Annotated in this window: 45 protein-coding genes; 24 read left to right on the plus strand and 21 right to left on the minus strand. The window is 72.2% G+C overall.

All coding sequences use genetic code 11. The features are described 5' to 3' along the window. Positions 1 to 82: 82 nt before the first annotated feature. A complete protein-coding gene (locus FXF60_RS16595; protein ID WP_192796768.1) occupies positions 83 to 247 on the plus strand; it encodes a hypothetical protein in 165 nt (54 codons plus the stop codon). A gap of 283 nt (positions 248 to 530) precedes the next feature. Here FXF60_RS16595 and FXF60_RS15000 read toward each other — a convergent pair whose 3' ends face one another. Beyond that, positions 531 to 3,053 carry a polynucleotide kinase-phosphatase gene (locus FXF60_RS15000; RefSeq protein WP_151526787.1) on the minus strand — a complete coding sequence of 841 codons (2,523 nt, stop codon included), beginning with the start codon at positions 3,051 to 3,053 and terminating at the stop codon, positions 531 to 533. Next, the gene (locus FXF60_RS15005; RefSeq protein WP_151526788.1) at positions 3,043 to 4,458 is read right to left on the minus strand and encodes a 3' terminal RNA ribose 2'-O-methyltransferase Hen1; all 1,416 of its coding nucleotides are present in this window, start codon (positions 4,456 to 4,458) and stop codon (positions 3,043 to 3,045) included. The genes FXF60_RS15000 and FXF60_RS15005 overlap by 11 nt, the downstream gene beginning before the upstream one ends. A 234-nt stretch (positions 4,459 to 4,692) precedes the next feature. On the opposite strand from FXF60_RS15005, the gene FXF60_RS15010 reads away from it, so the two are divergent. Then, positions 4,693 to 5,286, plus strand: a complete 594-nt coding sequence (locus tag FXF60_RS15010; protein WP_238335886.1) for an AAA family ATPase — start codon at positions 4,693 to 4,695, stop codon at positions 5,284 to 5,286. A 1,472-nt stretch (positions 5,287 to 6,758) separates the two neighbouring features. Here the strand turns inward: FXF60_RS15010 and FXF60_RS15020 are convergent. Continuing rightward, the gene (locus FXF60_RS15020) at positions 6,759 to 7,295 is read right to left on the minus strand and encodes a nucleotidyltransferase domain-containing protein (RefSeq protein ID WP_238335882.1); all 537 of its coding nucleotides are present in this window, start codon (positions 7,293 to 7,295) and stop codon (positions 6,759 to 6,761) included. A 139-nt stretch (positions 7,296 to 7,434) separates the two neighbouring features. After that, positions 7,435 to 9,909 carry a DNA gyrase/topoisomerase IV subunit A gene (locus FXF60_RS15025; protein ID WP_151526792.1) on the minus strand — a complete coding sequence of 825 codons (2,475 nt, stop codon included), beginning with the start codon at positions 9,907 to 9,909 and terminating at the stop codon, positions 7,435 to 7,437. Between the two features lie 153 nt (positions 9,910 to 10,062). Between FXF60_RS15025 and FXF60_RS15030 the strand changes: the two genes are divergently transcribed. Then, a complete protein-coding gene (locus tag FXF60_RS15030) occupies positions 10,063 to 10,401 on the plus strand; it encodes a PadR family transcriptional regulator (RefSeq protein ID WP_151526793.1) in 339 nt (112 codons plus the stop codon). Then, on the plus strand, positions 10,398 to 11,048 hold the full coding sequence (locus FXF60_RS15035; RefSeq protein ID WP_151526794.1) for an HAAS signaling domain-containing protein: 651 nt from the start codon (positions 10,398 to 10,400) through the stop codon (positions 11,046 to 11,048). The genes FXF60_RS15030 and FXF60_RS15035 overlap by 4 nt, the downstream gene beginning before the upstream one ends. Before the next feature lies 1 nt (position 11,049). On the opposite strand, the gene FXF60_RS15040 is transcribed toward FXF60_RS15035, so the two are convergent. Further along, on the minus strand, positions 11,050 to 12,780 hold the full coding sequence (locus FXF60_RS15040) for a cell wall-binding repeat-containing protein (RefSeq protein ID WP_151526795.1): 1,731 nt from the start codon (positions 12,778 to 12,780) through the stop codon (positions 11,050 to 11,052). A gap of 125 nt (positions 12,781 to 12,905) precedes the next feature. On the opposite strand from FXF60_RS15040, the gene FXF60_RS15045 reads away from it, so the two are divergent. Both FXF60_RS15045 and FXF60_RS16965 read left to right on the plus strand, forming a co-directional pair. After that, positions 12,906 to 14,135, plus strand: a complete 1,230-nt coding sequence (locus tag FXF60_RS15045; RefSeq protein WP_151526796.1) for a metal-dependent hydrolase family protein — start codon at positions 12,906 to 12,908, stop codon at positions 14,133 to 14,135. Next, the gene (locus FXF60_RS16965) at positions 14,132 to 16,783 is read left to right on the plus strand and encodes a DUF222 domain-containing protein (RefSeq protein WP_151526797.1); all 2,652 of its coding nucleotides are present in this window, start codon (positions 14,132 to 14,134) and stop codon (positions 16,781 to 16,783) included. Before FXF60_RS15045 ends, FXF60_RS16965 begins: the two co-directional genes overlap by 4 nt. Before the next feature lie 145 nt (positions 16,784 to 16,928). On the opposite strand, the gene FXF60_RS15055 is transcribed toward FXF60_RS16965, so the two are convergent. The 4 genes from FXF60_RS15055 to FXF60_RS15070 form a co-directional block, all read right to left on the minus strand. After that, on the minus strand, positions 16,929 to 17,777 hold the full coding sequence (locus tag FXF60_RS15055; protein WP_151526798.1) for an ABC transporter permease: 849 nt from the start codon (positions 17,775 to 17,777) through the stop codon (positions 16,929 to 16,931). Continuing rightward, a complete protein-coding gene (locus FXF60_RS15060; RefSeq protein ID WP_238335883.1) occupies positions 17,774 to 18,757 on the minus strand; it encodes an ATP-binding cassette domain-containing protein in 984 nt (327 codons plus the stop codon). The genes FXF60_RS15055 and FXF60_RS15060 overlap by 4 nt, the downstream gene beginning before the upstream one ends. 88 nt (positions 18,758 to 18,845) lie before the next feature. Beyond that, positions 18,846 to 20,471, minus strand: coding sequence for an outer membrane protein assembly factor BamB family protein (locus FXF60_RS15065; protein ID WP_151526800.1), 1,626 nt, complete (start codon positions 20,469 to 20,471; stop codon positions 18,846 to 18,848). Next, complete coding sequence (locus tag FXF60_RS15070; RefSeq protein WP_151526801.1) at positions 20,456 to 21,724, minus strand: amidohydrolase; 1,269 nt, start codon at positions 21,722 to 21,724, stop codon at positions 20,456 to 20,458. Before FXF60_RS15070 ends, FXF60_RS15065 begins: the two co-directional genes overlap by 16 nt. Positions 21,725 to 21,767: 43 nt before the next feature. Between FXF60_RS15070 and FXF60_RS15075 the strand changes: the two genes are divergently transcribed. Continuing rightward, entirely contained in the window at positions 21,768 to 22,811 is a 1,044-nt protein-coding gene (locus FXF60_RS15075; RefSeq protein WP_151526802.1) for a PfkB family carbohydrate kinase, read from the plus strand. 138 nt (positions 22,812 to 22,949) lie between these two features. On the opposite strand, the gene FXF60_RS15080 is transcribed toward FXF60_RS15075, so the two are convergent. Next, complete coding sequence (locus FXF60_RS15080; protein WP_151526803.1) at positions 22,950 to 23,573, minus strand: nitroreductase family protein; 624 nt, start codon at positions 23,571 to 23,573, stop codon at positions 22,950 to 22,952. 37 nt (positions 23,574 to 23,610) lie between these two features. Beyond that, a complete protein-coding gene (locus tag FXF60_RS15085; RefSeq protein WP_238335884.1) occupies positions 23,611 to 24,876 on the minus strand; it encodes a PQQ-dependent sugar dehydrogenase in 1,266 nt (421 codons plus the stop codon). A gap of 45 nt (positions 24,877 to 24,921) precedes the next feature. On the opposite strand from FXF60_RS15085, the gene FXF60_RS15090 reads away from it, so the two are divergent. The 4 genes from FXF60_RS15090 to FXF60_RS15105 all read left to right on the plus strand — a co-directional run bounded on the left by FXF60_RS15090 (position 24,922) and on the right by FXF60_RS15105 (position 30,169). Continuing rightward, positions 24,922 to 27,588 carry a bifunctional acetate--CoA ligase family protein/GNAT family N-acetyltransferase gene (locus FXF60_RS15090; RefSeq protein ID WP_151526805.1) on the plus strand — a complete coding sequence of 889 codons (2,667 nt, stop codon included), beginning with the start codon at positions 24,922 to 24,924 and terminating at the stop codon, positions 27,586 to 27,588. A 12-nt stretch (positions 27,589 to 27,600) separates the two neighbouring features. Next, positions 27,601 to 28,179 (plus strand): DUF5998 family protein, encoded by a 579-nt coding sequence (locus FXF60_RS15095; RefSeq protein ID WP_151526806.1) that lies wholly within the window; start codon positions 27,601 to 27,603, stop codon positions 28,177 to 28,179. After that, entirely contained in the window at positions 28,176 to 29,378 is a 1,203-nt protein-coding gene (locus FXF60_RS15100; RefSeq protein WP_151526807.1) for an alkaline phosphatase family protein, read from the plus strand. The genes FXF60_RS15095 and FXF60_RS15100 overlap by 4 nt, the downstream gene beginning before the upstream one ends. Before the next feature lie 74 nt (positions 29,379 to 29,452). Then, a complete protein-coding gene (locus FXF60_RS15105) occupies positions 29,453 to 30,169 on the plus strand; it encodes a thymidine kinase (protein ID WP_151526808.1) in 717 nt (238 codons plus the stop codon). A gap of 12 nt (positions 30,170 to 30,181) precedes the next feature. On the opposite strand, the gene sepH is transcribed toward FXF60_RS15105, so the two are convergent. Beyond that, positions 30,182 to 31,693, minus strand: coding sequence for a septation protein SepH (gene sepH, locus FXF60_RS15110; RefSeq protein WP_151526809.1), 1,512 nt, complete (start codon positions 31,691 to 31,693; stop codon positions 30,182 to 30,184). 72 nt (positions 31,694 to 31,765) lie between these two features. On the opposite strand from sepH, the gene FXF60_RS15115 reads away from it, so the two are divergent. The 10 genes from FXF60_RS15115 to acnA all read left to right on the plus strand — a co-directional run bounded on the left by FXF60_RS15115 (position 31,766) and on the right by acnA (position 43,246). Further along, the gene (locus tag FXF60_RS15115; RefSeq protein WP_151526810.1) at positions 31,766 to 32,440 is read left to right on the plus strand and encodes a trimeric intracellular cation channel family protein; all 675 of its coding nucleotides are present in this window, start codon (positions 31,766 to 31,768) and stop codon (positions 32,438 to 32,440) included. Continuing rightward, on the plus strand, positions 32,437 to 33,693 hold the full coding sequence (locus FXF60_RS15120) for a ferrochelatase (protein ID WP_151526811.1): 1,257 nt from the start codon (positions 32,437 to 32,439) through the stop codon (positions 33,691 to 33,693). Before FXF60_RS15115 ends, FXF60_RS15120 begins: the two co-directional genes overlap by 4 nt. Then, positions 33,693 to 34,577, plus strand: coding sequence for an inositol monophosphatase family protein (locus FXF60_RS15125; protein WP_151526812.1), 885 nt, complete (start codon positions 33,693 to 33,695; stop codon positions 34,575 to 34,577). The genes FXF60_RS15120 and FXF60_RS15125 overlap by 1 nt, the downstream gene beginning before the upstream one ends. Positions 34,578 to 34,728: 151 nt before the next feature. After that, on the plus strand, positions 34,729 to 35,028 hold the full coding sequence (locus tag FXF60_RS15130; RefSeq protein ID WP_066636069.1) for a DUF4193 domain-containing protein: 300 nt from the start codon (positions 34,729 to 34,731) through the stop codon (positions 35,026 to 35,028). Positions 35,029 to 35,094: 66 nt separating this feature from the next. Next, a complete protein-coding gene (dut, locus tag FXF60_RS15135) occupies positions 35,095 to 35,595 on the plus strand; it encodes a dUTP diphosphatase (protein ID WP_151526813.1) in 501 nt (166 codons plus the stop codon). A gap of 7 nt (positions 35,596 to 35,602) precedes the next feature. Beyond that, positions 35,603 to 36,511, plus strand: a complete 909-nt coding sequence (locus FXF60_RS15140; protein ID WP_192796769.1) for a DUF3710 domain-containing protein — start codon at positions 35,603 to 35,605, stop codon at positions 36,509 to 36,511. Further along, positions 36,508 to 37,239 carry a DUF3159 domain-containing protein gene (locus FXF60_RS15145; RefSeq protein ID WP_151526815.1) on the plus strand — a complete coding sequence of 244 codons (732 nt, stop codon included), beginning with the start codon at positions 36,508 to 36,510 and terminating at the stop codon, positions 37,237 to 37,239. Before FXF60_RS15140 ends, FXF60_RS15145 begins: the two co-directional genes overlap by 4 nt. 1 nt (position 37,240) lies before the next feature. Beyond that, positions 37,241 to 38,641: a class I SAM-dependent RNA methyltransferase gene (locus FXF60_RS15150; RefSeq protein WP_151526816.1), complete on the plus strand. Its 1,401-nt coding sequence runs from the start codon at positions 37,241 to 37,243 to the stop codon at positions 38,639 to 38,641. An 18-nt stretch (positions 38,642 to 38,659) separates the two neighbouring features. Beyond that, positions 38,660 to 40,258 carry an LLM class flavin-dependent oxidoreductase gene (locus FXF60_RS15155; RefSeq protein WP_151526817.1) on the plus strand — a complete coding sequence of 533 codons (1,599 nt, stop codon included), beginning with the start codon at positions 38,660 to 38,662 and terminating at the stop codon, positions 40,256 to 40,258. A gap of 162 nt (positions 40,259 to 40,420) precedes the next feature. Beyond that, positions 40,421 to 43,246 carry an aconitate hydratase AcnA gene (gene acnA, locus FXF60_RS15160; protein ID WP_151526818.1) on the plus strand — a complete coding sequence of 942 codons (2,826 nt, stop codon included), beginning with the start codon at positions 40,421 to 40,423 and terminating at the stop codon, positions 43,244 to 43,246. A 2-nt stretch (positions 43,247 to 43,248) separates the two neighbouring features. Here acnA and FXF60_RS15165 read toward each other — a convergent pair whose 3' ends face one another. The 3 genes from FXF60_RS15165 to FXF60_RS15175 all read right to left on the minus strand — a co-directional run bounded on the left by FXF60_RS15165 (position 43,249) and on the right by FXF60_RS15175 (position 46,219). After that, positions 43,249 to 44,826 (minus strand): GMC family oxidoreductase, encoded by a 1,578-nt coding sequence (locus FXF60_RS15165; protein ID WP_151526819.1) that lies wholly within the window; start codon positions 44,824 to 44,826, stop codon positions 43,249 to 43,251. Continuing rightward, positions 44,823 to 45,347, minus strand: a complete 525-nt coding sequence (locus tag FXF60_RS15170) for a hypothetical protein (RefSeq protein WP_238335885.1) — start codon at positions 45,345 to 45,347, stop codon at positions 44,823 to 44,825. The genes FXF60_RS15165 and FXF60_RS15170 overlap by 4 nt, the downstream gene beginning before the upstream one ends. A gap of 86 nt (positions 45,348 to 45,433) precedes the next feature. Beyond that, on the minus strand, positions 45,434 to 46,219 hold the full coding sequence (locus tag FXF60_RS15175) for an IclR family transcriptional regulator (RefSeq protein WP_192796770.1): 786 nt from the start codon (positions 46,217 to 46,219) through the stop codon (positions 45,434 to 45,436). Positions 46,220 to 46,280: 61 nt separating this feature from the next. On the opposite strand from FXF60_RS15175, the gene FXF60_RS15180 reads away from it, so the two are divergent. Next, a complete protein-coding gene (locus FXF60_RS15180; RefSeq protein WP_151526821.1) occupies positions 46,281 to 46,601 on the plus strand; it encodes a putative quinol monooxygenase in 321 nt (106 codons plus the stop codon). Positions 46,602 to 46,619: 18 nt separating this feature from the next. Here the strand turns inward: FXF60_RS15180 and FXF60_RS15185 are convergent, their stop codons facing one another. From FXF60_RS15185 to FXF60_RS15195, 4 genes are all read right to left on the minus strand, one after another. Then, entirely contained in the window at positions 46,620 to 47,648 is a 1,029-nt protein-coding gene (locus FXF60_RS15185) for a hypothetical protein (RefSeq protein ID WP_151526822.1), read from the minus strand. Then, positions 47,638 to 47,874, minus strand: a complete 237-nt coding sequence (locus FXF60_RS16700; protein WP_202879660.1) for a cupredoxin domain-containing protein — start codon at positions 47,872 to 47,874, stop codon at positions 47,638 to 47,640. The genes FXF60_RS15185 and FXF60_RS16700 overlap by 11 nt, the downstream gene beginning before the upstream one ends. 77 nt (positions 47,875 to 47,951) lie before the next feature. Beyond that, on the minus strand, positions 47,952 to 48,845 hold the full coding sequence (ppk2, locus tag FXF60_RS15190) for a polyphosphate kinase 2 (protein WP_151526823.1): 894 nt from the start codon (positions 48,843 to 48,845) through the stop codon (positions 47,952 to 47,954). 50 nt (positions 48,846 to 48,895) lie between these two features. Beyond that, positions 48,896 to 49,747 carry a siderophore-interacting protein gene (locus FXF60_RS15195; protein ID WP_151526824.1) on the minus strand — a complete coding sequence of 284 codons (852 nt, stop codon included), beginning with the start codon at positions 49,745 to 49,747 and terminating at the stop codon, positions 48,896 to 48,898. Between the two features lie 98 nt (positions 49,748 to 49,845). Here FXF60_RS15195 and FXF60_RS15200 point away from each other — a divergent pair, with 98 nt between their 5' ends. Together FXF60_RS15200 and FXF60_RS15205 are read left to right on the plus strand one after the other, a co-directional pair. Then, positions 49,846 to 50,211 carry a hypothetical protein gene (locus FXF60_RS15200; RefSeq protein ID WP_151526825.1) on the plus strand — a complete coding sequence of 122 codons (366 nt, stop codon included), beginning with the start codon at positions 49,846 to 49,848 and terminating at the stop codon, positions 50,209 to 50,211. 54 nt (positions 50,212 to 50,265) lie between these two features. Next, a complete protein-coding gene (locus tag FXF60_RS15205; RefSeq protein ID WP_151526826.1) occupies positions 50,266 to 51,099 on the plus strand; it encodes a PhzF family phenazine biosynthesis protein in 834 nt (277 codons plus the stop codon). Positions 51,100 to 51,177: 78 nt separating this feature from the next. On the opposite strand, the gene FXF60_RS15210 is transcribed toward FXF60_RS15205, so the two are convergent. Both FXF60_RS15210 and FXF60_RS15215 read right to left on the minus strand, forming a co-directional pair. Further along, positions 51,178 to 51,594 (minus strand): hypothetical protein, encoded by a 417-nt coding sequence (locus FXF60_RS15210; RefSeq protein ID WP_151526827.1) that lies wholly within the window; start codon positions 51,592 to 51,594, stop codon positions 51,178 to 51,180. 106 nt (positions 51,595 to 51,700) lie between these two features. Next, a complete protein-coding gene (locus FXF60_RS15215; RefSeq protein ID WP_151526828.1) occupies positions 51,701 to 52,075 on the minus strand; it encodes a hypothetical protein in 375 nt (124 codons plus the stop codon). Positions 52,076 to 52,208 lie beyond the last annotated feature (133 nt).

Consider the following 52,208-nt stretch of genomic DNA (forward strand, 5'->3'; position numbering starts at 1 on the left):
GATGCCCCACCCGCGCTGACCGCCTGACAACCCCTGCCGAAGGAGCACAGCGCTACACCACTACCCGGGACTTGACCCCCCGGTGGGCTCCATCCACGTCGCGTCCGAACCGCTCAGCGAGGATGAGGCATACCCCAAGGGCTTCTACCTGCGGGTGGTCGACGACGAACCCTGGTTGAGGGGATACCGCTGCGACGACTCCTACGAATGGGGCCCAGAGCAGCGGCTCGCCTTGACCAAGCCGTGAAAGCTGCCCACTGCTGCAATTAGTGCGCTGTCCGTGAAGGTGGATGACCGCGTTGTGACCGCCGCTGCCGAGTTTGGCGTCGCACGTATGTAGCGGCGCTGCTAGCGCCTCGGCCATGGCGATGTAGGCGGCGTCGTAGCTCGTGTACTGATGCCGAAGGTCCCAGATCCGCATCGACATCGCGACCCAGTAGGGCCTCGACCATGGCCGAAGCGTCGACGACGATCACCAATCGACTTTGCATGTGGTCCGGCCGCCCTTTACAGCTCGTGGTTGCCCCTTCTCATAGTCTAGGATCGACGGGCTCGGATTCCAGCGCGAGGACGCTGAATACCGCTTGATGCACTTTCCAGAGTGGGGCGTGTTCGACGAAGGCTGTCAGGGCTTCGAGTCCGAGGCTGTGCTCGCGTCGGGCCAGCTGCCGCTTTTTCCCCAGGTTCCGGTCGCGCAGGAGTGAGAGCGAGTCGGTGTAGTCGGGTCCGTAGATGATGCGCAAGTACTCGCGCCCTCGGACCTTGATGCCGGGTTGCACCGAGGCGTCGGTGAGGTGAGCCGGTTTCACGACCACTCCTTCTCCGCCGCCGACGGTCAGGTCGTTCCACCATTGGGTCGCTTCTCCACGCTCCTGGATGGAGGCGAGGTCGACGAACTGGTGGCGGGTCGGGGTGATGAGGTCGCCCTCCATCTTGGACAGTTCGGCGAGGTGCCACTCGTGCGGTTCGGTCAGCGCCAGGGCGCGGCCCTCTGCGGCGAGAATCTGGAAGGGAGCAAGCGTCACACCGTCCAGGCCCTGCGTCGGTCGTACGTAGGCGGCATAAGCCTCCCGGAACCTCTTGGCGTTGGCGAGGCGGCGCTCCGACTGTTGCGTGAGTGCCCGGACGTCAAGGCCGCGTGCTGCGGCTTGCTCGAGGACAGTGAGGGCCTCCGGCAGGGCGTGGGTGGCGGCCGCCCCGACGGAGGCGTACTGCGTCTTGATGAGGTCGAGCGCTTTGGCTGACCAGGGAAGGAGTTCGCAGTCGAGAGCGAGCCAGTCCGTGTCCAGTGACTTGAACAGCGGCGCGGCCGAAAGGCGGAGGCGTTCGAGGAGCTCGGTGGTGTCCGCGAAGAACGGCCGTCCGGTGCGGGTGTACAGGGCGCCGATGGTGCCGTCGCTGACGCCGAAACGCCGCTCAGCGGCCTGCGCGTCCTGGGCCATGACGGCGATGGCGCGTGAGCCCATGTGCTTCTCCTCGCACACGACGCGCGTGACGCCCCAACCTGCGTACTCCTCGAACGCTTGCTCGGGGTGCTCCAGGAACCCCTCCGTTGTGGAGGTGGCGACCGGTGACATGGTGGGGGGCAGGTAGATCAGCCAGCGCGGGTCGACGGCGAACCGGCTCATGACCTCCAGGGCGGCGGCGGCGTTCTCCTCGGGGATCTTGATCTTGCCGGCGTGGATGGTCTCCAGCCAGCGGGTGCCGACGACGTCGCCGATCCGCAGCACCTTGGGCTCGCGGTCACCGACCGCGGGTGTAAGCGGTCGGACCGGTTCGTACCACTGCTGCTCGGCCGGTACGGACACGATCTGGCGCTCGGGGTACCGCAGCGCGGTGAGCGCGCCGCCGAAGACGACGCCGGTGTCCAGGCAGATGGTGTTGTTCACCCATTCCGCCTCCGGGACCGGCGTGTGACCGTAGACCACCATGGCTTCGCCGCGGTATTCCTGCGCCCAGGGGTAGCGCACGGGCAGCCCGTACTCGTCGGTCTCGCCAGTGGTGTCGCCATACAGCGCGAAGGCGCGGACCCGCCCCGAGGACCGGCCGTGGTAGGCCTCCTTCAGCCCGGCGTGGGCGACGACGAGCTTGCCGTCGTCGAGGACGTAGTGGCCGATGAGTCCATCCAAGAAGCTCCGCGTCCCTGCTCGAAAGTCGTCAGACTCCTTCTCAAGCTGGGTGAGGGTTTCGGCCAGGCCGTGGGAGATCGTCACCTTCGACCCGCGGAGGGCACGCAGCAGCTTGGCCTCGTGGTTGCCGGACACACAGAGCGCGTCGCCGGAGGCGACCATGCCCATGACCAAGCGCAGCACACCAGCGCTATCCGGGCCACGGTCGACCAGATCTCCGACGAAGACGGCCTGCCTGCCCTCCGGGTGAGAGGCTCCGACCGCGGCGCCGGTGTCGCTCAGCCTGACGGTCCAGCCCAGCTTGGTGAGCAGGCTCCGCAGCTCCGAGGCACACCCGTGGACGTCGCCGACGATGTCGAAGGGGCCGTGCGCGTCCGTGCGGTCGTTCCACGGGCGCTCACGCACGATCCGCGCCGCGTCGACCTGGCCGGTGCCATTCAGCACGTGGACCCGCCGGAACCCTTCCTTCTTGAGCTTCCCCAGGGACCGCTGCAGGTCTCGGCGCTGGCGGGCGATGACGTGGCGGCCGAAGTCGCGGTCTGGCCGTGCCGTGGTGCGCTCGACCGCGACCGCCTCAGGCACGTCCAGCACGATGGCGTCCACGAGGACGTCATGACTCTTGGCGAGCCTGACCAAGGACGCCCGGGCGGCCCGTTGCACGTTGGTGGCGTCGACTACGGTCAGCAGCCCGCGCCGCAACCGTGTGCCGACGATGTAGTGCAGCACGTCGAACGCATCTGGAGTGGCTGACTGGTCATTCTCGTCGTCGGCGACCAAGCCGCGGCAGAAGTCGCTGGAGAGGACCTCGGTCGGCTTGAAGTGGGTCCGGGCGAACGTCGACTTCCCGCTCCCTGACACGCCGATCAGCACGACCAGACCCATGGCCGGCACGGTGACCGAGAGTTCCTGCGAGTCATCGCTCATCTCGGCCCTCCTGCCAGGTGAAGATGGCCATCTGCGTGGGCGCCCCGAGTGTCTCGTCGACCTCTCCGACGCCGCGCCGCTGCACCGTGTAGCCATAGGCGGCGGCAACGTGCTCGGACCACTCAGCGAACTCCGAGCGGGTCCACTCGAACCGGTGGTCAGGGTGCCGCATCCCCGTCAACCCCTCGTACATGACGTTGTACTCGCTGTTCGGGGTCGTCACCACGACAACCCGTGGCCGGGCTGCGCCCCACACAACACGTTCAAGCGCCTCCAGGCGAGAGGGGTCGATGTGCTCGACGACCTCCATCAGCACCGCGGCATCGAAACCGGCGAACCGGTCGTCCTCATAGGTCAAGGCGCTGTGGAACAGCTGGACCCGGTCAGCCTGCCGCTCGCTCATCTGTTCAAGCCGCAGGCGTGCGGCAGCATGCTGCAACGACCGTGCCGACACGTCCGACCCAGCGACCCGGGAGAAGGCCGCCGTCTTGACCAACCGGTCGAGCAACTGCCCCGAACCGCACCCCAGATCGATGACCGACTGCGCACCCGCACCGAGCAGCACCTGGTACACCGCTGCGTGCCGCTGAGCGTTTAACGGCAGCCGCTTCTCCACGGGCTGCTGCACCTCCTCGTCCTCGACCGGGGCCACCTCATCAGCAAGGTCGTCCCCGAGCTCAGCCAGACGAGCCAGGGCCTCACGCCGAAGGGTGCCGGCGCGACCGAGGTACCGGTGCGTGATGAACTCTCGCTCCGGGTGCGTCGGTAGCCAGGCGTCGCCCGAGCGCATCAGCTTGTCCACCTCGTCTGGACCCTGCCAGTAGTGCTTCGACTCATCCAGCACCGGCAACAAGACGTGCAACTGATTGAGCGCGTCGGCCAGGCGCACCTGGCCAGCAAGGCGAAGCCGGACATACCTGGAACCTCCCCACTCAGGGAACCCCTCATCCAGCGGGACAGGGAGCGCGTCCACGGTCCAGCCCAGTGGCTCGAAGAGGCGGTGCGCGATGGGAGGCCCGCCGCGGCACGGCAGAACCGGGATGTTGACCTCCAACGGGATGGGCCGGTCCGCTAGTTCCTGTCGGGAGCCCCCACGCCCGCTACGGGCGGTGCTGAAGACCTTCGCCAATGCGACGGCAAGCAACGAGGACGCCGCATACGGACGGTCGTTCACATACTGCGCCAGGCTGAAGTCGGGAGAGCCCTTTCCGCGGGAACGTGCCAACCGGACAGGGTCGACATCCAGCATGAGGGCGACCGTGCACCTCTCATTGCTCGCTTCGGGATAGAAGACCGTAGCGGTGCCGAACGACTGCTCGAAGTGCTGCACCCGGTCAGGGTGCTTATGCAACAGGTAACCCAGATCAGTCGCCGGCTGGTGCGTCGTCGCCACGGTCAAGAGCATCCACTCAGTCTGCCCGAGCACCGACGTCACGGGTCGACAGGCCACGCGGGCGCAATTCTACGAGTGGCTGAAACAAGGCACCCGGTTGCGTGCGCCGACCGGACTGGCTCTCACGTTGAGCGACACGCGGCAGATGAGTGCGTGTGTGTCCTGGTGGAGATGGTCCGGGGGCCGATGGGAACGCGGATGCCGGAGCGAGGCACAGCGCAGGCCGCGGTCTGCTGGGTGAGTGTCATGCTGTGGCGCATGCTTCTCTTGCTGTTCGGGCCTCCGGCTGTCGGGAAAATGACGGTGGGCCGCGCGGTCGCCGAGAACAGTTCCTTTCGCTTGTTCCACAACCACATGACGATCGAACCGCTCCTCGAGACCTTCGGCTACGGCACCCCGCCCTTCAACACTCTCAATGCAGAGTTCCGACGTCGCGTGTTGGAGGAAGCCGCCGAGCATGGCGTCGATCTCATCTTCTCCGTCGTCTGGGCACTCGACTCGCAGGGCGATCTGGCGGAGATGGCCTCTTATGTCAGCATCTTCGAGAGCGTCGCTTTCGTTGAGCTGCGAGCCGACCTGAGCACGCGGTTGGCTCGGAACCGCACGGAAGAGCGACTCCTGCACAAGGCATCGAAGCGGGACGTCGAGTGGTCGGACGAGAACGTGAGACAGATGGAGACCGAGTGGCAGATGACGTCTATCGACGGGGATGGCGTGGCCAGCGAGCTCCTCGCTCAGCACCCACATCTGGTTCTGGACACGGTTGAGGTACCGCCAGCGAAGTCCGCGGCAAGGATCATCCAGTGGGTCGACGCCTCGCGCGGGACCCCCACTCACTGACTTCCGACGCCCAACACCGCACGGTGGCCGAGCGCGTCACGCGGCAGAACAGTGCTGCTGTTCGTGAGGACCTGTCGCAGAGCCAGCCACGTGTTGTGACCTCGCGCGTGATGGGGCAGGGTGTCGGGCTCACGCAACTTGTGCCTGATTTGGGAACGGTCAGGGGCACTCCCGAGGTCGGGTGGAGAAGTCCATGGAGAAGAGGTTCCAAGCGGTGCAGCTAGCCCGGGTGCCCGTGTTGATGCTTTTGCTTTGGACTACCGGGTGGACGGCCCAAGCCAAGGTGGAGGCGAGGGCCGAGGTTTCGATGGCAGATTATTGGGGCCCTTGGGCAGTTTCGCTTCTCCTGTCCTTGGTGTTCGTGGTCCTGGCGCTGCTCGGTCGGCTTCGGTGGCATTCGTGGCTCGTGCTGGCTATCGAAGCCGTGGTCGCTGGTGTCGTCGCGATCGTGCCGCCCCTGTCCTGGGTCCTGTGGCTGGGTGTAGGTGGTTCATGGGTCACGGCGATGACCGGCGGGCTCGCGCAGCCCTTGGGGTTGACCTGGCTGACCGTCGTCGGCTTCTGTGCAGTCCGCCAGATGCGCACTAGCCTGACTGGCAGGCAGCACCACCACACCGGGACAGCGCCCCCACACACATCAGACGCAACCTGACCGAGCTCTGCCCGAGGCTCGACAACAACGGGCCCTCCGCGGCAATAGCGGATGTCTTGGTGACGTGGCTGAGCGCTGAGATGAGTCTCGCTTGCCACTGGATATGTTGGCTGGATGTTCCGGGTGCAACGCGTGTTGATCTACGGGGTCACGGGGTCGGGCAAGACGACTCTCGCCCGGACCCTGGGGGCGAGGACCGGGTTGCCTTGGCACTCAGCGGATGACGAGATCGGGTGGTTGCCCTCGTGGCGTGAGCGCCCGGCCGACGAGCAGCGGGCATTAGCGCAAGCGATCGCGGACCAGCCCGCGTGGATCCTGGATACGGCCTACGGACAGTGGAAGGACGTCATCGTCGCGCAGGCGCAGCTGGTCGTGGCTCTCGACTACCCCCGGCGTGTGTCGTTGTTGCGGCTCCTCAGGCGGACCCTCGCACGGACTTTGACCCGTGAACGCGTGTGTAACGGCAACGTCGAGTCGATCCGCCAAGCACTGTCTCGGGACTCCATCATCCTGTGGCACTTCCGCAGCTTCGAACGCAAGCGGACTCGGATAGCAGAGATGCTGGACGATCCTGCGGGCCCTACGGTGGTCCGCCTGACATCACCGGAACAGACCCGACAGTGGGTCGCTGACGTCGAACGCCAAGGTCTCCCTCTGGTCCGTAGGGGGTAGCGGGACTCAGACAGGACCTCGAACTCCACAGCGTCTCCACGGATGGTCGGAGGTCTGCAGCTGTTCCATGTGCGTGTGGATGCGGTTCTTCGACAGGTGCTGGAGCCGACTGTGCTTGACCCCAAACGCGGCGGCAGCCATCGCCGTCTCAGAGCGTTCGGACCCACTCGTGGTCGGGATCGATGCGGGCGACTGCGTCGCGCAGCCATCGTCGCGCCGCGGAATCCAGGCGCGGGAGTGCCACTGCGGCGTCGTGGCGGTCCTTGTCCCTGACTTGGGCAGCCTTGAACATCACTGTCACTTCTGGCCGGGCGTAGCGCAGCCCGTCCGACGCGACCCAGGTGACGTCCTCGAGGTCCTCGGTGTGGGCAAGGTGGCGCTTGTTGGTCCAGCGGCCCCCGGTGTCCGGGGTGAACGGAACATCGAGAACCCAGGGCGAATGTGCGTCACGGCGCACCCACACCTGACTGCCCGCTCGGACATCGGTGAACCGATGGTCGAACGGCCGGAACCAGCTGTCGTCGACATTCCATGGCGTCCAGCGGTCGCCGAGGAAGAGCCTGAAAGCCTCGGCATCACTCGACAGGATCGAGATGTCCATGTCCTCGTGGTCGCGTGCGACGCCGGTGAAGGCCTCAATACTCCAGCCGCCGATGATCCACCAGGGGCGGTCGAAGCCCTCCATGAACGCGGCGATCGTTGTGGGGTCGAGTGGGTCCCAGTCGCCGTACCAGCGGTGGAACTCCTTCAGCCCGAGAGGGCCGACAGCGCGAGGTTGGGCACTGGGAGGTTGCGGCGGCACGATCAGGCAGACTCGCCGCGCCTCAGCCCACGGCCGCGATCGGCGCTGGGGCGGGCATACCGGAGCCGTCGCGCTTGTCGCCGGTCTCCGGCAGGTCGACCGCGACCCCGTTGGCTGAGGCCGCCCGGGGAGGAGCGGCGCCGGCCCAGGCCAGGATCAGCTGGTCCTCGCCCTTGAGCAGGCGATGGCACCGCACCCCGCCGGTCGCCCGCCCCTTCGTGGGGTATGCCCACAGGTCGGTGACCTTGACCGTGCCGGTCTGGGTGCCTGGCAGGGCACCGGCGGCACCGGCCACGGTGACGACGGCGTTCTCGACACCGGTGTCGACAGCCCCGAAGCTGACGACGCGTGCGCCGCTGCCCAGCTTGACCCCGGCGATGCCGCCACCGGAGCGCCCCTGCGGCCGCACCAGCGACGCGGCGAAGCGCAGCAGCTGGGCGTCCGAGGTGACGAAGACGAACTCCTCCTCGCCCGTCACCAGCTCGCGGGCGCCGACCACCGCGTCGCCCTCCTTGAGCGAGATCACCTCGAAGGAGTCACGGTTGACGGGGTAGTCCGGGTTCACCCGCTTCACCACGCCGTCGCGGGTGCCGAGCGCCAGGCCCATGCCCTCGCCGGTCAGCGAGCACAGCCCCAGGACCTGCTCGCCCGGGGGCAGGTCGACGAAGGCCGACACGGGCGCGCCACCGGACAGGTTCGGAGCCCCCGCCGACGGCGGCAGCGCCGGCAGCTCGACGACCGACAGCTTCACCACCCGGCCGGCGCTGGTCAGCAGCCCGATCTCCCCCCGAGCCGTCGTGCTCACCTGCGAGGTGATGACGTCGTGCTTGGCCCGGTTGCCGCCCACGCCGGGCTCGTCGGCCCCGGCGCGCGCCAGCAGCCCGGTGGAGGAGAGCAGCACCCGGCACGGGTCGTCCGCGACCTCCAGGTCCATCCCGGAGGCCTTGGACCCGGTCGCCGCGCCAGCAGCAGCGGCCGAGGAGGCCCCGGTTCCGTCGCTCTCCAGCAGCACGGTGCGTCGCGGGGTGCCGTGCTGCTGCGCCACCTCGGCCAGCTCGTCGGACACGACCTTGAGCAGCAGCTGCTCGTCCGCCAGGATCGCCTCCAGCGCCTCGATCTCGCGCTCGAGCTCGTCTCGCTCGCTCTCCAGCTCGATCCGGGAGAACTTCGTCAGCTGCCGCAGCGGGATCCCGAGGATGTCGTCCGCCTGCGTGGTGGAGAGGTCGAAGACCTGCATCAGCCGGGTCTTGGCCGCGGCGGCGTCGTCGCTGGCCCGGATGAGCTGGATGACCTCGTCGATGTCGAGGATCGCCAGCAGCCGGCCCTCGACGATGTGCAGCCGGTCCTTCTTCCTCCCCAACCGGTGCTCGGTCCGGCGCCGGACCACCTCGGTGCGGAAGTCGACATACACCCCCAGCAGCTCCTTGAGCCCCAGCGTCCGCGGCTGCCCCTCCACCAGCGCCACGTTGTTGATGCCGAAGGACTCCTCCATCGGCGTCAGCTTGTAGAGCTGCTCCAGCACCGCCTCAGGGTTGAAGCCGGTCTTGATCTCGATGACCAGGTGCAGCCCCTTGGTCCGGTCGGTGAGGTCGATGATGTCGGAGATGCCCTGCAGCTTCTTGCTCTGCGCCAGCTGCTTGACCTTCTCGATCACCTTCTCCGGCCCGACGAGGTAGGGCAGGTCGGTGACGACGATCCCCTTCTTGCGCGGCGTGACGTTCTCGATCCGCGCGGTCGCCCGGGTGCGGAACGACCCACGCCCCGTCTCGTAGGCCTCACGGATGCCGTCCAGCCCCACGATCCGCCCGCCCAGCGGCAGGTCGGGGCCGGGCACGAAGCGCATCAGCGCCTCCAGGTCCGCCTGAGGGTTCGCGATGAGGTGCCGGGCCGCGCCGATGACCTCGACCAGGTTGTGCGGCGGCATGTTCGTCGCCATCCCGACCGCGATGCCGGTGGCACCGTTGACCAGCAGGTTCGGGAAGGCCGCGGGCAGCACGTCGGGCTGGAAGAGCTGGTCGTCGTAGTTCGGGACGTAGTCGACCGTGCTCTCGTCCAGGCTGCCGGTCATGAGCAGCGCGGCCGGCGCCATCCGCGCCTCGGTGTAGCGGCTGGCCGCCGGGCCGTCGTCCAGCGACCCGAAGTTGCCGTGCCCGTCCACCAGCGGCAGCCGCATCGTGAACGGCTGCGCCATCCGCACCATCGCGTCGTAGATCGCCTGGTCCCCGTGCGGGTGGTACTTGCCCATCACCTCACCGACGACGCGCGAGCACTTCACGTGCGCCTTGTCCGGCCGCAGCCCCAGCTCGTGCATCCCGAAGAGGATGCGCCGCTGCACCGGCTTCAGCCCGTCCCGCGCGTCCGGCAGCGCCCGCGAGTAGATGACCGAGTAGGCATACTCGAGGAACGCGCCCTCCATCTCCTCGACCGCGTCGACCTCGAGGATCTTCTCCTCGACGTCGAAGAGGTCCTCGCTCTGCGAACGCTTGCGGCGGGCCATGGGTCGGTGCTGCTCCTGGTGTCTCGGTGGGGGACAGCGCTCAGGGTATGCCGCCCCGCACCGCCCTCGGAGGAGGCGCGGCGAGATCTGTGGACACGCGGAGAGGTGGAGAAGCGCTACCACTACCTGGCATCACCCGCTACCATGCCATGCATGGTAGCGAGCCAGGCGGTCACCCAGTTGCGCAAGGGCGCGCTGCAGCACTGCGTCCTGGCGCTGCTCGAGGACGAGGAGCGCTACGGCTACGAGCTGGTGACCGCGCTGTCCGAGGCCGGTCTCGTGGCCAGCGAGGGCACGGTCTACCCACTGCTGCGCAGGCTGCGCCAGGTCGAGCTCGTCACCACGGCCTGGCGAGACTCGGCGTCGGGTCCGCCTCGCCGCTACTACACGCTGACCGACCAGGGCAGGCGGGCGCTGGCGGACTTCCGTCAGGCCTGGGCGGACTTCACCACGACAGTCGACGCGATCCTGCGACGAACGGAGAACTCATGAACGAGATCCAGCAGCAACCGCTCGTGCGGGACTATCTCGCGAGCCTCGACGCCGCATCGACTGGCAGGCTGAGCGCGGTCGACGCGGCTGACCTGCGAGGTGACATCGAGGCCCATCTCGCGGATGCGCTCCCGGAGGGTGCGAGCGAGGCGCAGGTCCGGCAGGTGCTGGACCGGCTCGGGGAGCCGGAGACGGTGGTGAGCGCCGCGTCGGTCGAGGAAGAGGACTCAGGCACGAGAGGCGGTGCTGACCCGCGGACGTCGGGCAGGCTCGAGACCGCATCGCTGGTATGCCTGCTGCTCGCCATCCCGCTGTTCTTCCTCTTCCCGGTGAACCTGCTGCTCTGGGTGGGCGGGCTCGGGCTGCTGCTGTGGTCCCGGCTGTGGGGTGTGGGCGACAAGGTGTGGGGTGCAGTGGTGCTGGGCGCAGCCCCGTCTGTGGTGGTGTTCGCCTTCGGGGTGAGCTGGGGCTACGGTGCGCAGGAGTGCTCGCAGACCTCGGGCGGCCCGGTCGAATGCACCTCCTCGGTTTCCTGGATCGCGCCTGCCATCAACGTCGCGCTGATTCTCTACCTGTGCCTGGTCGTCTACACGGTGTTCCGACTGGTCCGCTCCCTGCGCCGGGCCCGGGTGCAGGTGAGGGTCTGACTCACCCGTCCCGCATGTCCGAGATGGTCGTCATCGTGTAGCCGTTGTTGCGCATCGTCCGGACGATCTGCGGCAGCGCCTCGGCGGTGTGGTAGCCCCCGATGTGCGCCAGGACGATGCTGCCGCTGGCCGGCAGCGGGCTGGTCGTCCGGGCCACGATCTCCGCCGCAGACGTGTCCGGGCTCCAGTCGATGGTGTCCCTGGCCCACATCGCGGTGACCGGGAATCCCTCGCTCGCGGCGATGCCGCGCACCCGCGCGTCCTGCGAGCCGTAGGGCGGCCGCCACATCGGGGTCACCGGCATACCCGTCAGGTCGCGCAGCACCGGGGTGGCGTCGGCGATCTCGGCGCGCACCACGGCGTCGGTCATCGTGCGCCGGCACGGCTCGCCGCTCGGTGAGCCGCCGCCGCCACGGACCAGGTCGCAGTGGTGCACCGTGTGGTTGCCGACCTCGAACAGCTCCGGGTGCGCCGCGATCCGCGCCATCACCGCGCGACCCTCGCTGGTGTTGGCCATCTGGCTGGTCGAGAAGAAGGTGGTGCACACCTGCTCCTCGACGAGGTAGTCGACCAGCCCGCGGGCACCCTCAAGCCGCCCACCCATGTCGAGGGTGAAGGCCATCTTCTTGCTGTCCGTGCCACCGACGGTGGACAGGATCTTCTGGCTCTCCCGGGCGGAGAAGGTGGGTCCGGCCCAGCAGATGCCCCGAGCGCGCTGCACGTCGCGGGCGACGTCGATGGATAGCGCGCTGGTCCCGCCCATGAGGTATGCCGTGCCCGGGGTCAGCCGGTCGAGGTCGCCCCCGACGCCGCTCGGGATCCCGCCGTGGCGGGCGAGCAGCACCGGTCCGCGGGTGGTGGCGGTCGCCGGGACCGCGGCCAGGGCGTCGGGGAACGCGGTGCCGGTCGCGATGACGACCCCCGGGCGGCTCGGGCCGAAGACCCGGCGGGACACCGCCAGGGCGGTGCCGTAGCGGTTGGTGCCGCTGACCCGCTCGGTCACGGCATACCCCTCCAGCTGGCGACGGACGGACTCGGCGACGGCGGCGCTGCCACCGACGAGCAGGATCCGCCCCGGGTCGAGCCGGTCGATCTCCGCCGCGACCGCCGGAGGGAGGGAGCCCGGCTCGGTCAGGAGCACCGGCGCGTCCTGGACGGCGGCGGCCGCACCGGCGGCGAGCGCGTCCGGCCAGTCGGCACCGGTCGAGACGTAGACGACGTCGCTGCCGTCCGGGAAGGCATGCCGGCTGACCGCGAGCGCGGTGTCGTAGCGGGTGGTCCCCGACACCCGCTGCACCGACCCCGTGGTGTAGCCGCGCAGCGCCTCGACGACGCGGTTGTCCACGACCCCGCTGCCCCCGACGACCACGATGCTGCGCGGTTGCAGCCGACGCAGCTCCTGGGCCGTGGAGCCGGGGATGTCCGTGCGCCGGACGAAGAGCACCGGCCCGCCCTGCCGGTCGGCGGCCGGACCCGCGGAGAGGGCGTCCGGGAAGGTGGCGCCGGCCGCGACGTAGACCACCGGCACGCGTGGGGAGTGGAAGCGCGCGCTGACCCGCGCGGCGGTGGCGTAGCGGTCGCTGCCGGACAACCGCTCCACCCGGAAGTCGGGATCACCGGCGGTGGGCGCGGCGGAGGGCTGCGGCGTGGTCGTCGCGGCCGGCGCGGCGAGCGGACCGGCGGCCACCAGGGCCGCGGCGAGCAGGCTGCTGAGCAGGCGGATCGGTCGCATCTCGGGCTCCTCACGGGATGGGCACCACGGTGTGCCACACCGCTATGTCGCCGGTGGTGCGCGAAAGGTTGCCCCGCGCCGCGTGCTGATGTGCGTGTCGGCGCGGGCGGGTAGCCTCGCCAGCTATGACCAGCACACTGTTCACCGGCGGGACGGTGGTCGACGGGACCCTGGCCCAGCCGTCCGTGGCGGACGTCCTCGTCGTGGACGGGCGGGTGGAGCAGGTCGGGCCCGGCCTGGGGGTGGAGGCCGACCGCGTCGTCGACTGCACCGGCCAGACCGTGACGCCGGGCCTCTTCGACTGCCACGTCCACGTCATGTTCGAGCAGCCCAGCATGGTGCGGATCCTGCAGACGCCGTTCAGCCTGCCGTTCTTCGAGGCGGCCGGGCGGCTGCGGCGCACGCTGGCCACCGGCATCACCTGGGTCCGCGACGCGGGCGGCGCCGACCTGGGCGTGGCCGAGGCGGTGCGTCGCGGGCTCACCCCCGGGCCGAGGATGCAGATCGCCATCAACCTCATCAGCCAGACCGGGGGGCACGGCGACGACTGGCAGCTGTGCGGTGCCCACGTCGGCCTCATGCCCGAGCACCCGGGATGCCCCTCGGCCGTCGTCGACGGACCGGTCGAGATGCGCAAGAAGGTGCGCGAGCTGATCCGGGCCGGGGCGGACGTGCTCAAGGTCGCGACCAGCGGGGGAGTGCTCTCGCCACGGAGCAACCCGCTGCACGGGCACCTGCGCGACGACGAGATCGACGCGCTGGTGAGCGAGGCCAGCGCCGCCGGGCTGCACGTCATGGCGCACGCCCAGGCCACCGACGGGATCAAGGCCGCCGTCCGCGGCGGCATCCGCTCCATCGAGCACGGCATCTACCTCGACGACGAGGCGATCGAGATGATGCTCGACCGCGGCACCTGGCTGGTGCCGACCCTCCTCGCGCCGCGCGCCGTGCTCGCCCAGGCGGATGCGGGCATACCTCTCCCGGACGCGGTCGTGGCCAAGGCGCGGATGGTGTCCGAGGCGCACGACGACTCCGTCCGGCGCGCGATCGAGGCCGGCGTGAAGGTGGCGATGGGCACCGACTCCGGGGTCGGCGAGCACGGCACGAACCTCGACGAGCTGGCGATCATGCGTGACCTGGGGATGAGCGAGATCGAGGCCTGGCACGCGACCACCAGGGTCGCCGCGGAGCTGCTCGGCGTGGAGGAGGACTACGGCACGCTGGAGCCGGGCAAGGTCGGCGACGTCGTCGTCCTGGACGGGGCGTATGACGACCTCGCCGGGCTGGGCGACCGTGTCCGGTCGGTCTGGCTGGCGGGGGAGCCGACGCCGGAGCGCGAGCCCGTCGTCACGTGACCGGCGTCGAGGTCCTCGATGCCGCCGAGGTCCGGGCGGCCATCGATCCTGGGGCACTGGTCGAGGCGCTGCGGGAGGTCTTCGCGGAGGGTGGCGTCGAGGCGCCGGAGCGCAGCCACGTCCCCCTCGACGACCGGCACGCGGCGACACTGCTGCTCATGCCGGCGTGGCGCAGCGGCGACCTCCTCGGGGTGAAGGTCGCGACCCACCACCCCGGCAACGGGGATCGTGGTCTGCCCGCGATCCACGGCACCTACCTGCTGCTCGACCACGCCACGGGCGTGCCGCGCGCGATCCTCGACGGTACCGAGCTCACCCGGTGGCGCACCGCCGCGGCCAGCGCCCTGGCCGCCGACCACCTCGCCCCGGCCGCGGTCGGCGAGCACCTGGTCGTCGGTGCCGGCAACGTTGCGGCCGCCGTGCCGGCCTGCTACGCCGCGGTCCGGGAGGTCGGGCACACGAGCGTGTGGGCGCGCGACCGCGGCCGGGCTGCGCGACTGGTCGAGCAGCTGCGCGGTCAGGGGTATGCCGCGGACGTCGCCGACGACCTGCGGGCCGCGGTGCGGCGGGCCGACGTCATCACCACCGCCACCTCGGCGACAAACCCGTTGGTGCTGGGCGAGGACGTGTCGCCAGGGACCCACGTCGACCTCGTCGGCTCGTTCAGCCCGCAGATGGTCGAGGCGGACGAGGCCCTCATGACCCGCGCCCGGATCGTCGTCGACGTGCCCGAGGCACGGCATACCGCGGGCGAGCTGACCGGTCCGCTGGGCCGCGGGGTGCTCGACGACGGCGACGTCCGGGTGACCCTCGCCGACGTGGTGAGCGGGCGGGAGGCGGGCCGCCAGAGCGAGGAGCAGGTCACCGCCTTCGTGTCGGTCGCACGGCCGCGGAGGACCTTGCCACTGCGGCGCTGGTGCTGCGCTCACGCGAGGGCTGACCGCGTCGACCGTCGGGACGGGTCTCGGCCATCCCATGGAGGTCATGGCGCCCACCTCCCGGCGTCGGCTCGGCTGGGGCGAAGGCGTGAGGGATCCGGCCGTCCCGGCCCATCAGTCCCGCCCGTCGTCACCACCGTCTCTGACCGCGCATCTGTGCAGGTCAGCGGGTATGTCGGTGGTAGGTGGTTGTGTGTGTCCATGGAGAGAGCAGGGGGCGGCCAGGCGGCCGGGGCGGACGTGTGGTCCGCGTCGGTGGTGGCTGCTGCCGACCCGCCCGTGTGGGTCGGGGCACCGGACTGGGAGTCGCTGGCGGCCGAGCGGGCCGCGGACCGGGCAGACGAGGATGCTCGCGGCGGTGAGGGCGCAGGTGTGGTCGACGAGGTCGGGTGGGGGAGCGAGACGGACCTGCTCGACGCGGGGGACTATCAGGCGTTCATGGACGAGGTGTTCGACGCGCTGGACGGGGAGCAGCCCGACCTGCCGGTGCGGGAGCTGCAGTCGGGTCTGGACGGCGCGCGCCGGTCCTTAGCGCGGGCGGGGCTGACCGCGCAGGAGGCGGTCACGGTGCTGGACGAGCCGTTGACGGCGGCGATCGAGGCGGTGGGCAGGTTGGCGACGCAGCTGCACGCCGTGGGTTACACCCTGGCGCGGGAGGCCGCGTCGCGCGGGCTGCACCAGGACGTGGCGTTGTCGTTGGTGGACTGGTTGCGGGTGCGCTGCCCGTGGTTGCCGGTCGAGGACGCCGCCCGGATCAAGGACGTCGTGGCGGTGGCGGACTCACCGGCGACCGCCCAGATCGGCGAGGCGGTGGCCGCGGGCACGGTGCCGTTGCACCGCGGCGCGATGGTGGCCCGCACGATGAAGCGGCTGCGGGGATCGTTGGACCCGGACCAGGCGCAGGCGTATGCCGACATCGCCACTGCGGCCGCGGCCCGGACCGACCTGTCCGACCGGGACCTGGCCCGGGTGTGCCACCAGCTGGTGGAGGACCTGCTGCACGAGAAGAAGCCGAACGAGCGGGAGCGCGCCGCGCACGAGCTGCGGCGGGTCACCCGGCGCCGGATCGGTGCGGGCCTGACCCGGTTCACCATCGATGCCCCGGACGGGGCTGCCGCCACGATCAACGGCGTGCTCACCGGTGCCCTGGCCGCGCCGGCACCGGTCACGGACGAGCGGGGCCAGATCGTCGAGCCCGACACCAGGTCCGCGCGGCAGCGAGGCTTCGACGCCCTGCAGACCGTGATCACCCGCGGGGTCGGCAACCCTGGGGCGGGGCCGTCCACGGCCCGTGCCTCGGTGATGCTGGTGATCCCGTTCGACCCCGACCGTGGTGTGCCGACCGGTCCGGCGACGACGGCGGTGGGGGACTACGTGCCGCCCCGGCAGGCCGAGGAGCTCGGGTGCAGCGGCGATCTGACCCCGGTCTGGTTGTCCGCCGACGGGGCACCTCTGGCGCTGGGCCGCACCGCGAGGTTCGCGAGCCCGGCCCAGTGGAAGGCCCTGGCCGTCCGGGACGGCGGCTGCTCCTTCCCCGGGTGCACCGCCCCACCGCAGTGGTGCGACAGCCACCACCTGGACCACTGGGCCCGCGGCGGCCACACCGACACCGACCGGATGGCCCTGCTCTGCGGGCGCCACCACACCCACGTCCACCAGCACGACCTGACCGCCACCCTCCGCGGCGGCACCGTCACCTGGCACCTCTGACCGCCCCGCCCCGCAGCCGGCCCCGGCGGGCCGGCTGCTCAGGCACGCCCCAGGGGTGAACCTGGAGCAGCTTCGCGGCTCAGAACGGCGGGGCGAGTGCGGCCCGAGAGGCGGCGACCCTCGTGCGCGGCCCGAGCGGCTGCCGTCAGCGCGAGGAGGCCTGACGGAAGCGGTTCACCGCCAGGGGCACGAAGATCACCATGAGCAGGATCGACCCGACGATGACGGTGACCACCGGGTTCTGCATCGGCCAGGTGTCGGGTGTCGGGGCGTCCCCGGTGTTGCCGAAGAGCTCCCGGGCGGCCTGGACCAGCGCGGAGATCGGGTTCCAGTTGGCGATGACCTCCAGCACCCGCGGCAGCGTGTCGGTCTGCACGAACGCGTTGGAGATGAAGGTCAGCGGGAAGAGGATCATGAACGACGCGTTGTTGATGACCTCGGGGGTCGGCACGATGATCCCGAGCAGCGTCATCACCCAGCTGAAGGCATAGCTGAAGACCAGCAGGATCGCCACGCCGCCGAGGAAGGACACCCAGCCGTCGGTGAAACGCCACCCGACGGCGAGCCCGGTGAGCATCATGATCACCATCGAGATCGCGTTGAGGGCCAGGTCGGCGTTCGTCCGGCCGAAGAGCACCGCGGAGTCGTGCATCGGCAGCGTCCGGAAGCGGTCGATCATTCCCTCCTTAAGGTCCTGCGCCATCTGGAAGCCGGAGAAGGTCGAGCCGAAGAGCACCGTCTGACCGAAGATCCCCGCCATGAGGTAGTTGGTGTAGTCGCCGCCCTCGATCTGGATCGAGCCGGCGTAGACCTGGCTGAACAGCAGGACGAACATGATCGGCTGCAGGACCGCGAAGAGGAGCATCTCCGGGTTGCGGCGAAACTTGATGAGGTTGCGCCAGGTCACGGTCCACACGTCGGAGGCCCACGTGCCCATCCCCGAGCCGGGCGCCGTGGGCCGGGCGGCCGGGGCAGGTGCGGTCTGGGTGCTCATGCGCTCTCCTTGACGTCGACGTCGGTGTCGTCGGCCTGCTCGCGGCCGGTGAGGGTGAGGAAGACGTCGTCGAGCGTCGGGCGTCGCATCCCGGCGTCGTGCAGCTCGACCCCGGCCTCACCGAGGGCGGCCAGCACCTGCTGCAACGTCTGAGGGCCACCGTCCACCGGCACCGAGAGGGTGCGCCCGGCGGAGTCGGCCTGCACGTCGTCGGTCCCGTGCCGACGCAGCACCTCACGTGCGGCGCCGGACTGCCCGGCGTCGACGAGCGTGACCACGACGCGGTGCCCACCGACCTGCGCCTTGAGCTCGTCCGCGGTGCCGTCCGCGATGACCGTCCCGTGGTCGATCACGCTGATGTCGTCCGCGAGGTAGTCCGCCTCCTCGAGGTACTGCGTCGTGAGCAGCACCGTCGTGCCCTCGCCCACGAGGGTCTTGATGACCTCCCACAGCCCGAGCCGGCTGCGCGGGTCCAGCCCGGTCGTGGGCTCGTCCAGGAAGAGGATCTGCGGGTTGTTCACGAGCGCGCAGGCGAGGTCGATGCGACGACGCATACCCCCGGAGAAGCCCTTGACCGGCCGGTCGCCGGCGTCCACGAGGTCGAACTGCTCCAGCAGCTCCTGCGCCCGCCCCTTCGCGGTGCTCCCGCCGAGGTGGTAGAGCCGACCCACCATCTCGAGGTTCTCCCGGCCGGTGAGGTGCTCGTCGACCGCGGCATACTGCCCGCTCGCGCCGATCACCCGGCGCACCCCCTCTGGGTCGCGGAGCACGTCGACGCCGGCGACGGTCGCGGTGCCCGAGTCGGGCCGCAGCAGGGTGTTGAGCACCTTGACCGCCGTCGTCTTCCCGGCGCCGTTGGGTCCCAGCAACCCCTTGACGGTGCCCTCGGGCACGCTGAGCGACAGCCCGTCCAGGGCGTGCACGTCGCCGGAGCGCGAGCGATAGGTCTTGCGCAGGTCCTGCGCCTCGATGATGGTCACGGATGCACCTCGGTGGTCGTCACGATGGACGATCGTAGGCCCATCCACCGACATCCCGGTGTCGGTCGGGCGAGGTCCCGCCCCGTGCTCAGTCGGGGTAGGCCGCCACCACCTCGGGCCCGACCACCACCCGCGCCTCACCGATCGTCTTGGCGAAGGTGTCGATGCCCTCCTGGGTGGGCACCTCGGCCTGGCCGCCCCGCGCGTCGCACGGGAACCAGAAGCGGTCGGTCCGACGCTCCGAGCCGTCCTCGGGGTTCGCAGGCACGTCCCACGGGACCGCCCAGGAGCAGGCGAAGCCCTCGGTCACCACCGCGTCCGCTGCCGGAGCGAGGTCGCCCGCGGCCAGGTCCACCACCATCCGCTCGCCGTCCACCACGACGAGGGACTGCTCCAGGTCCAGCGCAATCGGCAGCTCCCCGTGCAGCGCCGTCCAGTCCTCAGCGGTGATCTCGTGGCTCCACACCTGCTCGCCGTCCGCGACGCCCAGGCCGCTCAGCACCACGTCGTCCGCCTCCGCGCTCGTGTCGTCGAAACCGTTGCTGCGGAGCTCGCCCTCACCGGAGCACACGACGACCACCGGTGCGTCGTCCCCGACGGTGGCGCACAGGCTGGCGCCCTCCCGGCGCCACAGCTCGGCACCGTCCTCCCGGTCCAGGGCCAGCAGGACGTGCTCGTCCAGCGGGAACGACTCCGGTTCGTTGTTCAGCGGCTCGGTGCCGTAGAACGCGTCGTGCAGGTAGACGCGACCGACCTGCTGGGACAGTCCGAGCACGCCCGCGTCGTCGGGTCCGGAGCGCAGCCCCGCCTCGTCGACCGAGACCGACCAGACGACCTCGTCACCGCGCCAGCCCTCGATCCGCTCCTCACCGGTCTCCCAGTCCCGCTCGACGTCCACCTCGGGCAGGTCCTCGACCTCCCCCTCCGACTCCTCGCCCGACGTCCCGGCCGGGTCGCCCTCGTCACCGGACGCGATCGGCCGGCCCTCCACGACCTGCAGCACGTCCCCCTCGAGCCGAAGGTGACCGAAGGACACCTCGTCCGCGCCCGGCAGCCGGTAGGCCAGGCATACCTCGGTCTCGCCGCAGGCGTCGGGCATCTCGTAGCCGCGCAGCTCCTGCCCGGACCGTGCGACCTCGTCCCCGGTGGCGGCGTCGAGCGCCACGACGAACGCCTGCTCGTCCTGGCCGGTGTCGTCGTAGACGTAGACGACGTCGTCCTGCAGCGAGGGCGGACCGGCCGAGAAGATGCCGGAGTGGCCGACCGGGCGGCGCCAGTTCTCCTCGCCGGTCGCGGCGTCCAGCGAGACCAGGGCGATCCGGTCCTCGCCGTCGGGGTCGACGTGCAGCAGCAGGTCGCCGTCGTGAGCGACGGGATCGGACAGGATCGTCCCCTCGAAGGTCCATGCAGGCTCGGGCGGTGGCGGTGCCTCCGGAGCCGACGTCGTGGCCGAGGACTCTCCGGGTGGAGCGGCGGACGGTGCCGCGGTCCGCGACCCGGTCGGTGCCGTGCCCCCGAGTCGTCCGCCGACTCCTCGACCCCGGTGCAGGCGGACAGGGCGAGCGCGAGCAGGGCGACCGCCCCGATGCCGGCGCGAGCGTGCTGGTTTCCCCTCATCCCCGGACGGTATGCCGGATCGCGCCTGCCCCGCTGAGCCCGCGGCAGCGCCTGTGGATAACGTGGTGACCGGTGCCGGTGCTACCGCCCGATCCACGCCATCGCCGCGGCCACCATCGCCCGGACCCCGGTGTCCAGCATCGGCTGCAGCACCGGTGCGAAGTGCGGCGAGTGGTTGTCCGGGAAGTCCTGGCGCTCGGTGCCGCGCTCGCGCGCCGCTGCCCAGGCGTCGGCGTCGAAGGCGCCGAAGCCCCAGTAGCAGGAGGGGATGCCCCACGCTCCCGGCAGCGCGCCGAAGTCCTCCGAGCCCATCTCCGGGGTGAAGTCGCCGACCCGGTCCGCGCCGAGCTCGACCTCCAGGGCCCCGCGCACACGCTCGGTGGCCCCGGGCTCGTTGTCGGTCACCGGCAGGTGGTCGAAGGTCTCGAAGCCGGGCTCGGGAGCACCCCACGCGAGTGCCTCGGCGCGGGCGCTCCGCTCGATCACCTCCAGGCAGTGCGCCGCGACGGCCGCGTCGTAGGTCCGCACCGTCCCCTCCAGCACGGCGTGCTCGGGGATGATGTTGGTCTTCGTGCCCGCGCTGATCCGCCCCACCGTGAGCACCGCGGTCGCCTGGGGCGACACCTGCCGGGCGACCACGGTCTGCAGCCGCAGCACCAGCGAGGCGGCCATGACCACCGGGTCGATGGCGGTGTGCGGGGCCGAGCCGTGGCCGCCCCTGCCGTGCAGGGTGATCCGGAAGTCGTCGCAGCTGGCCATGATCGGCCCCGGAGCGACCTCCACCGACCCGGCGGCACCCGGCAGCACGTGCTGGCCCAGCGCGACGTCCGGCCTCGGCACCAGATCGGCGAGGCCGTCGGCCACCATCGCGTCCGCGCCGTTGAACTGCTCCTCGGCCGGCTGGAAGACGGCGACCACCGTCCCGCCCCAGTGGTCCCGGCCCTCCAGCAGCAGCCGCAGCGCGGCGAGCAGCGTCGCGACGTGGGTGTCGTGCCCGCAGGCGTGCATCACCGGGACCTGCTCGCCGGCCGCGTTGGTCGTGGTGACGGTCGAGGCGTAGTCGAGCCCGGTGTCCTCGGCCACCGGCAGCCCGTCCATGTCGGCGCGCAGGAGGACCGTCGGTCCCTCGCCGTTCCGGGCGACCACGGTCACCCCGGTCCCGCCGATCCCCGTGTGCACCTCGAGCGCCTCGGCCGAGGGCATACCGGAGATCTCCTGGACCACCCGCGCGGCCGTCTCGTGCTCGGCCATCGACAGCTCGGGGTGGGCGTGCAGGTGGCGGTAGAGGTCCTCCACCCACGGCCGAAGGTCGGGGAGGGGAGCGAGGACGGCGGCGGTGGACGAGCTCATGCGGTGAGGGTATGCGCTCGCCCGCCGTGGCAGGGTACGACCCATGACGCAGACGCCGCGCAGGGTCGTCCACACCGGTCAGGCCATGGTCGACCTCGTGCTGGAGGTGGGCTCGTTGCCGCCGCGGGGTGGCAACGTCATGGCCGAGCGCGCCACCCGGTATGCCGGTGGTGCCGTCACCATCGTGGTCGCCGCCGCGCGGTCCGGTGCACCGGCGGTGCTGGCCGGCGCGGTCGGCACCGGGCCGAACGGCGACCTGGTGCGGGAGGTGCTGGCGAGCGAGGGGGTGGAGGCCAGCGCGCCGCCGGTGCAGGACCTGGACACCGGCGTCTGCGTGGTGCTGGTCGAGCCGAGCGCGGAGCGCACCTTCGTCACGACCCGCGCGGCGGAGCGTCGGATCACCACAGCCTCCCTCGCGACCAGCGCACCGGTGCCGGGAGACCTGGTCTGCCTGTCCGGCTACACCCTCTTCGAGCCGACGCGCGACCCGTTGCTGGCGTGGCTCGAGGGCCTGCCGGAGGGGGTGGACGTGGTGCTGGACCCGGGGGCGCCCTTCGCGACCTTCGACGCGGACCTCGTGCAGCGGGTGCTCGCCCGCACGACCGTCTGGACCTCCAACGCGGCCGAGGCACGTGACCTCGTCGGTGCCAGTGACCTCGTCAGGGCCCGTGACCTAGCGAATTCGACTACGCCTTCCGCTGCCATGGCAGACAAAGCAGAGGTCGAATTCCGGCAGGAGGCCACTGAGGGCGCCGAGCTCGCGGAGCTCTGCGAGGCGGTCGCCGCGCGCCTGGAGCCGGGCACGGTGGTGGTGGTGCGCGACGGTCCGCAGGGGTGCGTGGTGCACGCGGACGGCGCCACGACCGTCGTCCCCGGCTATCCGCAGACCGCGATCGACACCAACGGGGCGGGCGACACGCATACCGGCGTGCTGTGCGCCGAGGTGGCGTGCGGCCGCGACTGGGTCGAGGCGGCGCGCCGCGCGAATGCCGCCGCGGCGATCAAGGTGACCCGTCGGGGGCCGGCGACGGCACCCACCTCGGCCGAGGTCGACGCCTTCCTCGAGCGGGTGGGTCAGGTGCCCTAGGTCACGATCCGGTCACGATCTGTCCCGATGACGCAACGTCAGGCGGCAGGCTGGGCATCGAGGTGAGGAGAGGACGGCGCGCAGGGGGCGCCGTCCTTCACTGCTGCTGCGGCGGGTTCGCACCGCCGGGAGTGAGGCTCAGCCGCTCCAGGGTCGGCCGAACCGGCCCCGGTGCGCCACCTCGCCGACCGGCCGGCGGCCGCGTCGGAGGGAGGGGGAGCGCCGGTCCGGCGCGGCATACCCCAGGGCCACCACGCCGACGATCCGCCGGTCCGGCGGCGCCTCCAGCGCGGCCAGCGTCCTCTCCCGGCGCTCCGGCGGCACCCCGAAGAACAACCCCGCCAGCCCTTCGTCCACGGCGGTCAGCAGCATGAGCAGCGCGGCCATGCCGGTGTCGACGTCCCAGTAGGGCACCGGCCACCGCGCCTCGGACCGGTCGCTGAAGCCCTTGTCCGGCTCGGCATACCGGTCCAGGTATGCCTCCTTGTCCGACAGGCAGACGACGAGGCAGGGTGCGGTGCGCACCCCCCGCAGCCAGGAGTCCATCCGCTCCTGCTCCTCGGCACCGGTCGCGGCGGACCAGAAGCCGTCGCGTTCGTCGGCGGAGGTCAGCACGACGAAGTCCCAGCCCTGCGAGAACCCGGCGCTGGGCGCCCGTACCGCGTGGTCCAGCGCCCGGGTGATCACCTCGGTGGGCACGGGTCGCTCCGGGTCGTAGGCACGGACCATCCGCCGCCGTCGGACCACGTCGCGGAACTCCATGGGCGCCGATCCTGTCACGGGCAGCGGCCCGGCCGCCTCAGGCCTCCTCGGGGGTAAGCCGCAGCAGGCGGCCGGCCCCCTCGTCCTCCAGCAGCCACAGCGCACCGTCCGGCCCCTGCTCGACCGCCCGGATGCGCTCGCCGAGGTCGAAGACCTCCGTCCCCTGCGCGGCACCGTCCTCGAGGTCGACCCGCACCAGCGCCTGGCCGGAGAGCGCCCCGAGGAAGGCGTCGCCCTGCCACTGAGGGAAGAGGTCGCCGGAGTAGATGAGCAGGCTGCCGGGCGAGATGCTCGGGTTCCACGACCGCACGGGTGCGGCGTAGCCGTCGCCCTCGGCGTGGTCCGGGATGTCAGCCCCGCCGTAGTGGCTCCCGTCCGAGACCTCGGGCCAGCCGTAGTTCTCACCCGCCTCGACGAGGTTCAGCTCGTCGCCGCCCTCCGGGCCCATCTCCGAGGACCATAGGGTGCCGTCGGGGGCGAACTCCAGACCCAGCGGGTTGCGGTGGCCCCAGCTCCAGATCTGCGCCGACACCCCGCCCTGGTCGGCCAGCGGGTTGCCTGGCGCCGGGGTGCCGTCCAGCTGCAGCCGGACGATGCTGCCCAGCGTGTTCGTGGTGTCCTGCGCGGGGTCCATCTGCTGCCGGTCGCCGGAACTGACGAAGAGGTGCTCGCCGTCCGGGTCAATCGCGAGCCGGTGCGAGAAGTGCCCGGTGCCGCCCGTCTTCGGGGTCTGCCGCCAGATCACCTCGAGGTCCGCCAGGGAGGCCATGCCCTCGCCGGTCTCCAGCCGCGCGCGCCCGACCGCGGCCCCCACGCCGCCGTCGCCCTGCTCCGCCCAGCTGAGGTAGATCACCTGGTCCTCCTCGAAGGTCGGGCCGGGCAGCACGTCGCCCAGCCCGCCCTGGCCGTCGTCCACGACGTCGGGCAGACCCTCGACCGGGATCCGCTCGCCCTCGTCGGCCGGGCGCAGGTGCATGGCCCCGCTGCGCTCGGTGACCAGCAGGTCCCCGTCGGGCAGGAAGGCCATGGCCCACGGCTCGTCGAACTGGTCGACCTCCTCGATCGCGAGCGTCGGCGATGGGCCCTCCGACGTGGACTCGGACTCCGCCTCGGACCCCGACGCGGGCTCCTGCTCCGAGCCGGCGGAGTCCGCCGCCTCCGCCGCCGCGTCCTGGCTCTGCGGGGACGCGGTGACCGTGGGCTCGGACGTCGCGCACCCCCCGACCAGCACGGCGAGGCAGCCGCCGGCCGCGAGGAGGCGCAGTGCTCGGCCGTCCGGACGGTGCCTGGGGCGATGTCGCACTGTGTGTCCTCCTGGTCGGTCCGGCGGCGATGGGATAGTGGGGTCATGAGCGAGACCGAGGCGCCGCCTCCGGGCTACCCGCGCGAGTGGGAGGCCGACGTGGTGCTCTCCGACGGCATGGTCGCCCATGTGCGACCGATTCTCCCAGAGGACACCGAGGCGATCCACCGCTTCCACTCCGCCCAGTCCGAGCAGTCGATCTACCTGCGCTTCTTCGCGCCGATCAAACGCCTCTCGGACAAGGACGTCCACCGGTTCACCCACGTGGACCACCACGACCGCGTCGCGCTGGTGATGTCGGTCCGGGACGACCTGGTCGGCATCGGCCGGTTCGACCGGATCGAGGCGGGCGGGACCGTCGCCGAGGTGGCGTTCAACGTCTCCGACCACCACCAGGGGCGGGGCATCGGCTCGGTCCTTCTGGAGCACCTGGCAGACATCGGGCGGGAGTCGGGCGTCACCCGGTTCGTCGCCGACGTGCTGCCGCAGAACCGCAAGATGATCGGCGTCTTCCGCGACGCCGGCTTCGAGGTGTCGCACGAGTTCGACGACGGCGTGATCGCGGTGGCCTTCGACATCGAGCCGACCGAGGCCTCCCGGGCGGTCCGGATGTCGCGGGAGCACCGGTCGGAGGTGCGCTCGATGAATGCCGTGCTGCACCCCGGGTCGGTCGCGGTGGTCGGCGTGAGCCGGCGTCCCGCCACGATCGGGAGGGCCTTCTTCGAGCACATCGCCGCCGGCGGCTTCACCGGGCGGGTGCACGCGGTCAACAACCGCGCCGAGGCGGGCACCATGATCGACGGTCACCCGACGGTGCGGTCGATCAGCGACGTCGAGGGCGGGGTGGACCTCGCGGTCCTCGCGGTGCCCGCGGAGGACGTGCTCGAGATCCTGGACGAGTGCGCGGACGCGGGGGTCAAGGCCCTGGTGGTGGCCTCGGAGGGCTTCGCCGAGACCGGGACCGAGGGCCGCGCGCTGCAGCGGCAGCTGCTGGTCCGCGCGCGCCACCTCGGGATGCGGGTGCTCGGCCCCACCAGCTTCGGGCTGATCAACAACCACCCCGAGATCCGGCTGAACGCCTCGATCGCCGCGGCCGACCAGCTCCCGCCGTTCGGGCGGCTCGGCCTGTTCAGCCAGTCCGGCGGCCTGGGGATCGCGCTGCTGGCCTCCGCCCGGCGCCGCGGCCTGGGCATCTCGACCTTCGCCTCGGCCGGCAACCGGGTGGACATCTCCGGCAACGACCTCATGCAGTACTGGACCGACGACGACAGCACCACCGTCGTCGGGCTCTACCTCGAGTCGATGGGCAACCCGCGCAAGTTCACCCGCATCGCCCGCAAGCTGGCCATGACCAAGCCGGTGATCGTGGTGAAGTCGGGAGCCGGGCAGCACGCGATCCCGCAGGGCCACCGGGTCCGGCTGACCCAGGAGCGTCCCGAGACCTTCGGGCAGATGCTGCGGCAGTCCGGCGTGATCCGGGTCGACAACGCCCGGCAGCTCTTCGACGTCGCCCAGCTGGTCCTCAACCAGCCGTTGCCCCAGGGGGACCGGGTCGCGGTGGTGAGCAACAACGAGGCGCTGGGGTCGCTGGCCGCCGACGCCGCCACGGCCCGCGGCCTGCAGGTCACCCGGGAGCCCGTCACGGTGTCCGCGGAGGCGCTCACCGAGCAGTTCCGCGAGGTGGTGGAGGAGGCGCTCGGGGACGAGTCCGTCGACGCGCTCATCGCCTGCTTCGTGCCGCCGATCGCCGACATCGACCCCGAGGTGGTCGACGCCGTCCGCGCGGCCGTCGACGGGCACGACAAGCCGTGCGTGGCGACCTTCGTGGGCATGCGCGGCGTCACCCCCGGGGAGGGCGTGCCGACCTACCCGATGCCGGAGGACGCGGTGCGGGCGCTGACGGCCGCGGTCCGGTATGCCCAGTGGCGCCGCCGCGACCACGGCGAGCGGGTGCGCCCGGACGGCGTGACCCGGGCAGCGGCCGGGGAGATCGTCGAGGCCGCGCTGGCCCGGTCCCCCCGGGGCACCGAGCTGGAGCCGGACGAGGCCACCGCGGTGCTGGCGGCCTACGGCATACCGGTGTGGCCGCGCGTGCCGGTGCACTCCGACGCCGAGGCGGTCGAGGTCTACAAGAAGCTCGGCGGCACGGTGGTGCTCAAGGCGACCTCGCCCATGCTCCAGCACCAGCCCGGCCAGGGGTGGATCCGGACCGGGCTGCGGCACCCCAAGGCGGTGGGCGCCGCCTACCGCGACCTCGAGGCGCTGCTCGCACCGCTGGGGGCGCAGGGGATCGCGGTCCAGCAGATGGGCCCCTCCGGGGTGAGCGTGGAGGTCAACTCCGCCGAGGACCCCCTCTTCGGGCCGGTCGTCGGCTTCGGTGTCGCGGGGCTGCCGATCGACCTGCTGGGCGACGAGGCGCTCGCCTTCCCGCCCCTCACCGACGTCGACATCGCCGAGATGGTGACCTCCATCAAGGCCGCGCCCATGCTCGACGGCTACCGCGGCGCGATGCCCGTCGACCACGCCGCCCTGCACGACCTGGTGGCCCGGGTGAGCGTGCTCGCCGACGACCACCCGGAGCTGGCGCACGTCCGGCTCAACCCGGTGCTGGCGCACCAGGAGGGCGTCGAGGTGCTCGGGGCGAGCATCCGGGTCGCCCCGGCACCGACGCGGACCGACGCCGAGCGCAGGACCCTGCTCGCCGACGTCTGAGACGATGGGGTCATGGTCCGTCGCACGAGGTCGCCCCTGCCCGACACGTTGGTCGCCGACATCGAGGCGGCCGGCTACCTCCCGGCGGTTGTCCACGACGTCATCGTGACCGCGCTCGGCCGGGACGCCGTGGTGGCGCACCTGGTGCACGACGAGACCACCTTCGACGAGATGGCGGTGCGCAACCACCTCACCGTCCTGGTGCTGACCAACCGGCGGCTGGTCATCGCGCACGCCGACGACCACGAGAGCCCGGAGGGCGGCCGGATGGCCACCGCGACGAGCGAGACGGTGCCGCTGCGGTCGGTGCGCGGGGTGATGCTGACGCACACCGTCCCGGACCCGGAGAGGTATGACGGTGGTCTCGCCGGCCGCGGCGTCACGCTCACGCTGGGCTGGGGGGCGGTGGCCCGGCTGGACCTGCTGCCCGCGGTCTGCGAGGACCCGCAGTGCGAGGGCGACCACGGCTACGAGGGGACGGTGTCCGGGGACGACATCTCGTTGCGGGTCGCGGCGGAGACGCACGGGGTGGAGCGGCTGGAGCAGACGCTGGTCTTCGCGAGCGAGCTGTCCGCACGCCTGGGGCAGTGACCTCCGCACCCGACGCCGCCGGGCGGCCGGCGAGCGGCACGACCGCGGGCGCCGCACGGGCCTACCAGCCACCGGCGCCGGGGACCGGGCTGGCGTCACTGCTGCCCGGTGCGCTGCGAGCCCTCGGGGTGGAGGACCTCCCAGAGGGTGTCGCGCCGGCGACCTGGTCGGTGCCGGAGACGCGTCGGGTGGTCGTGGTGCTCGCCGACGGGCTCGGCGCGCACCAGCTGCAGCGGCGCAGCGGGCACGCCCGGACGCTGCGGGAGCTGTCCGCGCCCGTGGGTGCCGAGTCCTTCGCCTGCGGTTTCCCTTCCACGACCGCCTCCAGCCTGACCAGCCTGGGCACCGGTCGCGGAGTGGGGGAGCACGGCATCGTGGGCTGGCAGACCAGCTACCGCGGCCGCCTGCTGAACCACCTGTCGTGGAAGGACGGCCCGGACCCGCACTCGCACCAGCCGCTCCCGACGCTGCTGCAGCACGCGGGGCGGCGGGACGTCTCGATGAGCACCGTGTCCTGGCCGGCCTACTCCGGGTCGGGGCTGACCCGTGCCTCGCTCCGCGGCGGCGCCTTCCTGGGGGCCACCAGCCACGCGGAGCGGACGCTCGGGGTCCTGCAGGGGCTGTCGCAGGCGGGCCGGCTCGGCCGGGCGCTGGTGTATGCCTACTGGGACGAGATCGACAAGGCCGGCCACGTGCACGGCCCGGGCTCGCTGGAGTGGGGTGAGGCGGTGGAGGCCTTCGACGCCTGGATCGCCGGGCTGGTGGAGCGGGTGCCCGAGGGCACGACGATCCTCGTGAGCGCCGACCACGGCATGATCGAGGCACCGCACGAGCAGCGGCGCGACCTGGCGCTGGAGCCGGTGCTGTCCGAGGGGGTGCAGCTGCTGGCGGGCGAGCCGCGGGCGCCGCAGGCCTGGTGCCGGGCCGGGGCGGTCGACGACGTCGTCGCCACCTGGCGCGCGGAGCTGGGCGAGTCGGCGATCGTGCTGACCCGGGAGGAGGCGGTCGACGCGGGCTGGTTCGGACCGGTGCGCGAGGGGTATGCCGGCCGCATCGGGGAGGTCGTCGCCGCCATGCTGGGCAGCGCCACCGTGCTCGACTCCCGTGACCTGCGGCCCGAGGTGCTGCGGCTGCGCGGCCACCACGGCTCGATCACCGACGCCGAGACCGCCGTCCCGCTGCTCGTCGCCACCACCTGACCTGCCCGCGGACACCGCCCGCCGGGCCTTGGTCCGGCCACGAGCGGGCCGTGGCGGGTCCGTAGACTGGCCCGGTGGCCGAGCTCGTCTTCTTCACCGGAACGATGGACTGCGGCAAGTCGACCCTCGCGCTGCAGATGGACCACACCCACCACCAGCGAGGTCGCGGCGGTCTGCTCTTCACCCAGCACGACCGCTCGGGCGGCGCGGTCATCACCTCGCGCCTCGGCCTGAGCAAGGGGGCGCTCGTGGTGGGCGACGACCTCGACTTCTGGGAGCTGGTCGTGGAGCAGCGCACCAACGGTCGCCGGGTCGACTACCTCATCTGCGACGAGGCGCAGTTCTACCTCCCCGAGCAGGTCGACCAGCTGGCCCGGCTCGTCGACGAGATGGCGGTCGACGTGTATGCCTTCGGCATTACCGCCGACTTCCGCACCGAGCTGTTCCCCGGGTCGCGGCGACTGATCGAGCTCGCGGACCGGACCGAGCAGCTGCAGGTGCGTGCCCTGTGCTGGTGCGGGAAGCCCGCCACCGTCAACGCCCGCGTGGTCGACGGTCACATGGTGGTGGAGGGTGAGCAGATCGTCGTGGGCGACGTCGGTGGCGCTGGTGAGGCCGACGCGGGCAGCGCCAGTGTCCCGGTGGTGGAGTACGAGGTGCTCTGCCGCCGGCACTACATGCGTCGGATGAACTCGGCGGCCGCCCGCGCGGCGTCCCTGTCCCCGGAGCTGCTGCCCTTCGACCTGGACCTGTGCCCGCTGCCGGTGTCTCCGGAGGGGCCGTCCGCCTGACCGGTCGCCCGGTCAGCCGCGGTTCGGCCGGGATCCGAACATGATGTCGTCCCAGCTCGGGACGCTGGTGCGGCCCTTGCGGGTCGGGGCGGGGCGGGCCTCGTCCTCCGCTGCTTCCTCGTCCGGCTCGGGGATGTCCGGCTCGGCGTCCGCGACGGGTTCACCGGGCTCGTCCGGCGCGTCGTCGACCTCGTCCGGGGCGTCGTCGACCTCGTCCACGTCGACCTCGTCCGCCACGTCGAGCTCGTCCGCGGAGGGCCCGTCCTCGGCCGGCACGTCGACCTCGACCTCGTCCTCGACCGGCTCGAGCAGGTCCTCCTGCTGCTCCGGCAGCGGCTCCTCGTCCTCGTCCTCGACGCCGAAGAACTCGTCGAAGGTGACCTCCTGCGGGTCGTGCCGGGTCCGGGCGAAGGTGCCCTCCGCCTCGTCGTGCTCGTCCGAGGCCGGTGCCACCGACGGGAGGCGGAGCCGGCGGCGCTTGCGGCCCCGGCTCTTCCCGACGGCGCGCTGGGCCTCCTCGGGTGACGGGCGCTCGGGCTCGACGAGGGGCTCCGCGACCTGCTCCTCCGACGGGGGCTCCTCCGGCGCCTCCTGGTGCTCGGCGGTGACGTCGGCCTCGGCGGCGACGTCGGCCTCGGCCACGAGCTCGTCCTCCTCCGGCTCGACCGGCGAGACCGACTCGGGCGCGGACCCTCGCGGGTGCGCCGGGGGAGGGTCGCCCATGGTGTCGGGGTCGTAGGGCAGGTCCTCCAGCGGGAGCACCTCGTCCGGCATCTCTGTGCGCCCCGGCAGGTGCCCGGGGTCGTCGCTGCCCTGGCGGGCCGCGCCGCCCTGCCCCCGGCGGCCGCGTCGCTGCCGCCGCTCCCGCATGGTCGCCATGAGGTCTGCGGCAGCCTCGTCCTCGCCGTGCACCCGACCCAGCAGAGGGTGGCCGGCCAGCCCTCCCGGCAGCGCCTGCTCGTCCTCGCTGAGCCAGCGCGCCTCGTCGTCCAGGGCCTCCACGGCGCGGGCACGCACGTCGTAGTGCCAGGCGGCCCGACGCTCCCGACCTCCTGCGCCGAAGGCCACGATGATGGTCCACGGGCCGTGCGGCTCACCCCGCGCGGCGTCCCAGGACACCGCGGTGAGATCGACCCCGCGGCTCTGCAGCCGCTCGCGCACCCGGCGGTCCAGGGTGTGCGACCCGTCGGAGCGTCCGCTGGCGCGCACGGGCGCGCGCTGCGCCAGGCCGACGACGTGCTCGCGCTCGGCGATCACCGGACCCTCGAAGCGCCGTACCCGGTCCAGCTCCCACCCGGTCGAGGCCGCGACGTCCTCCGCGCTCTGCCCGCCCCGGATCATCGCCTGGACGTCGCGCGGGCTGATCGACCGCCCGTGGGCCGACTCCCCCTCGGAGGCCTGCCGCCGCGGCCGGAGCGCGGCGCGGAGCCGGTCGTCGATCCTCACGGCATACTGCGAACCGTCGTCGTCGGCGAGGACCAGACGACCACCCTCGTCGAGCTCGACGAACTGGAGCTGCTGCATGGTCCACCACTGTGCCACCCCGCCCGCACCGCGCGCTGCAGGGCGCGCCGCGCGGGATACCCTGATCGGGCCATGATCGCCGCTTCCGCCGATGTGCGTCTCGCCCTGGACCTCGTCGGGATCTTCGTCTTCGCGCTCTCCGGCGGGCTGGTCGCGGTCCGCGCCCGGCTGGACCTCTTCGGGGTCGCCGTGCTCGCCTGGGTCAGCGGTCTGGGCGGGGGCATCATCCGTGACGTCTTCCTCGGCGACGTCCCGCCGGACGGCATCAGCAACCCGTGGTACGTCGTCACCGTGGTCGCCGCCGGGCTCGTCGTCTTCGCCTTCCACGGTCTCTACGTCGACCTGTCCCGCCACCGCCCGAAGCTGCGGCTGGACCGGATCAGCGCCTCGGTGAAGTATCTCGACGCCGTCGGCCTGGCCACCTTCGCGGTCGCCGGCGCGCTCAAGGCCGTGGCCCTGGACGCGCCCCCGCTCGCCGCGGTCTTCGTCGGCGGCATCACGGCCGTCGGTGGCGGCGTGATCCGCGACGTCCTCGTGGGTCAGGTGCCCGAGGTGCTCCGCCGCGAGCTGTATGCCGTCCCCGCCCTGCTCGGCGCGACCGCCGTGGTCGTCGCGGCCGAGGTGGGGCAGCTGTCCTTCCTGGTCATCTGGTCCACCCTGGCGCTCGTCCTGGGGATCCGGATCGCCGCCATCGTCTTCGACCTGCACGCCCCGACTCCCAGCCCCTCCCGAGGAGACGCAGCATGAGCAACCCCCTGGCAGAACCCACCGACCCCGCCGACCCGGTCACCACGCAGCCCGCCGACGGCGATCTCGGTGCCGACCCCGGCTCGAGCGTCGAGGACGAGGTCGTCGCCGAGCTCGAGGAGACCCTGGAGGAGACCGAGGAGCAGGACACCTTCCCCTACCACGCGATCGTGCTGACCTCGTTCGGCGGGCCAGAGGGTCCGGACGAGGTGATGCCCTTCCTGCGGCGGGTCACCGGCGGCCGAGGCATCCCCGACGAGCGGCTGGAGGAGGTGGCCGAGCACTACCTGCACTTCGGCGGCAGGAGCCCGATCAACGACCAGAACCGCGCGCTCATCGAGGCGATCCAGGCCGAGCTGGCGCGCCGGGAGCTGTCCATCCCGGTGCTCTTCGGCAACCGCAACGCCGAGCCCTTCCTCGTCGACGCCTTCCGGGAGGCCCACGCCGAGGGGATGACCAGGCTGGTGTCGGTGACCACCAGCGCCTACTCGTGCTACTCCTCCTGCCGGCAGTACCGCGAGGACATCGCGGCGGCCCAGCTCGAGCTGCGCGAGGAGGGCAAGGAGGTGCACGTGGACAAGGTCCGGCAGTACTGGAACCACCCCGGCTTCTCCGGCACCAACGCGCGGATCGTGACCGAGGCGGTGCGGCAGCGGATGGAGCGGGACGGGGGCGACGGGGCAGCGCCCCCGCACGTGGTCTTCGTGACCCACTCCCTGCCGGACTCCATGGACGACACCTCCGGCCCGGGGGACGACGAGGGCAACCTCTACTCGAGCCAGCACGCGGAGCTGGCGGCGGCCATCGCCGCGGAGGCGTCGGCGACCCTCGGCACCGACGTCGAGCACGACCTCACCTACTGCTCCCGGTCGGGTCCACCGAGCCAGCCCTGGCTGGTCCCGGACGTCAACGACCACCTGCGGGCGCTCGCCGAGCGGGGCGTGCGGAGCGTCGTCCTGGCCCCCATCGGCTTCGTCTCCGACCACATGGAGGTCGTCTTCGACCTCGACACCGAGGCCGCCGAGACCGCGCAGGAGCTGGGCCTGGACCTGCTCCGCGTGCCGACCGTGGGCACGGACACCGAGTTCGTCATGGGGTTGGTCGACCTGGTGCTGGAGCGGGCCGCGCAGGCCCGCGGCGAGGACGTCCCGATGCCGACCTGGCCGGGCAGCGACCCGCGCCCGGCGCTCTGCCTGCCCGGGTGCTGCCCCAACCTGCGGGTGGCCCGGCCGGCTGCCTGCGGGAGCGACTGATGGTGGGCACAGGGCCCGGGGACGGGCCGCAGGCCCCCGACCCGACGCAGGTGCCCGCCGACGAGCGGGTGGCGCTGGAGGAGCTGGCCGTCGCCCTGGTCGCCGAGACGGGGGCGCTCATCCGGGACGAGCGGCCGGACGGCCTGGGCGTGGCGCACACCAAGAGCACCGACCTCGACGTGGTCACCGAGATGGACACCCGGGCCGAGTCGCTGCTGCGCGAGCGCCTCGCGACCGCCCGGCCCGGCGACGGCGTGCTCGGGGAGGAGGACGGCCTGACCGCAGGCCGCACCGGGCTGAGCTGGGTGGTGGACCCCATCGACGGCACCGTCAACTACCTCTACGACCTGCCCGCGTATGCCGTGTCCGTCGCCGTCGTGGTCGGTGACCCCACGACGCCCGGCGCCTGGACCCCGGTCGCCGGGGCCGTGATCAACCCGCGCACCGACGAGATCTTCCACGGCCGCGTCGGGGCGGGCTCCCGGGTCACGGCACGTGGCGTGACCCGCGCGCTGTCCGTCGGCGGGCAGACCGAGCTGGAGGGCGCGCTGCTGGCCACCGGGTTCTCCTACGACCGGCAGATCCGTCGCGGGCAGGCGAGCATCGTCGCCGACCTCGTGCCCCGCGTGCGGGACGTGCGCCGGATGGGCGCCGCCGCCCTGGACCTGTGCCACGTCGCGGCCGGGAGGGTGGACGGATACTGGGAGCGGGGGCTGCAGGCGTGGGACCTCGCCGCCGGCCTGCTCATCCTGGCCGAGGCGGGCGGGGTCGCCTCCGGGCAGACTGCCGGGAGCCCGGCGTCGGCGGACCTCGTCGTGGCCGCCAACCCGGTGCTGCAGCCCGTGCTGCGCGGCGAGATCGAGCGGCTGGGCCACCGGCTCTGAGGGCCGCCCGGGAACCCCCTCGCGCGGCCGGGGGTGGATAGGGCATACTCCCGCGCGGCGGACGTGCACCGGCGAGCGGCGACGGGCACAAAATCGGCGGTCTCAGCGTTCAGGGACGACGAGAGACCACGGCAGAGGCAAGAGAGGCGAGATGGCGACCGACTACGACGCACCACGCAAGAACGACGACGAGCTCAACGAGGACTCCATCGAGGAGCTGAAGGCTCGTCGCAACGACAAGTCCTCCGGCAGCGTCGACGTCGACGAGACCGAGCAGGCGGAGGGCTTCGAGCTCCCGGGGGCGGACCTGTCCAACGAGGAGCTGTCGGTGCACGTGCTGCCCCGGCAGCAGGACGAGTTCACCTGCTCGCGCTGCTTCCTCGTGCACCACCGCAGCCAGCTGGCCAAGGAAGTCGGGGGCATGCCGGTGTGCACGGAGTGCGCGGCCTGACCCGCACCCGGTGACGATGACGACCACGACCGTGACCCGGCCCGGACGGGAGGGCGGCTACCCTCGATGACGATGCCGCCCCAGTCCCAGACCGTGCCCGTCGCGCTGCGACGGCTCGACCCCGACCTGCCCGTGCCCACGCAGGCCCGACCCGGCGACGCCGGCGTGGATCTGCACGCGCGCGAGGAGCTCCACCTCGCGCCCGGCGAGCGCGCGCTGGTCGGGACCGGCGTCGCGATCGCCGTGCCCGAGGGCTATGCCGCCTTCGTGCACCCCCGCTCGGGTCTCGCCGCCCGGCACGGTCTGACCATCGTCAACGCGCCCGGCACCGTCGACTCCGGCTACCGGGGGGAGATCCTGGTCAACCTGCTCAACACCGACCCGCGCGAGGGCGTGGACGTGCAGCGGGGGGACCGGATCGCCCAGCTGGTGCTGCAGCAGGTGGCCCGACCGGTGTTCACCGAGGTGGACGACCTCGGTGCGTCCGCCCGCGGGGACGGCGGGCACGGGCATACCGGCATCTCCACACCCGTCCCGGCGCCCGCCGGACCGACCCGGAAGGGCTGAGCCACCAGTGGCACTCTTTGGCCGACGCAAGTCCCAGCGCCTCAGCGACGAGGAGCTCCTCGACCTCGAGGAGGACGAGGCCGCCGCTGTGCGCCCCGACCCCGCCGAGGGCGAGCCCGGCGTCGACCGGGACTGGGTGCGGGCCGAGGACGGCCCCTACGACGTCACCGAGTGGCCGGAGGTGGACGGCCGGATCGACCTCGGCGCCATCCGGATCCCCTCGGTCAAGGGGATGCAGCTGCGGCTGGACGTCGAGCAGTCCTCCGGCCGGGTCATCGGTGCCACGCTCGGGTTCGGGGCCTCGCAGGCACAGGTCCAGGTCTTCGCCGCTCCGCGCAGCGAGGGCATCTGGGACGAGCTGCGGGCCGAGATCGCCCGCGGGCTGGTGGACGCGGGGGGCGCCGCCGAGACCGTCGAGGGGCGGATGGGCAAGGAGCTGCGCGCCCGGATGCCCGGGCGGGCACCCGACGGCCGGGTGGCCTACCAGCCGGCCCGGTTCGTGGGGGTCGACGGTCCACGCTGGTTCCTGCGGGTCGTCGTCGGCGGTCCGGCGGCCTCCGACGACAACCAGGCACGGGGCATCCTGGCCTTCGTGCGCCGCATCGTCATCGACCGGGGCGACGAGCCCCGCCCCCCGCGCGAGGTCCTGACCCTCACCCCGCCCCGGGGCTTCGCCGAGGCGATGGCCAAGGAGGCCGAGGCGCGGCGTGAGCAGCAGGCCCAGGCCCGGCAGCAGGCGGCGGCCGACGCCGTGCGCCGGGCTCCGTCCGCGGCCGGGTCCACGGACGCCACCGCGGTCGCGGGCGTGGGTCTCACCGCGCCGGGCGAGGGTGAGCAGCCCCCTGCCGACCGGCCGCTGCCCGAGCCGGCTCCGACGGACGCGCCGAAGGCACCCCGCAACCCCGACTTCACATGAGCTCGCCGGACCCGCGACCAGAGGCGGCAGGCGCCGCCTCGGCGAGCGCCGAGGAGACGGTCGAGCAGGTCATCCGGAGGCGGATCAGCGACGCCCTCGGCGGCTGGTACGGCTCGCTCGAGACGGCCCTGCCCACCGTGGCCTTCGTCGCGACCTGGCTGATCGCCGACGCCGTGCGGCCGGCGGTCGTCGCCGCGGCCGGCCTGCTCGTGGTGCTGACGGTGGTCCGCGGCTTCGTCGGTGGCTCCTGGCGCTTCCTCGGGTCGGCCATCTTCGCCACGGCGATCGCGGCCTTCTTCGCGCTGCGCTCGGGCCAGGCCGAGGACGCCTTCCTCCCGGGCATCCTCGTCAGCGGTGCCTACGGCATCGGCGCGCTGGTCTCGATCCTGGCCCGCTGGCCGCTGGTGGGCTTCATCGTGGCGATCGGGGACCCGGACTTCGCCGAGCGTCCCAGCGCCTGGCGACGCGACCGCGGCCTGGTGGCGGTCTGCGCGCGGCTCACCTGGGTGCTCGTCGCCCTCTTCGCGCTGCGGGTGGCGATCATGCTGCCCCTCTACCTCGCCGGTGAGGTGGCCTGGCTGGGTGTGGCCAAGATCGCCCTCAGCTGGCCGGCCTACCTGCTCGCCGTCGTCGTCATGGGCTGGATGCTCGCGACCGGGCGCACCGCCCCGGAGCCCCAGGACGCGTCGAGCGGCACGTCGGCGATCGACCCGTCCAGGAACCACTGAGGTGGCCTCGGCCGCCGACCCCGACCTCCCTGCCGCGGGCGACGAGCTCGACCTCACCGTCGGCCCGGTCGCCCACGGCGGGCACTGCGTGGCTCGGGTCGGGGACGCCGCGGACGGTCTCGTCGTCTTCGTCCGGCACGCGCTCCCGGGCGAGTGGGTGCGGGCCAGGGTCACCGGGAGCGGAGGTGGCGGCCGGTTCCTGCGGGCCGACGCCGTCCAGGTGCTCCGGGCCTCCCGGGACCGCGTGCACCCGCCGTGCCCCTTCTCCGGGCCGGGCCGGTGCGGCGGCTGCGACTGGCAGCACGCGGAGCTGGGGGCGCAGCGCCGGCTCAAGGCGCAGGTCGTCACCGAGCAGCTGGTCCGGGTCGGCGGCCTGACCACCGACGAGGTCGCCGGCCTGGCCGGTCCGACCGGGTTGGAGTGCGAGCCCGTGCCGGGCGACGAGGACGGGCTGCGGTGGCGCACCCGGGTGGAGGTGGCCGTCGGCGGCACGGCGTCGGCCGGGTCCGGCGGGCCCGTGGTCGCGGGGTTGCGGGCGCACCGCTCGCACCACCTCGTCGGCGTCGACGACTGCCGCATCGCCCACCCGGGCGTGACCGGGACGGGCGTCTTCACCGACCCCGGCGCCGTGCTGCATGGTCGCGGCGAGGGCGGCGTGCCGGTGACCGGGATCGACGTGGTCGCGCCGTCCGTCGGCGAGCCGGTCCTCGTGCCGCTCGCGGCGCCGCCGGAGCGTCCCCGTCGCGGGCGGCGGGGTCGTGGCCGCGGGAGTGCCCGGCGCGGTGGTGGGCGTCCTGTCCCCGCACCCACCCGTGCCGTGCCGGAGGTGACCGAGCGCGTCGGCCGCCACGAGTTCACCCTCTCGGCCCGCGGCTTCTGGCAGGTCCACCCCGGGGCCGCCACGACGTTCACCGAGCAGGTCCTGGACTGGCTGGACCCGCAGCCGGGGGAGTCCGCCCTGGACCTGTATGCCGGTGTCGGGCTGTTCGCCGTCCCGCTCGCCGAGGCGGTGGGGAAGTCCGGCTCGGTGCTCGCCGTCGAGGCCGACCCGGAGGCGAGCCGGTCCGCGCGGCGCCATCTGTCGGCATACCCCTGGGCCGGTGCCGTGGCCGAGCCGACCGAGACCGCGGTCACGCGGCTCGCGGAGTCCGGTGAGCGGGTCGACGTCGTGGTCCTCGACCCGCCCCGCACCGGGGCCGGGGCCGCCGTGATGGACGGGCTGGCGGCGGTGCGACCCCGCGCCGTGGTCTACGTCGCCTGCGACCCGGCGGCGCTGGCCCGGGACGTGGCCGTGGCCCGTGGCCACGGGATGCGGCTCACCGCCCTGCGCGTCCTCGACGCCTTCCCGATGACCCACCACGTGGAGTGCCTGGCGTTGCTGCGCCCGGGCGACCCGCACTGAGCGAGCGAGGAGCACGACGTGCCCGACCTGGACCAGCAGCTCGAGTTCGGCATCTTCCCGACGCCGGACGCCCGCCGCATCCCCGACCTGCTCTCGCTGGTGAGCCTGGCCGAGGTCGAGGGCATCGACCTGGTCTCGGTGCAGGACCACCCCTACCAGGACGCCTTCCTCGACACCTGGACCCTGCTCTCGGTGCTGGGGGCGCGCACCACCACGATCCGGCTGGCCCCCAACGTGGCCAGCCTGCCGCTGCGGCCGCCGGTGCTGCTGGCGAAGGCGGCGGCATCGCTGGACCTGCTGACCGACGGCAGGGTCGAGCTCGGACTCGGCGCGGGCGCCTTCTGGGACGCCATCGTCGCCGCGGGCGGGCCGCGCCGCACGCCCGGTGAGGCGGTCGGCGCGCTGGCGGAGGCGGTCGAGCTGATCAAGGCCTTCTGGGCCGGCGGCACGCTCCGGTTCGAGGGGGAGCACTACCGGGCCACCGGGCTGCACGCCGGGCCGGTCCCGGCGCACGACATCCCGATCTGGCTCGGTGCCTACAAGCCGAGAATGCTGCGGCTGACCGGACGGCTCGCGGACGGCTGGGTCCCGAGCATGGGGTATGCCGACCCGCCCGCCCTTCCCGGGCTCGCCGCGGTCGTCGACGAGGCGGCGCTGGAGGCCGGTCGCCCGCCCGCCGCGGTGCGCCGGATCTACAACGTCTTCGGGTCGTTCGGGACCGGGAGCGGCTTCCTCCGGGGCCGCCCGCAGGACTGGGCCGAGCAGCTCGCGGAGCTGACCCTGGACGTCGGCATGAGCTGCTACGTCCTCGGCACCGACGACCCGGACACGGTGCGCCGGTATGCCGCCGAGGTCGCCCCCGCGACCCGCGAGCTGGTGGAGGCCGAGCGGGCCCGGCGCGCGGCGGGCGACGACCGTGGTGCCGCCGCCACCCCGCCCGACCCCGCGGAGCGGGACCCGGGCGGTCCGGTCGTGACCGGGGGCGGGGCCGGAGCGCCGCGCGGTGCCGGCGGCGGGCATACCGTCACCGCGACACCGGACGACGGGACCCGGCTCTCGCCGTCCATGCCGTGGGACGAGCCCGCGCGGCCCAGCGTCGCGGCGGGGGAGCCCGGTGGACACCCGGAGCAGGCGCAGCACCTGGTCGACATCCACGACGGGCTGCGCTCGGAGCTGGCCCAGGTGCGGGACGTGCTCGAGCAGGTGCGGCGGGGTCACGTCACGGTCGGGTCGGCGCGCTCGGTCGTCAACACCATGACGATGCGGCAGAACAACTGGACGCTGGGGGCCTACTGCGAGTCCTACTGCCGGATCGTCACCGGGCACCACACCCTGGAGGACCGCAGCGTCTTTCCGCACCTGCGGCGCAGCGAGCCCGGGCTGGGGCCGGTGCTGGACCGGCTGGAGGAGGAGCACGTCGTCATCCACGACGTGCTGGAGCAGTTCGACCGCGCGCTGGTGCGGCTGGTCAGCGAGGACGGCACCGGCCGCGCCGGGCAGGAGGTGCTCGAGGAGGTGCAGCGGTCGGTCGACCTGCTCACCGACACCCTCCTGTCGCACCTGGCCTACGAGGAGCGGGAGCTGATCGGACCGCTCAGCCGCAACGGGCTGAGCTGATCGTCGAGGCGCTCCCGCACGGGCAGGCAAGCCTCACCTGACGCCACGGCCAGGTTGCGGCAGGATGGGCAGCAGCAGGGTGCGTCGCGGTTGCGGCGGGCACCCTCGGTGAGATATCTTGATGTCAAGATAAATAGCCAGTGAGCGAAGGAGCGACCCACGTTGAGCACCAATCCGAACAGCTTCGATGCCCAGGGCACGCTGGAGGTGGGCGACGCCAGCTACCAGATCTACCGGATCGGTGGGCTCGAGGGGGCCGATGACCTTCCCTACTCGCTCAAGGTGCTGCTGGAGAACCTGCTGCGCACCGAGGACGGCGCGAACATCACCGCGGACCACATCACCGCGCTCGCGGGGTGGGACGCCGACGCCGAGCCGGACACCGAGATCCAGTTCACGCCGGCCCGCGTCATCATGCAGGACTTCACCGGGGTCCCGTGCATCGTGGACCTCGCCACCATGCGTGAGGCGATGGGTGACCTCGGCGGGGACCCGACGAGGATCAACCCGCTGGCCCCGGCCGAGCTGGTCATCGACCACTCGGTCATCATCGACGTCTTCGGTCGCCCGGACGCCTTCGAGCGCAACGTGGAGATCGAGTACGAGCGCAACGAGGAGCGCTACCAGTTCCTGCGCTGGGGCCAGACCGCCTTCGAGGACTTCAAGGTCGTGCCCCCGGGCACCGGCATCGTGCACCAGGTCAACATCGAGCACCTGGCCCGCACGGTCATGACCCGGCCGTCCGCGGACGACGCCGACGTGACCCTCGCCTACCCCGACACCTGTGTCGGCACCGACAGCCACACCACGATGGTCAACGGCCTCGGCGTGCTCGGCTGGGGCGTGGGTGGCATCGAGGCGGAGGCCGCGATGCTCGGTCAGCCGGTCTCCATGCTCATCCCGCGCGTCGTCGGGTTCAAGCTCACCGGCGCGGTGGCCCCCGGAGCCACCGCCACCGACGTCGTGCTCACCATCACCGAGATGCTCCGCGAGCACGGCGTGGTCGGCAAGTTCGTCGAGTTCTACGGCGAGGGCGTCACCCAGGTGCCGCTGGCCAACCGCGCCACCATCGGCAACATGAGCCCGGAGTTCGGCTCGACCTGCGCGATCTTCCCGATCGACGACGTGACCCTCGACTACCTGCGGCTCACCGGTCGTCCCGACGAGCAGGTCGCGCTCGTCGAGGCCTACGCCAAGGAGCAGGGCATGTGGGCCGACCCCGACAACGAGGCCCGCTACAGCGAGTACCTCGAGCTGGACCTGTCCACGGTCGTCCCCTCCATCGCCGGCCCCAAGCGCCCGCAGGACCGCATCGAGGTGTCCCGCGCCAAGGAGCAGTTCTGCAGCGACCTGGAGAACTACGCCGAGCAGACCTCGCTCACCGCGGTGGACCACGAGCTCGAGGACACCTTCCCGGCCTCGGACGCGCCCTCGCACGACGCCAGTGACGCCTCCGACGAGGCGTCCCGTCCGGTGCGCTCGGGACGGGCCAAGGACGGCTCGACCCGGCGGGCCTCGAACCCGGTCGAGGTGACGATGGACGGCGAGACCTTCGAGATCGACCACGGCATCGTGGCCATCGCCTCGATCACGTCCTGCACCAACACGTCCAACCCGTCGGTGATGATGGCCGCGGCGATGCTGGCCAAGAACGCGGTGGAGAAGGGGCTGACCGTTGCGCCCTGGGTCAAGACGTCGATGGCCCCGGGCTCCAAGGTCGTGACCGGCTACTTCGACAAGGCCGGGATGTGGCCCTTCCTGGAGGAGCTGGGCTTCCACCTGGTCGGCTACGGCTGCACCACCTGCATCGGCAACTCCGGCCCGCTGGTCGAGGAGATCAGCACCGCCATCAACGACAACGACCTGGCGGTCACGTCGGTGCTCTCCGGCAACCGCAACTTCGAGGGCCGGATCAACCCGGACGTGAAGATGAACTACCTCGCCTCCCCGCCGCTGGTCATCGCCTACGCCCTCGCCGGGACGATGGACTTCGACTTCGACGCCGAGCCGCTGGGAGTCGACAGCGACGGCAACGACGTCTTCCTGCGGGACATCTGGCCCGCCCCGGAGGACGTCGAGGCGACCATCGCCTCCTCGATCAGCCGCGACATGTTCACCGAGGACTACAGCGACGTCTTCGCCGGTGACGAGCGCTGGCAGGGCCTGGACACCCCGGACGGCAACACCTTCGAGTGGGCCGGCGAGTCGACCTACGTCCGCAAGCCGCCGTACTTCGAGGGCATGGGTGCCGAGCCGGAGCAGGTGCAGGACATCTCCGGCGCGCGCGTCCTGGCGCTGCTGGGTGACTCGGTCACGACCGACCACATCAGCCCGGCCGGGTCGATCAAGGCGGACAGCCCCGCGGGCACCTACCTGTCCGAGCACGGCATCGAGCGCAAGGACTTCAACTCCTACGGCAGCCGTCGTGGCAACCACGAGGTGATGATCCGTGGCACCTTCGCCAACATCCGGTTGAAGAACCAGCTGCTGGACGGCGTGGAGGGCGGCTTCACCCGTGACTTCACCAACGGCGGCGAGCAGGCGACCATCTACGACGCGGCGCAGGCGTATGCCGAGGCCGGCACCCCGCTGGTGGTCCTCGCGGGCAAGGAGTACGGCTCCGGGTCCTCGCGCGACTGGGCGGCCAAGGGCACCCGGCTGCTGGGCGTGAAGGCGGTCATCGCCGAGTCCTACGAGCGGATCCACCGCTCCAACCTCATCGGTATGGGTGTGCTGCCGCTGCAGTTCCCCGAGGGTGAGACCGCCGAGAGCCTGGGTCTGGACGGCACCGAGACCTTCGACATCTCCGGCGTGACCGGGCTCAACGACGGGTCCACGCCGAAGACGGTCAGGGTGAGCGCCGCCCGCGACGGTGGCGAGCCGGTGGAGTTCGACGCGGTCGTCCGCATCGACACGCCGGGAGAGGCCGACTACTACCGCAACGACGGCATCCTGCAGTACGTCCTGCGGTCGCTGGTGACCGCCTGAGGTCAGAGCTCGCCGGTGCGGAGCAGCTCGCGGACGTGGTCCGCCTGCCGCATCGCGAGCGCCACGATGGTGAGCGTCGGGTTCGCGGCGCCCCCGGTGGTCATCACCGACCCGTCGGCGACGAACAGGTTGGGCACGTCGTGCGCCTGGCCCCACTCGTTGAGCGGGCCGTCGGCGGCGTCCGCCGCCATCCGGCAGGTGCCCAGGTTGTGGGTCGCCGGGTAGGGCGGCGTGTGGTGCACGCCGACGGCCCCGGCGGCACGGTAGACCGTGTCCGCGGCGCGGTAGGCGTGCCGCCGCATGGCGATGTCGTTGGGGTGGTCGTCGAAGTGGACGTGCGGGGCCGGTAGGCCCCACTGGTCCGTGACGTCGGGGTCCAGCGTGATCCGGTTGGACTCCTGCGGCATGTCCTCACCGACCAGCCACATGCCCGCCGTGTTGGCGTAGGCGTCCATCAGCCGGGTGAACTCGCGGCCCCAGCTGCCCGGTTCGATGAAGCTGGCGAGGAAGGCGGGGCCCAGCGAGAGGGTCTCCATGTAGTAGCCACCGACGAACCCTCGCGAGGGGTCGTGCACCGCCTCGTCCGCGATGATGCCCGCCATGGTCTCGCCGCGGTACATCCGCACCGGCTGCTCGAAGCGCGCGTAGGCGGACCCGGTCAGGTGCCGCATGTAGTTGCGGCCGACCTGGCCGGAGGAGTTGGCCAGCCCGTCCGGGTGCGAGGGCGAGTCGCTCATGAGGAGCAGTCTCGGCGTCTCGATCGAGTTGCCGGCGACGCACACGGCGCGCGCCGCCTGCCGGTGCAGGTTGCCGTCGGCGTCGAGGTACTCCACCGCGTCGGCCCGTCCGTCGGAGCCGTGGGTGATCCCCACCGCCTGGCAGAGCGGGCGCAGCTCGGCGTTCCCGGACTCCAGGGCGCGGGGGATCTCCCGGACGAGGGTCGACCACTTGGCGCCGGACTTGTCGCCCTGGAAGTTGAAGCCGTCCTGCACCGTGGCGGGGCGGCCGTCGTAGGGCTCGGCGTTGGTGGCGTAGGGGCCGGTCGCGTAGTACCTGTAGCCGGCGCGCTCGGCGCCGTTCGCGAAGACCGTGTAGTTGTTGTTCGCCGGCATCGGCGGCCGGCCGTGCCGGTGCGAGGAGCCCATCGCCTTCTCCGCCCGGTCGTACCACGGCTCCAGGTCCTCGAGCGTGATCGGCCAGTCCAGCAGGTTCGCACCCTCGACCTCGCCGTAGGTGCTCCGGGCGGCGAACTCGTGGGCCATGAACCGCGGGGTCGCGCCGGCCCAGTGGGTGGTCGTGCCGCCCACCGCCTTGACGATCCAGGCCGGCAGGTTGGGGAAGTCCCGCGCGACGCGGTAGGAGCCGGAGGTCGTGCGCATGTCCAGCCAGGCCATCTGGTTGAAGGCGGGCCACTCGTCGTTCGTGTAGTCGTCCGCGGTCAGGTAGGGACCGGCCTCGAGGACGACGACCTTGACCCCCTCGGTCGCCAGGTCGTGGGCGACGGTGCCACCGCCGGCCCCCGAGCCGATGACGACGACGACCGGCTCGTCCAGCGGGATGGGGTTTCCGTGCGTGCTCATCGCTGCTCCTCCACGTCGCGCAGTTCGGTTCGGGGCTCACCGTCGTACTCGGTGATCCGCGCCTCGGGCAGCCAGTCCAGGTCGTCGAAACCCCGGTGCAGGTAGCCGCCCTGGTCGAAGCTCGGCCCTTCGTAGCCGAGGAGCTCCCACACCTCGCGGTCGTCGTACAGCGCGACCACCGCCACCCCGCGGATCTGTCGGAAGTAGGGCTCGTCGGCGTACTCCCGCAGCAGCAGCGTCGCCGTCTCGTCGGAGGCCCCGAGGAAGTCGCCGTCGCTGATCGTGTCGAGCATGTCCAGGTCGGGACCCAGGGTGGCGGCCAGACGCCGGTCGTCCGCGGTCGCCTCGACCACGGCGTCCGCGGTGCGCTCGTAGGGGCCGTCGGGGAAGCTGTCGTGCGGATAGGCCAGCCGGAGCACGCGCACCAGGATCTGGCGTTGACGTGGGGTGAGCGTGGCCGGGCCGCCCCGGAGCGCGGAGCTGGTGTCCCGCTTGATCGTCGCCGAGTCCTTGTCCGCCATGTCGTGGCCCTCCTCGTGCCCGCCGCACCGCGTCGTGCGACGGCACCACGCTAGGTCCGCCCCGGCGGCGACGGCTACCGACGTTCTCAGTCGGTGAGAACGTCGGTGTCGACCCGGCGGAAGTACGCGGCGATGTCCCCCGAGGCCACCCGCAGCCGGTGCTCGACCCGCAGGTCGGGGCCGTCGAAACGACGGGCGTCGGCGGAGACGGCGACGCACCCGAGCAGGCCGCCGTCCGGTCGTCGGACCGCCACGGCGGCGCAGCTGCTGCCCGGGAGGAACTCCTCGAACTCCCACGCGACGCCGCGCCGGGTGACCCTGGCCAGGTGGGCGTCGAGCACGCCCGGGTCGGTGATCGTCCGGGGCGTCAGCCCGGGCAGCCCGTAGCGCGCCAGCTCGACCTGGCGCTCGGTGTCGTCCAGGTCGGCCAGCAGGATCTTGCCGAAGGCGGTCGCGTGCGGTGCCTGGTGGAAGCCGAAGGTCATCGGCTCCAGCCGAGGGCACTCGGGCGAGTCGGCGACGAAGATGAGCGCCAGGGTGGCGCCCCGCCGCACGGTGAGGTACGCCGCGCACCCGGTGGCGTGGTGCAGGTCGACGATCCGCTGCCGTACCTGGGCGGACAGGCCGATCTGCCGGTGCAGGGCCAGGCCCAGACGGTGCGGCTTGTAGCCGAGCTCGTAGCGCCCCTCGCGGCGCAGGTGGACCAGGTAGTCCCGAGCCACCAGGTCACCGGCCAGCCGGTACACCGTGGACAGCGGCAGGTCGAGGTCGTCCGCGAGCTCACGGGCCGAGGCACCGCCGCGGTCGGCCACCGACTCCAACAGGTCGAAGGTGCGCTCCACGGTGCGCGCACCGGTGTGCGACGTGCTCACCGTCCCATCATCGGCAGCGGCGGCGCTTGACGTCCACCCGGGAGCCCCCCACGATCGGGCCATGTACTTCATCGTGGTCAAGTTCCCCGTCAAGCCCGAGTCCGCCGAGCGCTGGTCCGAGATCGTCGCCGACTACACCGCGGCCTGCCGCGCCGAGGAGGGCAACATCTCCTTCGAGTGGTCGCGCAGCCTGGAGGACCCGCTGCAGTACGTGCTCGTCGAGGCCTTCACCGACGACGGGGCCGCCGCCCACGTGGCCAGTCCTCACTTCTCCCAGGGCATCGAGGCGATGCGCCCGCACCTCACCGCCACGCCGCAGATCGTCTCCCGCCAGGTCGACGGCGACGGGTGGGAGCCGATGGGGGAGCTGCAGATCGACTGACCGACGGGGCTGCCCCGGTCACTGCGTGGCGGTGGGCTCCGCGACCTCGACGGTGCGCGACACCGGCTGGACGAGCACGAACCGCTCGTCCGCCCGGAAGCTGACGAACGGGCAGTCGGACCCGATCTCCGGGAGTGTCTGGACGACGTAGGGGGACTCCGCGGTGCCGTCTCCTGCCCCGAGCAGGACGGGTATGCCTCCGGCCGGTTGGGCCGGCGAGGCGTCGGGGTCCGCCGTCGCACGGCACGAGGCGAGGCCCACCGCGTCCCAGAACTCCGCCCCGTCCTCGGTCGCGGACAGCCACCCGACGACGGAGGTCGAGGGGGACGCCCCGCCCGCGGCCGGCGCGTCCTCCTCCGCCCCCGTGGCCGCGGCCAGGATGAGCTGGAAGAGGAGCGCGCTGACCAGCGCCATACCCGCCGTGACGTAGGTCGTCGACGTGAGCGACCGGGTGGCCTTCACCCGGTGGTAGCGCTCCATCTCCATCATGGTGGCGGTGAGCTGGTGGGCCTGACGCTGCTCCTCGACGAGGGTGTCCCGGGCGCGCGAGAGGGCCGCCCGGGCACCGCCTCCCGCGGTCCCCGGGGTCTGCTGCTGGGCGAGGATGGCCGCGTCCAGGTGGCCGAGGTCGGCGCGGTACGTCTTCAGCCGGGTCACCAGCTCGGCCTCGGGCCGCTCCTGCGGTGGCTCGTCCCGGAAGGCCAACCACCAGGACGAGCGGAGCGCCTTCCTCGTCTCGTCCGTGAGCTCCTCGATGGAGACCACCTCGGGTTTGAAGACGTCCGCCACCCTCCAGGCCACCTCGCCGAGCGCGGCGATGCCGGTCACGCCGAACACGCCGGCGAGGAGCAGCAGCGGCACCGGCGCGTCCGCCAGCTCTGAGCGGGCGCCGAGCGTCCCGGCGCCGAAGAGGAAGGTCGCCACCGTCGCGACGACGATGACCAGCCACTTGGCGCTGTTGCGGACCGAGGCGATGGCCTCGTCCCAGGTGTCGACGACGGGGTCGAGGACGTCCAGCGACGACCCGGATCCGAGCTCAGCGGCCACGGCCGTGCTGGATGGCGGCGGTGGGTGAGGCGACCTTCCACAGGTCCGGTGGCGGATCGGCCGACGTCCCGCCGCCGGCCTGCGGGGTGCCCGGGAGGTCCTGCCGCATCACGTGCCAGTGAGGCTCTGCGTCACGCCAGATCCAGACGACGCCGTCCTCGACGTGGACGCGGATCGGTGGGGGGTCTCCCGCAGGAGGATTCCGGGGTTGTCGCTCGCTGCTCACGGGCACTCCTCTCGTGCTGGCGACATCGTCCTCCTCACCTGCGGACTCGGCAAGGGTGCACTGCCCCCCGCGTCAGGTCAGCTGAGGTCCTGCCTGGCTCGGCGCTGCACCGGCTTGCCCGCCGCCCGGCCGACGGCCGCGGCATGGTCGGGTACCGGCAGCTGCAGCCGCCGGTCCGTCCGCTGGTATCCCGTCGACGCGGGGCGGTCGGGCATCGTCAGCTCGGACTGCTCGACCTCCTCGTAGGGGATCGTGGAGAGCAGGTGGGCGATCATGTTGATCCGGGCCGAGCGCTTGTCGTCGGACGGGACGACGTTCCACCGCGCCTCCGGGAGGTCCGTGTGGACGAACATCTCGTCCTTGGCCCGGCTGTAGTCCTCCCAGCGGGTGAGGGACTCCAGGTCCGTGGGGGACAGCTTCCACCGGCGCATCGGGTCCTCCATCCGCGAGCGGAAGCGGCGGACCTGCTCGTCGTCGGAGACGGAGAACCAGTACTTGCGCAGCAGGATGCCGTCGTCCATGAGCATCCGCTCGAAGATCGGGGTCTGCTGCAGCCAGCGTCGGTGCTCCTCCGGCGTGCAGTAGCCCATGACCCGCTCCACCCCGCCGCGGTTGTACCAGGACCGGTCGAAGAGCCGGATCTCGCCGGCGGCGGGCAGGTGCTCGACGTAGCGCTGGAAGTACCACTGCGTCTTCTGCCGCTCGGTCGGCGTGGGCAGCGCCACGATCTGCGCCTGCCTGGGGGAGAGGTACTCCGTGACGCGCTTGATCGCGCCACCCTTCCCCGCGGCGTCCCGGCCCTCGAAGACCACCACCAGGCGATGGCCGGTCTCCTTGATCCAGGTCTGCATCTCGACCAGCTGCTCCTGCAGACGGAGCAGCTCGTCCTCGTAGATCTTCTTGTTCAGCCGGGGGACCTTCGTCGAGTCCGGCGCCGTGGCCCCGGCGTCGGCTCCATCGCGTGTCGCCATCGGCACATCGTGCCAGCAGGTGCGGCCCGAGGGGAAGGCTTGCGCCTCGCTCAGCTCTCCAGCGGCTGGTGGTGGTCGCGCCCGGCGACGCCGCGCCGCCAGTAGCCGTCCACCTGCACGGCGCTGGGGGCGAGGGCCTCGCCACCGATCCCGAGCTCGGCCGCGGTCCGGCGGACCTGCACCATGGCGCCCGCCTCCCCGGCCGCCCAGACGTAGTCGCCGGGGGCCGGTGGCAGGGCCTGCAACGCCTGCGCCAGGGTGTCCGCCGCCTCGTCCATCAGCCAGGTCACCCGGGCACCGTCGCGCGGGGGGAGCGGCACGATGCCGGTGGCGTCGGGCACCTGGATCACCACCTCGAGGGGTATGCCCTCCGGCGCCTCCTCGAGCCAGCGGCCGATGGCCGGGATCGCGGTCTCGTCGGCGAGGCAGACGTAGCGCCGGGCGTCCCGCGGCTCGGTCATCGACCCCCGCGGGCCCAGCAGGCCCACCGTGTCGCCGGGGGAGGCCTGGCTCGCCCACGTGCTGGCCGGTCCCGTGCCGTGCACGACGAAGTCGATGCTCACCCGCTGGGCGGCGGTCGCGTCCTCGCCCTCGTCGTCCCCGTCGCTGGTCGCCCGCACCGTGTAGTCGCGCGTCACCGGCCGCTGCGCCCCCTCCGGGAGCTGGGGGCGGTCGTCCACCACGGTCGGCAGCGTGAGCTGACCGGTCTCCGGGTGCGGGAAGGCGACCTTGACGTGGTCGCCGACGGCCAGGCGCACCCAGGGGATCGGTGGGGTGCCGTGCTCCAGCGCGAGCGTGATCCGCCGCATCCGCTCGCCCAGGTGCTCGACGGCACTGACGGTGGCGCGCCGGACGTGCAGCGGGTGCAGCTGGCGGTCGCGCTGCAGGGTGGCGGTGGTCATGGCGCAGGTCCGATCGTCAAATAGGGAAGAGGTGCGTGCTCATAATAGAGGAGGCGTGCCCCACCCGGCACCGGACCAGGAGTCGTACACTTGTTCGCATGCATGGTGGACCTCCGGGCTGGCCCGACCGGGTGCCCCCGGCCGGCGTGGCCGGCTGGGAGCAGGCTGCCGTCGCGTGGCTGCTGGACCAGTGCCCGGCCGACTACCGGGCCTACTCCGCGTGGCGCCGCCACCCGGCGGCGCTGGCCTGGATGGCGACCCGGCACCTGGAGGCACAGCTGGAGGCGATGCGGGGGGCGTGGCGGGACGTGCGTCCCGAGCTCGGGCCGGCGCTGCCGCCCGGGAGCATCGGCGACGTGCTGGAGTCGTTGGCGCGCGAGGGTCTGCGGCTGCGCGCCAACCACCGGGCGGCCGGCCTGCTGCTGGAGGCGTTGCGGCTCCGCGCGCCGATCGGTCCGGGATGAGATCGGCGGTCTCCGCGCGGTGGCGTGGCAGCACAGCAGCACTACCGTGTCCGTATGCCGCACCCGTTCCAGCAGCTCGATGTCTTCTCCAGCCGCCTCGGCGACGGCAACCCGTTGGCCGTCGTCCTCGGTGCGGACGACCTCACCGGCGAGGCGATGCAGCGCTTCGCGGCCTGGACCAACCTGTCGGAGACGACCTTCCTGCTGACCCCGAGCCGCGAGGAGGCCGACTACCGGGTGCGCATCTTCACCGCGGTCGAGGAGTTGTCGTTCGCTGGGCACCCGACGCTCGGCAGCTGCCGGGCATGGCTGAACGCGGGCGGCATGCCGCAGGGTCCGGAGGTGGTGCAGGAGTGCGGGGTCGGGCTGGTGCGGCTGCGCCGGGGCGACGACAGCGACCTGGTCTCGTTCGCGGCGCCGCCGCTGCGCCGCTCCGGGCCGGTCGACCCGGAGCTGGCTCGACGGGTGGAGTCGGTCCTCGGTGGCCCGCCGGTCTCGCTGGCCTGGGGTGACAACGGACCGGGCTGGGTGGTCGCCGAGCTGGAGAGCGGCGCCGCGGTGCGCGAGCTGGTCCCGGTCTTCACGGCGGGGGAGCCGATCGAGCTGGGAGTCTTCGGCCGGGACGAGCAGGGGTATGAGGTGCGCGCCTTCTTCCGCGGTCCGACGGGCCAGTGCGAGGACCCGGTCACCGGCAGCCTGAACGCCGCGATCGCGACGATCCTCGCCGCGCGGGGCGAGCTGCTCCCGGGGCAGCGCTACACCGCGACCCAGGGCACGGCGCTCGGGCGACGCGGGCAGGTGGAGGTGGTGCGCGAGGACGACACCCTGTGGGTCGGCGGCCGGGTGGTCAGCGCGATCAGCGGCCAGGTGGACCTCGGCTCCCGGTGACGCTCCGCGGGAGAGGCGAGCGACCCACCTGGATCCGCAGCAGGAGGCGATGCGGCTCCGTGCGCCGATCGCCTGAGCTCACCGGCCGGTGAGCCGCCAGGTGAGCAGCTCGCCGAAGGCCGTGACGTCACCGGCCAGTCCGAACAGCTCGGTGCGGTCGATCAGCACCTGGTAGTCGTCCGGTGGGGCGGCTCCAGGCCCGTCCGGGCCGCCGGAGGACGGTGCCGTGGCTCCCAGCACAACCGGCAGGCCGCTGCCCCGGAGGACGGGCACCAGGTCGCGGGTCACCTCGTCCTGGCGCAGCATCCGCAGCGGCACCGGGAGCTCCGCGACCATCCGGCGCCAGGCGCGGCGCTGCCCGACGACGCTGTGCGAGGTCTCGAAGAGGGGACAGCGCGGGCCGCCGGTCCTCCGGTTCGCCGCGTGCTCCAGCTCGGCGAACGGACCGGTGGAGACGGCGTAGACCCCGATGGCGAGTCGGACGGGTGCGGCCACCACCTCAGCGTAGGCGGACTCTCCGTCCACTGACAGCCTCGATGTCATCTGGCAGCCCCCTCGAGCAGGCTGACAGGTGACGAACCGGCTGGCAGTCGGACATCGGTCAGGCCAGGTCGTGGTCCGCGAGGCGTTGGCGCAGCGCCTCCTCGAAGCGCGCGACGTCGCCCCCCAGCTCGTCCAGCTCCGCACGGTCGAGCAGCACGGTATGCCCGGTCGCGGTGTCGCTGCCGGTGCCGGTGTCGGCGGCGTCACCGGTGGTCCCGGCGAGCAGCACCACCGGAGCACCGGCCTGCTCGACCGCGGCCTCCTGCTCTGAGGTGAGCTCGTTGAGGTGCCGCAGCTCGATCGTGGCGTCCATCCTGGCCGCCATCTGGTCCCACGCCTTCTTGCGCCGGACCGGCGAGTGCGTGATGTCGCACAGCGAGCAGTGCGCCGTCCCCCGGATCTTCCCCCACGCGTAGGCGGCCTCACCGAGCACGCCCCCTTGGCGTCGTAGACGCCGATGATCGTGGGACGTCGTCGCGTGCTCATACCCACCAGCCTAATGGGGGTGCAGGTCTCACTCTCGACTCGTGCGGGTTGGTGGGAGGCTTGTGGCCGAGCCGTCGGCC

It is taken from the genome of Serinicoccus kebangsaanensis (genome assembly GCF_008919445.1).
GTDB classification, from domain to species: Bacteria; Actinomycetota; Actinomycetes; order Actinomycetales; family Dermatophilaceae; genus Ornithinicoccus; species Ornithinicoccus kebangsaanensis.

What these genes read in the sequence shown, in the direction of transcription:
- FXF60_RS15025 (WP_151526792.1), bottom strand. Translation starts at nt 9,909, where the DNA reads ATGGCCCGCCGCAAGCGTTCGCAGAGCGAGGACCTCTTCGACGTCGAG.
- FXF60_RS15115 (WP_151526810.1), top strand. Translation starts at nt 31,766, where the DNA reads ATGATCGCCGCTTCCGCCGATGTGCGTCTCGCCCTGGACCTCGTCGGG.
- FXF60_RS15070 (WP_151526801.1), bottom strand. Translation starts at nt 21,724, where the DNA reads ATGAGCTCGTCCACCGCCGCCGTCCTCGCTCCCCTCCCCGACCTTCGG.
- FXF60_RS15200 (WP_151526825.1), top strand. Translation starts at nt 49,846, where the DNA reads ATGCATGGTGGACCTCCGGGCTGGCCCGACCGGGTGCCCCCGGCCGGC.
- FXF60_RS15205 (WP_151526826.1), top strand. Translation starts at nt 50,266, where the DNA reads ATGCCGCACCCGTTCCAGCAGCTCGATGTCTTCTCCAGCCGCCTCGGC.
- FXF60_RS15040 (WP_151526795.1), bottom strand. Translation starts at nt 12,780, where the DNA reads ATGCGACCGATCCGCCTGCTCAGCAGCCTGCTCGCCGCGGCCCTGGTG.
- FXF60_RS15080 (WP_151526803.1), bottom strand. Translation starts at nt 23,573, where the DNA reads ATGGAGTTCCGCGACGTGGTCCGACGGCGGCGGATGGTCCGTGCCTAC.
- FXF60_RS15095 (WP_151526806.1), top strand. Translation starts at nt 27,601, where the DNA reads ATGGTCCGTCGCACGAGGTCGCCCCTGCCCGACACGTTGGTCGCCGAC.
- FXF60_RS15170 (WP_238335885.1), bottom strand. Translation starts at nt 45,347, where the DNA reads ATGGCGGACAAGGACTCGGCGACGATCAAGCGGGACACCAGCTCCGCG.
- FXF60_RS15180 (WP_151526821.1), top strand. Translation starts at nt 46,281, where the DNA reads ATGTACTTCATCGTGGTCAAGTTCCCCGTCAAGCCCGAGTCCGCCGAG.
- FXF60_RS15010 (WP_238335886.1), top strand. Translation starts at nt 4,693, where the DNA reads ATGCTGTGGCGCATGCTTCTCTTGCTGTTCGGGCCTCCGGCTGTCGGG.
- FXF60_RS15145 (WP_151526815.1), top strand. Translation starts at nt 36,508, where the DNA reads ATGAGCTCGCCGGACCCGCGACCAGAGGCGGCAGGCGCCGCCTCGGCG.
- ppk2 (WP_151526823.1), bottom strand. Translation starts at nt 48,845, where the DNA reads ATGGCGACACGCGATGGAGCCGACGCCGGGGCCACGGCGCCGGACTCG.
- FXF60_RS15075 (WP_151526802.1), top strand. Translation starts at nt 21,768, where the DNA reads ATGACGCAGACGCCGCGCAGGGTCGTCCACACCGGTCAGGCCATGGTC.
- FXF60_RS15120 (WP_151526811.1), top strand. Translation starts at nt 32,437, where the DNA reads ATGAGCAACCCCCTGGCAGAACCCACCGACCCCGCCGACCCGGTCACC.
- FXF60_RS15125 (WP_151526812.1), top strand. Translation starts at nt 33,693, where the DNA reads ATGGTGGGCACAGGGCCCGGGGACGGGCCGCAGGCCCCCGACCCGACG.
- FXF60_RS15130 (WP_066636069.1), top strand. Translation starts at nt 34,729, where the DNA reads ATGGCGACCGACTACGACGCACCACGCAAGAACGACGACGAGCTCAAC.
- FXF60_RS15045 (WP_151526796.1), top strand. Translation starts at nt 12,906, where the DNA reads ATGACCAGCACACTGTTCACCGGCGGGACGGTGGTCGACGGGACCCTG.
- dut (WP_151526813.1), top strand. Translation starts at nt 35,095, where the DNA reads ATGACGATGCCGCCCCAGTCCCAGACCGTGCCCGTCGCGCTGCGACGG.
- FXF60_RS15000 (WP_151526787.1), bottom strand. Translation starts at nt 3,053, where the DNA reads ATGAGCGATGACTCGCAGGAACTCTCGGTCACCGTGCCGGCCATGGGT.
- FXF60_RS15090 (WP_151526805.1), top strand. Translation starts at nt 24,922, where the DNA reads ATGAGCGAGACCGAGGCGCCGCCTCCGGGCTACCCGCGCGAGTGGGAG.
- FXF60_RS15195 (WP_151526824.1), bottom strand. Translation starts at nt 49,747, where the DNA reads ATGACCACCGCCACCCTGCAGCGCGACCGCCAGCTGCACCCGCTGCAC.
- FXF60_RS15165 (WP_151526819.1), bottom strand. Translation starts at nt 44,826, where the DNA reads ATGAGCACGCACGGAAACCCCATCCCGCTGGACGAGCCGGTCGTCGTC.
- FXF60_RS15005 (WP_151526788.1), bottom strand. Translation starts at nt 4,458, where the DNA reads ATGCTCTTGACCGTGGCGACGACGCACCAGCCGGCGACTGATCTGGGT.
- FXF60_RS15020 (WP_238335882.1), bottom strand. Translation starts at nt 7,295, where the DNA reads ATGGAGGGCTTCGACCGCCCCTGGTGGATCATCGGCGGCTGGAGTATT.
- sepH (WP_151526809.1), bottom strand. Translation starts at nt 31,693, where the DNA reads ATGCAGCAGCTCCAGTTCGTCGAGCTCGACGAGGGTGGTCGTCTGGTC.
- FXF60_RS15030 (WP_151526793.1), top strand. Translation starts at nt 10,063, where the DNA reads ATGGTAGCGAGCCAGGCGGTCACCCAGTTGCGCAAGGGCGCGCTGCAG.
- FXF60_RS15055 (WP_151526798.1), bottom strand. Translation starts at nt 17,777, where the DNA reads ATGAGCACCCAGACCGCACCTGCCCCGGCCGCCCGGCCCACGGCGCCC.
- FXF60_RS15035 (WP_151526794.1), top strand. Translation starts at nt 10,398, where the DNA reads ATGAACGAGATCCAGCAGCAACCGCTCGTGCGGGACTATCTCGCGAGC.